The sequence below is a fragment of the Sulfurospirillum sp. 1612 genome, assembly GCF_036556685.1.
GTDB lineage: Bacteria > Campylobacterota > Campylobacteria > Campylobacterales > Sulfurospirillaceae > JAADIZ01.
The window spans coordinates 402,823-460,493 of record NZ_CP140614.1; the positions used below are offsets into that span (position 1 = coordinate 402,823).

The 57,671-nt window shown below is 38.1% G+C and carries 56 protein-coding genes (2 of these 56 only partly in view); 39 read left to right on the top strand and 17 right to left on the bottom strand.

Annotated features, from left to right (window positions below; translation table 11 throughout):
- The 5 genes in view from SFB89_RS02055 to SFB89_RS02075 are tightly spaced (at most 39 nt apart) and all read left to right on the top strand, a layout consistent with a single transcriptional unit that may run on beyond the window.
- A protein-coding gene (locus SFB89_RS02055; RefSeq protein ID WP_331775291.1) for a Spy/CpxP family protein refolding chaperone crosses the window boundary here: on the top strand, nt 1-282 show its 3' portion. The gene continues 114 nt to the left of window position 1, outside the view; 282 of the gene's 396 nt are visible here — the last part of the coding sequence; the start codon falls outside the window, past its left edge; it ends in the stop codon at nt 280-282.
- Nucleotides 279-950, top strand: a complete 672-nt coding sequence (locus SFB89_RS02060; protein ID WP_331775292.1) for a response regulator transcription factor — start codon at nt 279-281, stop codon at nt 948-950. Before SFB89_RS02055 ends, SFB89_RS02060 begins: the two co-directional genes overlap by 4 nt.
- Nucleotides 943-2,187, top strand: coding sequence for an ArsS family sensor histidine kinase (locus tag SFB89_RS02065; protein WP_331775293.1), 1,245 nt, complete (start codon nt 943-945; stop codon nt 2,185-2,187). The genes SFB89_RS02060 and SFB89_RS02065 overlap by 8 nt, the downstream gene beginning before the upstream one ends.
- 39 nt (nt 2,188-2,226) lie before the next feature.
- Entirely contained in the window at nt 2,227-2,745 is a 519-nt protein-coding gene (locus SFB89_RS02070) for an NADH-quinone oxidoreductase subunit B family protein (RefSeq protein WP_331775294.1), read from the top strand.
- Nucleotides 2,742-3,269, top strand: coding sequence for a hypothetical protein (locus SFB89_RS02075; RefSeq protein ID WP_331775295.1), 528 nt, complete (start codon nt 2,742-2,744; stop codon nt 3,267-3,269). Before SFB89_RS02070 ends, SFB89_RS02075 begins: the two co-directional genes overlap by 4 nt.
- 1 nt (nt 3,270) lies before the next feature.
- Here the strand turns inward: SFB89_RS02075 and SFB89_RS02080 are convergent, their stop codons facing one another.
- Complete coding sequence (locus SFB89_RS02080; RefSeq protein WP_331775296.1) at nt 3,271-4,098, bottom strand: prephenate dehydrogenase; 828 nt, start codon at nt 4,096-4,098, stop codon at nt 3,271-3,273.
- Nucleotides 4,099-4,184: 86 nt separating this feature from the next.
- Here SFB89_RS02080 and bamA point away from each other — a divergent pair, with 86 nt between their 5' ends.
- Nucleotides 4,185-6,398 carry an outer membrane protein assembly factor BamA gene (gene bamA / locus SFB89_RS02085; RefSeq protein ID WP_331775297.1) on the top strand — a complete coding sequence of 738 codons (2,214 nt, stop codon included), beginning with the start codon at nt 4,185-4,187 and terminating at the stop codon, nt 6,396-6,398.
- Here bamA and SFB89_RS02090 read toward each other — a convergent pair.
- The 6 genes from SFB89_RS02090 to plsY all read right to left on the bottom strand — a co-directional run bounded on the left by SFB89_RS02090 (nt 6,395) and on the right by plsY (nt 11,228).
- Complete coding sequence (locus SFB89_RS02090; RefSeq protein WP_331775298.1) at nt 6,395-7,876, bottom strand: Ppx/GppA phosphatase family protein; 1,482 nt, start codon at nt 7,874-7,876, stop codon at nt 6,395-6,397. The genes bamA and SFB89_RS02090 overlap by 4 nt on opposite strands.
- Complete coding sequence (locus SFB89_RS02095; RefSeq protein ID WP_331775299.1) at nt 7,876-8,127, bottom strand: YfhL family 4Fe-4S dicluster ferredoxin; 252 nt, start codon at nt 8,125-8,127, stop codon at nt 7,876-7,878. The genes SFB89_RS02090 and SFB89_RS02095 overlap by 1 nt, the downstream gene beginning before the upstream one ends.
- An 86-nt stretch (nt 8,128-8,213) precedes the next feature.
- On the bottom strand, nt 8,214-9,509 hold the full coding sequence (locus SFB89_RS02100) for a sensor histidine kinase (protein WP_331775300.1): 1,296 nt from the start codon (nt 9,507-9,509) through the stop codon (nt 8,214-8,216).
- A complete protein-coding gene (gene hsrA, locus SFB89_RS02105) occupies nt 9,488-10,159 on the bottom strand; it encodes a homeostatic response regulator transcription factor HsrA (RefSeq protein ID WP_331775301.1) in 672 nt (223 codons plus the stop codon). Before hsrA ends, SFB89_RS02100 begins: the two co-directional genes overlap by 22 nt.
- Before the next feature lie 103 nt (nt 10,160-10,262).
- The gene (locus tag SFB89_RS02110) at nt 10,263-10,598 is read right to left on the bottom strand and encodes a dihydroneopterin aldolase (protein WP_331775302.1); all 336 of its coding nucleotides are present in this window, start codon (nt 10,596-10,598) and stop codon (nt 10,263-10,265) included.
- Entirely contained in the window at nt 10,599-11,228 is a 630-nt protein-coding gene (gene plsY, locus SFB89_RS02115; RefSeq protein ID WP_331775303.1) for a glycerol-3-phosphate 1-O-acyltransferase PlsY, read from the bottom strand.
- 76 nt (nt 11,229-11,304) lie between these two features.
- Here plsY and nadA point away from each other — a divergent pair, with 76 nt between their 5' ends.
- The 11 genes from nadA to SFB89_RS02170 all read left to right on the top strand — a co-directional run bounded on the left by nadA (nt 11,305) and on the right by SFB89_RS02170 (nt 25,915).
- On the top strand, nt 11,305-12,330 hold the full coding sequence (gene nadA / locus SFB89_RS02120; protein WP_331775304.1) for a quinolinate synthase NadA: 1,026 nt from the start codon (nt 11,305-11,307) through the stop codon (nt 12,328-12,330).
- Between the two features lie 9 nt (nt 12,331-12,339).
- The gene (nadC, locus tag SFB89_RS02125) at nt 12,340-13,155 is read left to right on the top strand and encodes a carboxylating nicotinate-nucleotide diphosphorylase (RefSeq protein WP_331775305.1); all 816 of its coding nucleotides are present in this window, start codon (nt 12,340-12,342) and stop codon (nt 13,153-13,155) included.
- A 6-nt stretch (nt 13,156-13,161) separates the two neighbouring features.
- Nucleotides 13,162-14,214, top strand: a complete 1,053-nt coding sequence (flhB, locus tag SFB89_RS02130; RefSeq protein ID WP_331775306.1) for a flagellar biosynthesis protein FlhB — start codon at nt 13,162-13,164, stop codon at nt 14,212-14,214.
- 125 nt (nt 14,215-14,339) lie between these two features.
- A complete protein-coding gene (locus SFB89_RS02135; RefSeq protein ID WP_331776040.1) occupies nt 14,340-14,765 on the top strand; it encodes a MarR family winged helix-turn-helix transcriptional regulator in 426 nt (141 codons plus the stop codon).
- A complete protein-coding gene (locus SFB89_RS02140) occupies nt 14,762-15,988 on the top strand; it encodes a TolC family protein (RefSeq protein WP_331775307.1) in 1,227 nt (408 codons plus the stop codon). The genes SFB89_RS02135 and SFB89_RS02140 overlap by 4 nt, the downstream gene beginning before the upstream one ends.
- Nucleotides 15,985-17,112 carry an efflux RND transporter periplasmic adaptor subunit gene (locus SFB89_RS02145; RefSeq protein WP_331775308.1) on the top strand — a complete coding sequence of 376 codons (1,128 nt, stop codon included), beginning with the start codon at nt 15,985-15,987 and terminating at the stop codon, nt 17,110-17,112. The genes SFB89_RS02140 and SFB89_RS02145 overlap by 4 nt, the downstream gene beginning before the upstream one ends.
- Nucleotides 17,113-20,232, top strand: a complete 3,120-nt coding sequence (locus SFB89_RS02150) for an efflux RND transporter permease subunit (protein ID WP_331775309.1) — start codon at nt 17,113-17,115, stop codon at nt 20,230-20,232. It abuts the gene before it with no gap.
- A 26-nt stretch (nt 20,233-20,258) separates the two neighbouring features.
- Nucleotides 20,259-21,161, top strand: a complete 903-nt coding sequence (locus tag SFB89_RS02155) for a patatin-like phospholipase family protein (RefSeq protein ID WP_331775310.1) — start codon at nt 20,259-20,261, stop codon at nt 21,159-21,161.
- 111 nt (nt 21,162-21,272) lie between these two features.
- Entirely contained in the window at nt 21,273-23,882 is a 2,610-nt protein-coding gene (locus tag SFB89_RS02160; RefSeq protein WP_331775311.1) for a plasma-membrane proton-efflux P-type ATPase, read from the top strand.
- Nucleotides 23,883-23,906: 24 nt separating this feature from the next.
- A complete protein-coding gene (gene ppk2, locus SFB89_RS02165) occupies nt 23,907-24,665 on the top strand; it encodes a polyphosphate kinase 2 (RefSeq protein ID WP_331775312.1) in 759 nt (252 codons plus the stop codon).
- The gene (locus SFB89_RS02170) at nt 24,662-25,915 is read left to right on the top strand and encodes an MgtC/SapB family protein (protein ID WP_331775313.1); all 1,254 of its coding nucleotides are present in this window, start codon (nt 24,662-24,664) and stop codon (nt 25,913-25,915) included. The genes ppk2 and SFB89_RS02170 overlap by 4 nt, the downstream gene beginning before the upstream one ends.
- A gap of 53 nt (nt 25,916-25,968) precedes the next feature.
- Here the strand turns inward: SFB89_RS02170 and SFB89_RS02175 are convergent, their stop codons facing one another.
- From SFB89_RS02175 to SFB89_RS02195, 5 genes are all read right to left on the bottom strand, one after another.
- Nucleotides 25,969-28,995: a molybdopterin dinucleotide binding domain-containing protein gene (locus SFB89_RS02175; RefSeq protein WP_331775314.1), complete on the bottom strand. Its 3,027-nt coding sequence runs from the start codon at nt 28,993-28,995 to the stop codon at nt 25,969-25,971.
- Nucleotides 28,985-30,169 carry an NrfD/PsrC family molybdoenzyme membrane anchor subunit gene (gene nrfD / locus SFB89_RS02180; protein WP_331775315.1) on the bottom strand — a complete coding sequence of 395 codons (1,185 nt, stop codon included), beginning with the start codon at nt 30,167-30,169 and terminating at the stop codon, nt 28,985-28,987. The genes SFB89_RS02175 and nrfD overlap by 11 nt, the downstream gene beginning before the upstream one ends.
- Complete coding sequence (gene dsrO / locus SFB89_RS02185; RefSeq protein WP_331775316.1) at nt 30,162-30,971, bottom strand: sulfate reduction electron transfer complex DsrMKJOP subunit DsrO; 810 nt, start codon at nt 30,969-30,971, stop codon at nt 30,162-30,164. The genes nrfD and dsrO overlap by 8 nt, the downstream gene beginning before the upstream one ends.
- 73 nt (nt 30,972-31,044) lie before the next feature.
- Complete coding sequence (locus tag SFB89_RS02190) at nt 31,045-32,775, bottom strand: ATP-binding protein (protein ID WP_331775317.1); 1,731 nt, start codon at nt 32,773-32,775, stop codon at nt 31,045-31,047.
- On the bottom strand, nt 32,762-33,454 hold the full coding sequence (locus SFB89_RS02195; RefSeq protein ID WP_331775318.1) for a response regulator transcription factor: 693 nt from the start codon (nt 33,452-33,454) through the stop codon (nt 32,762-32,764). The genes SFB89_RS02190 and SFB89_RS02195 overlap by 14 nt, the downstream gene beginning before the upstream one ends.
- Before the next feature lie 135 nt (nt 33,455-33,589).
- On the opposite strand from SFB89_RS02195, the gene SFB89_RS02200 reads away from it, so the two are divergent.
- From SFB89_RS02200 to ribD, 10 genes are all read left to right on the top strand, one after another.
- The gene (locus SFB89_RS02200) at nt 33,590-34,537 is read left to right on the top strand and encodes a DHH family phosphoesterase (RefSeq protein ID WP_331775319.1); all 948 of its coding nucleotides are present in this window, start codon (nt 33,590-33,592) and stop codon (nt 34,535-34,537) included.
- Nucleotides 34,524-35,909, top strand: coding sequence for a M23 family metallopeptidase (locus SFB89_RS02205; RefSeq protein ID WP_331775320.1), 1,386 nt, complete (start codon nt 34,524-34,526; stop codon nt 35,907-35,909). The genes SFB89_RS02200 and SFB89_RS02205 overlap by 14 nt, the downstream gene beginning before the upstream one ends.
- Before the next feature lie 117 nt (nt 35,910-36,026).
- The gene (gene lpxC, locus SFB89_RS02210; RefSeq protein WP_331775321.1) at nt 36,027-36,911 is read left to right on the top strand and encodes a UDP-3-O-acyl-N-acetylglucosamine deacetylase; all 885 of its coding nucleotides are present in this window, start codon (nt 36,027-36,029) and stop codon (nt 36,909-36,911) included.
- Between the two features lie 20 nt (nt 36,912-36,931).
- Nucleotides 36,932-37,363, top strand: a complete 432-nt coding sequence (locus tag SFB89_RS02215; protein ID WP_331775322.1) for a hypothetical protein — start codon at nt 36,932-36,934, stop codon at nt 37,361-37,363.
- A 14-nt stretch (nt 37,364-37,377) separates the two neighbouring features.
- Nucleotides 37,378-38,271, top strand: coding sequence for a homoserine kinase (gene thrB, locus SFB89_RS02220; protein ID WP_331775323.1), 894 nt, complete (start codon nt 37,378-37,380; stop codon nt 38,269-38,271).
- A 65-nt stretch (nt 38,272-38,336) separates the two neighbouring features.
- Nucleotides 38,337-38,570, top strand: coding sequence for a DUF448 domain-containing protein (locus SFB89_RS02225; RefSeq protein WP_331776041.1), 234 nt, complete (start codon nt 38,337-38,339; stop codon nt 38,568-38,570).
- Complete coding sequence (gene infB / locus SFB89_RS02230; RefSeq protein WP_331775324.1) at nt 38,563-41,289, top strand: translation initiation factor IF-2; 2,727 nt, start codon at nt 38,563-38,565, stop codon at nt 41,287-41,289. Before SFB89_RS02225 ends, infB begins: the two co-directional genes overlap by 8 nt.
- A 94-nt stretch (nt 41,290-41,383) precedes the next feature.
- On the top strand, nt 41,384-41,743 hold the full coding sequence (rbfA, locus tag SFB89_RS02235) for a 30S ribosome-binding factor RbfA (RefSeq protein ID WP_331775325.1): 360 nt from the start codon (nt 41,384-41,386) through the stop codon (nt 41,741-41,743).
- The gene (locus tag SFB89_RS02240) at nt 41,736-42,164 is read left to right on the top strand and encodes a ribosome maturation factor RimP (RefSeq protein WP_331775326.1); all 429 of its coding nucleotides are present in this window, start codon (nt 41,736-41,738) and stop codon (nt 42,162-42,164) included. The genes rbfA and SFB89_RS02240 overlap by 8 nt, the downstream gene beginning before the upstream one ends.
- Nucleotides 42,158-43,165, top strand: coding sequence for a bifunctional diaminohydroxyphosphoribosylaminopyrimidine deaminase/5-amino-6-(5-phosphoribosylamino)uracil reductase RibD (ribD, locus tag SFB89_RS02245; protein ID WP_331775327.1), 1,008 nt, complete (start codon nt 42,158-42,160; stop codon nt 43,163-43,165). The genes SFB89_RS02240 and ribD overlap by 7 nt, the downstream gene beginning before the upstream one ends.
- On the opposite strand, the gene SFB89_RS02250 is transcribed toward ribD, so the two are convergent.
- On the bottom strand, nt 43,162-43,479 hold the full coding sequence (locus SFB89_RS02250; RefSeq protein WP_331775328.1) for a DUF309 domain-containing protein: 318 nt from the start codon (nt 43,477-43,479) through the stop codon (nt 43,162-43,164). The genes ribD and SFB89_RS02250 overlap by 4 nt on opposite strands.
- Nucleotides 43,480-43,565: 86 nt before the next feature.
- Here SFB89_RS02250 and ubiE point away from each other — a divergent pair, with 86 nt between their 5' ends.
- Both ubiE and xseA read left to right on the top strand, forming a co-directional pair.
- Nucleotides 43,566-44,282, top strand: a complete 717-nt coding sequence (gene ubiE / locus SFB89_RS02255; protein WP_331775329.1) for a bifunctional demethylmenaquinone methyltransferase/2-methoxy-6-polyprenyl-1,4-benzoquinol methylase UbiE — start codon at nt 43,566-43,568, stop codon at nt 44,280-44,282.
- Complete coding sequence (gene xseA / locus SFB89_RS02260; protein ID WP_331775330.1) at nt 44,279-45,547, top strand: exodeoxyribonuclease VII large subunit; 1,269 nt, start codon at nt 44,279-44,281, stop codon at nt 45,545-45,547. The genes ubiE and xseA overlap by 4 nt, the downstream gene beginning before the upstream one ends.
- A gap of 38 nt (nt 45,548-45,585) precedes the next feature.
- Here xseA and SFB89_RS02265 read toward each other — a convergent pair whose 3' ends face one another.
- The 4 genes from SFB89_RS02265 to SFB89_RS02280 form a co-directional block, all read right to left on the bottom strand.
- Nucleotides 45,586-47,031: an acetyl-CoA carboxylase biotin carboxylase subunit gene (locus SFB89_RS02265; protein WP_331775331.1), complete on the bottom strand. Its 1,446-nt coding sequence runs from the start codon at nt 47,029-47,031 to the stop codon at nt 45,586-45,588.
- Nucleotides 47,032-47,195: 164 nt separating this feature from the next.
- Nucleotides 47,196-48,059, bottom strand: a complete 864-nt coding sequence (sppA, locus tag SFB89_RS02270) for a signal peptide peptidase SppA (RefSeq protein ID WP_331775332.1) — start codon at nt 48,057-48,059, stop codon at nt 47,196-47,198.
- The gene (gene mqnF / locus SFB89_RS02275) at nt 48,056-49,279 is read right to left on the bottom strand and encodes an aminofutalosine deaminase family hydrolase (RefSeq protein ID WP_331775333.1); all 1,224 of its coding nucleotides are present in this window, start codon (nt 49,277-49,279) and stop codon (nt 48,056-48,058) included. Before mqnF ends, sppA begins: the two co-directional genes overlap by 4 nt.
- 92 nt (nt 49,280-49,371) lie before the next feature.
- On the bottom strand, nt 49,372-49,947 hold the full coding sequence (locus tag SFB89_RS02280; RefSeq protein WP_331775334.1) for a DJ-1/PfpI family protein: 576 nt from the start codon (nt 49,945-49,947) through the stop codon (nt 49,372-49,374).
- Between the two features lie 120 nt (nt 49,948-50,067).
- Here SFB89_RS02280 and aroQ point away from each other — a divergent pair, with 120 nt between their 5' ends.
- The 10 genes from aroQ to mnmA form a co-directional block, all read left to right on the top strand.
- The gene (aroQ, locus tag SFB89_RS02285; RefSeq protein WP_331775335.1) at nt 50,068-50,544 is read left to right on the top strand and encodes a type II 3-dehydroquinate dehydratase; all 477 of its coding nucleotides are present in this window, start codon (nt 50,068-50,070) and stop codon (nt 50,542-50,544) included.
- Nucleotides 50,544-51,572 carry a M24 family metallopeptidase gene (locus tag SFB89_RS02290; RefSeq protein WP_331775336.1) on the top strand — a complete coding sequence of 343 codons (1,029 nt, stop codon included), beginning with the start codon at nt 50,544-50,546 and terminating at the stop codon, nt 51,570-51,572. The genes aroQ and SFB89_RS02290 overlap by 1 nt, the downstream gene beginning before the upstream one ends.
- Complete coding sequence (gene folK, locus SFB89_RS02295; RefSeq protein ID WP_331775337.1) at nt 51,569-52,063, top strand: 2-amino-4-hydroxy-6-hydroxymethyldihydropteridine diphosphokinase; 495 nt, start codon at nt 51,569-51,571, stop codon at nt 52,061-52,063. The genes SFB89_RS02290 and folK overlap by 4 nt, the downstream gene beginning before the upstream one ends.
- Nucleotides 52,060-53,334 (top strand): flagellar biosynthesis protein FlhF, encoded by a 1,275-nt coding sequence (gene flhF, locus SFB89_RS02300; RefSeq protein WP_331775338.1) that lies wholly within the window; start codon nt 52,060-52,062, stop codon nt 53,332-53,334. Before folK ends, flhF begins: the two co-directional genes overlap by 4 nt.
- Nucleotides 53,315-54,193 carry a MinD/ParA family protein gene (locus SFB89_RS02305; RefSeq protein ID WP_331775339.1) on the top strand — a complete coding sequence of 293 codons (879 nt, stop codon included), beginning with the start codon at nt 53,315-53,317 and terminating at the stop codon, nt 54,191-54,193. Before flhF ends, SFB89_RS02305 begins: the two co-directional genes overlap by 20 nt.
- A 23-nt stretch (nt 54,194-54,216) precedes the next feature.
- Nucleotides 54,217-54,588, top strand: coding sequence for a hypothetical protein (locus SFB89_RS02310; protein ID WP_331775340.1), 372 nt, complete (start codon nt 54,217-54,219; stop codon nt 54,586-54,588).
- Nucleotides 54,560-55,273 (top strand): RNA polymerase sigma factor FliA, encoded by a 714-nt coding sequence (locus tag SFB89_RS02315; RefSeq protein ID WP_331775341.1) that lies wholly within the window; start codon nt 54,560-54,562, stop codon nt 55,271-55,273. Before SFB89_RS02310 ends, SFB89_RS02315 begins: the two co-directional genes overlap by 29 nt.
- Nucleotides 55,266-56,309, top strand: coding sequence for a flagellar motor switch protein FliM (gene fliM, locus SFB89_RS02320; protein WP_331775342.1), 1,044 nt, complete (start codon nt 55,266-55,268; stop codon nt 56,307-56,309). The genes SFB89_RS02315 and fliM overlap by 8 nt, the downstream gene beginning before the upstream one ends.
- 12 nt (nt 56,310-56,321) lie before the next feature.
- Nucleotides 56,322-57,188, top strand: a complete 867-nt coding sequence (gene fliY, locus SFB89_RS02325; RefSeq protein WP_331775343.1) for a flagellar motor switch protein FliY — start codon at nt 56,322-56,324, stop codon at nt 57,186-57,188.
- An 83-nt stretch (nt 57,189-57,271) separates the two neighbouring features.
- A protein-coding gene (mnmA, locus tag SFB89_RS02330; RefSeq protein WP_331776042.1) for a tRNA 2-thiouridine(34) synthase MnmA crosses the window boundary here: on the top strand, nt 57,272-57,671 show its 5' portion. Its footprint extends 647 nt past the window's final position; the window shows 400 of its 1,047 coding nt (coding positions 1-400); it begins with the start codon at nt 57,272-57,274; the stop codon falls past the right edge of the window.

Sequence of the window (57,671 nt, forward strand, 5' to 3'; positions counted from 1 at the left end):
CATCTCAGCAAAAAACAAGAACATGAGATGAAAAAAGTTCTCAAAGAGTATCGCCATCAAGCCAAAAAATTTCGTAAATCACGAGAAAAGATGTCAGATAAAAAAGAGAGACTTTTTTTAAATGATACATTTGATGCGCACAAGCTGAAAGCCATCAATCAAGAACTTTGGAATCAAGCATTTGAGGTGGAGGTAGAGTTTTTGAAGCATGTTCATGATATTTTAACACCCACACAAAGAGCCGCATTTGCAAAATATAGTGACGCATGGAATGTAGAATGAAGATTTTGCTCATCGAAGACGATTTGGATATGCAAGAACTGTTGATAGATTATCTGAAACATTACGATTATGAAGTCATCGCGTATGCAAGTCCTTTGTCGGCAATCAAAGCATTAAAGGCACCCTCAAGTGATTATCATTTGGTCGTTTTAGATTTGATGCTACCCGAACTTGATGGTTTTGATGTGTGTCAGCGGATTCGAGAAAAAAGCGATATTCCTATCATTATATCCAGTGCAAGGGGTAATCTTGGGGATAAAATCGTAGCATTTGATTATGGGGCGGATGATTATCTTGCAAAACCCTATGAGCCAAGGGAGTTGGTGATGCGAATGAATGCGATTTTGAGAAGAGTCACCCACAAAGTACATGTGAAAAAAGTCGGAGAATTTGAAATTGATGAGGATAAAATGCAGATTTCTCAAGAGCATACAGTCTTAAATTTGACGAAAATAGAGTATGAGATTTTCTCATTATTTCTGAATAATCCTAATAAAATCTTATCGCGTGAAAGTATCGCCAATTATCTTGGCAGTGATTATCACAACATCAAAGATCGTGCCATTGATATGCATATTAGTAACATTCGTAATAAAATTTTTGATGATTCAAAATCAGCAAAATACATCAAATCAGTCTGGGGAATTGGGTACAAATTCATTGGATAAATTAACAAAATTTTGGGATATGAGTCTCTTTAAAAAAGTCTTTATTCTTTTTTGTATTAGCATGGCTATCATGTTTTTTCTCTCGAGCAAAACCAATCAAATTACCAATGAAAAAATCGCATTGATTTACAAAAATAAATACATTGAATCCTCCAAAGTCTTTTTAGATTATATGATCAATGGTGATATGCAAGGCCTCGCCAAACGTGCCCGTGAATTACAGTATGAGCGTAGAAAAATAGAGCACCTTCAAGATAAAAAAGTTGTTTATGAGCATAAGGTAGCCTTTGGTGATGTAAAAATCTTCCAAACTTCAGAAGGATATCTACTCTATATGCAATATTTGGACGATCAAGTGCTCTATTATGATCAAAGCCAACATAATGAAATACAGCAAAAGGCACAATTAAATTATTTGATTATTGCAGATATCTTACTTTTAATAGCAATCTTTTTGATTTTTATGCGGATGCTAAGTCCCCTAAAGAAGATTTCCAATGCGATAGAAGAGTTTGGTAGTGGGGATTACTCTCTACGATTGCCTGAGCGCAAAAAGCATGATGAAATCTCAAAAGTTGTCAAAAAATTCAATGCGATGGCTACAAACCTAGAACACCTTATGGAGTCTAGAAACCAATTATTGCGCGATATTAGTCATGAGCTCCGCACGCCAATTTCCAAGGCGCTTTTATCGTTGGAGATGATGGAAGAGGGGAAATATAAGGTTATTTTGAAGCGCTCCATCCAACAAATCGACAAACTCACCAATGATCTTTTGGAGGTTGAGCGACTCAACTCTGATAATCTTGTGTTGAACCTTCAAATATATCCCATCAACTCAATACTAGCAGAAGCACTCTCTAAGATATTAATCGATGATGATGCTGATCTTCAGATTGATGTGCCTGAGCCTTTTAGTTGTGAAGTGGATCTCAATTACATCGCAATTGCTATCAAAAATCTGATTGACAATGCCCTAAAATATCGTACGCATGGAAAAGTCGAAATTCTAGTAAAAAATACCTCGATTGCTATTAAAAACTTTGGAATACCTTTAGAGCGTGATTTGGAGTATTATATGCAAACCTTCACTCAAGAGGAATCTTCACGAAACATTGCAGGATATGGTTTGGGTCTGAATATTGTGAAACGTATTTTAGAACACCACCAATTAACGCTACAGTATTATCATGATAGAGGACAAAATGTTTTCATTATAAAATTTCATGATATATAATGGTATAATGGCAAAAAATCAGATAACAAAGAGGAAGCGATGATCAAATTTTGGCAGCGAAGAGCCAAGAACAAAATTTTGACAGAATGTTTAGAGTTCGATACAGAACTTGACGCGATTAAAAAGTCAATCAAAGATCACATTAAAAGAAAATTTGCCGGAAGTCTTGCTATCCGAATGGTCGATAGTGGCAGTTGTAATGCCTGTGAGGCTGAATGCAACGCCTTGTCAAATCCCTACTATGATCTTGAACGATTGGGAATCTATTTTGTAGCGAGCCCCCGACATGCTGATGTGATGTTGATTAGTGGAGTGATGAGTGTGAATATGTACCATCATGTTCTCAATGCCTATCGTCAGATGCCAGAACCCAAGTGGGTTGTCAGTGTTGGAGATTGTCCTAATATGGAAGCGCCGTTTGAGGAGACTTTTGCGATTAAAGCACCCATAGCGCAGCATATTGAAGTGTTTCATCACATCCCTGGTTGTCCTCCTGAGCCCAAAATGATTATTCGTGGATTGTTAGATTTTTTAAAAAAATTGGAGAAAAATACATGATACAAGAACTGTTTGCAAGCTACCGTGTGGAGATTACTTTTTTGCACATTATTAGTGCGGTGATATGGGTAGGAGGGATGATTGTGATGCGTTATAGCGCTCATTACTCTTTTCAAAATATCGAACAAGCGGATATCCGACTCAAAAGTGCCCTATATGCCCTCAAACGACTTTTTATATTGGTGTCACCTTTTATCGTGATTTTGTTAGTCACCGCTATAATTATGTCAGTAGGACTGGGATTTAGAGATGCCGCGCTGGACAAATCGGGTCAGGTTATCAATAGCAGTGCGATGCATGTTTACAATCTGATTCATGTTAAAGAGAGTATTTGGACCATTATGACGCTCAATTATCTTGCTATGGTATTGATACGCAATAATGCCCAAAAGCTTTTAAACCAGCATGATCTCGCAGGTGCCAAAAAGAGAGCCACATATATTTCTAGTTATATGGTCCCCTTTAATATTGTCCTTGGGATTATTGCAATCTTCATGGGCGTTTTTTTACGGAATTTATACTAGATTATAAAATCTTATGAAGGGTGGTGGCTTTGCCCATCCATCCTTCTAATTCAGTCCAATTTTCCTCTTGGACCATTTTCTTACATCGGTCTAATTCTTGCTCAAAAACCTCTAAAGATTTTAGAAGATTGTCTCTATTTTGTTTAAAAATATCAGCCCACATCAATGGGGATGATTTTGCGACACGACTCATATCTTTGAATCCTCCCGCTGCTAGAATGAGGATACTTTTGGGGTCTTCTTGACTCATGACAGAATTAGCAAGTGCATAACTAATCGCATGAGGAAGATGAGAAATAAACGCGGCATGTTTATCATGATTGACAGGATTCATAAATACAATCTTCATCCCAATATGTGAAAATAACTGGACGGCCCGATCTTTGTGAACCGCGCCACTGTGTTCCATATCACACAATACGACGACTTTATCATGATAGAGTTCTTCGATGGCTGCACTGGGTCCAAACTTCTCTGTTCCGGTCATCGGGTGTGCGGCGACGAGGTTTTCTCGAATCTCTTTAGGAGTTTTTTCTATAATGAGTGCTTTGGTGCCCCCTAAATCTACAATGGTCGTGTTTTTGGGGACATCTTTTAAATCTTGCAGTACTTTGATAATGGCCTCAACAGGGATTGCTAAGAAAATGATATCGCATTGCTTAATCTCTTCAAACGATACGATTTCTTCTACAAGCCCAAATTTTAGGGCTTCTTCACAATGCGTGATATTGTGATCAAATCCAACAACCTTAGATACAAATTTGATATGTCTCAAAGCAAGGCCCAAGGAGCCACCCATCAATCCCAATCCTACAATCCCAACTTTCATATGTGACCTTTAACAAATAATTAATTCCAAAAATGGTATTATATCTTTTTTTTATCGTAATTAAAATATGAAAAATAGGGTAGTGAATGAAAAAATTATTGTTATCGGGATTCATGGTATTCTCATCGTTGTATGCTGTGGATATCAAGAGTATAAAGTTTGATGGATTAATACATCTATCCCCTAGCGTGGCTTTAGAGATTATGAATATCTCTAAGGGAGACCCTATTGATATCGAAGTGATTGACAAAGGGATTAAAGCACTCTACAAACAAAACTATTTTAAAGATATTTCTGTAGAAGATGACAATAATGGAAATCTTACCATTAGTGTCGTGGAGAAACCGGTCATTGCAAATATTGACATCACTGGCATATCTGACAGTGATAAAAAAGACTTAAAAGATGCATTGGGTGTCAAAAAAGGTGAGATATACTCTCTCTCAAAGCTCAATACTGCCAAAAGAAATGTTGAAAAATATTATGAAGACAAAGGGTACTTTGATACTGTTGTCGAAGCGACGACTAAAAACCTCAACAAAACATCACTCTCTTTGAACCTCATCGTCAATAGGGGAGAAAAAATTGTTATCAAAAAAGTGACCTTATGCGGTGCTAAAAATTTTGATTACAGTGATGTGCGAGCCTCTATTGCCAACAGGCAAGAAGAGTACCTCTCTTGGATGTGGGGATTTGATGATGGTGAACTAAAAGTCAAAGATTTGATATATGATTCTGCGAGAATCCGAGATTATTATATGCGTCATGGTTACTTAGATGCGCATGTTAGCAATCCTTTCTTGAAAGCTTATATGGACGGGTATTTTGCAAAATTGACTTATAATATCAAAGAAGGTGAAAAATACAATGTTGGAACCTTGTCGATTACATCACCACAAAAGATTGTCGATACAAAAAAAATATTAGCACAGATGCAACTTCAAAAAGGTGAAGTCTTTAACTCTAAGAAACTGCGAAATGATTTAAAAACGATAGAAAATGCATTCGGCGATAAAGGGTATGCTTTTGTACGCGTCAACCCTGATGTGAAAACAGACAAGAAAAATCATATTGCTAATATTAATTTTATCGTAGACCCGGGTGATAAAGTCTATATTCATGATGTCAGAATTTCTGGTAATACCAAAACAATCGATCGCGTTGTGCGAAGAGAGATTTTTTTAGCGGCAGGGGATTTATATAATAAAACTGATTTGGAAGATTCAAGAACCGCACTCAAGCGCACGGGATATTTTGACGATGCATCAATCAAAGAAGTACGTGTGAGTCAAGATAAGGTCGATCTTTTAGTGACAATTAAAGAGGCAAGAACGTCTTCTATCGGGGGAGGAATTGGTTATGGTTCTACTGATGGACTGATTTTGAGCGCGAGTCTTGCTGATGGTAATATCTTTGGCTCAGGAATGAAAGCCAATGTCAGCGTGGAACGGTCCAATTCTATTTTAAGTGGTGCCATATCATTAACCAACCCAAGAGTCAATGACTCTATTTATAGTTTAAGTGGAACCGTGTACCGACAAAATTATGATTACACCAGTTATGATTTGAAAAATTTAGGATTTAATCTTACTGTTGGTAGAAAATTTGGACGCCAATGGAGTGGTTCTGTGGGATATACCTTGCAAGAATCAGAATTAAGCAATTTAGATGATAGTATTGATGCATCATTGTATAAATTAGGAACAACCATCAAAAGTGCGGTAACACCAGCGGTATCTTATAATAGTACGGATGATTATTATTTGCCGAGAAAAGGGATTAGCGCTAAAGCTAGCATTGAAATTGCTGGATTGGGTGGAGATGATAAGTTTATCACCTTTAGAAATAAATTTGAGTATTTTTATGGATTACAAGATGTAATCGATTATGATTTGATTCTAAGATATCGAGCGAAATTTAACTATATCGTCGATAATGGTTACTTGCCTATTGATGAGAAGTTGTATATGGGGGGTACGAGTACGGTTCGAGGTTATAGTTCCAATACCATCTCTCCCAAAAATAGTAGTGATGCACTCTTAGGGGGTAGAATGATGTTTGCTAATAGTGTGGAGGCGAGTTTCCCACTGATTGAGCGCATCAAGCTAAGAGGTGCAGTATTTTTTGACTATGGTATGATTGGAGAGGATAGTCTTAATATTAAAAGAGCCGGTACGGGTGTGACATTAGAATGGAATTCTCCTCTTGGAGCGATTAACCTCATTTTTGCAAAAGCACTACTGAATGAATCTGGAGATGATCTTTCATCATTTGAATTTACAATGGGACAACGCTTCTAAAAGAAGCGTGACTCATTTAATACAATCGCAAATGAAGCGGGTTTAGCAAGTTTTTTGATTGATTCTTTGGCTAAATTCAGCTTCTTGCTAGAATTGATATATAAGGTGTGATTTTTGTATTCAAACTCAAAGGTTGCATTGATAAGGTCCTCATGTAGACAATTGGTTAAAGAGAGGATAAAACTGAGCCAATTGACCGTATCAATATGGGGCAACAAATCTTGATAGCGTGAAATTTCTTCGGCAGATGGCAATTTTTTCATATGATACTTTATCAAAATAGCTACTAAGATTTTTTCTTGATGGGTAAAACCATAGTTGAGATTGTTTAATATAAAGTAAAAGCTGTGTAGGTTTTTTTGATAAAAATTTAGTTTGATGCCAATATTGTAGAGTTTTGCTGCAATCTCCAACTCTTTTTTATACTGACTATCGATTTGATGAATATAGGCTAATGCATCAAAAAGATCAGAAGAGCACTTTACGGCTGAATTATTTTGGATGTCTTGAATTTCAAATCGATCAATTAAACTTCTGAGACTCAGTCTGAAAGTCGGATTGAAAATGTGGTGTTGATTTCGCAATAAATCACTCAAATAGACACCTTCTCTAACTCCTGCACCAGATGTGATAACGTGCTTGGTGCCTAGCTTGGCAGTAACGGCATCAAAGATATATAAGCCTTCCCGAATGGTATCGATACGCTCTTTTTTGATTCCAAAATCTTTGAGTTGAATGGTCGGTGACGTTTTGATATCGCGAATTAACTCCAAGTAATCACTAAGCTGATATTCAAAGCCGTGTACGGTTTTGAGCGGATAGTTGATTTTTGCCATAATGAGCTTTGAGAGATAGCGTGTTGTTCCTCCGATGACGATGAGTTTCTCAGTCTTAAAATCATCAGGCAACGCCTGGACAATCTCTTCAACAAATTTAGCGATTTTATCTGTTTTGGCATGTTTGTCTAAAAACAACTCTTTAAGTCGGACGGTCCCCACATTGAGTGAGATGGTCTGTATGATTTTATTGTTTTGGATAAAAGAGAGTTCTGTCGAGCCTCCCCCGATGTCTATCGTCGCAGCTTTATCAAATGGTTTGAGATGGTTAATAGCGGCAATACCACCATAATAAGCCTCTTTTTTCCCATCAATAATCTTGATGTTAATATGGAGCTCTTTTTTGACTCTATTGATAAAAGAGGGGGCATTGGGCGCATCTCGCAGTGCTGATGTCGCCACGCAGAGTGTCTTTTGACATTTCAACGATTTGATGATATTTTTGAAACTGCCCAGCGCATCATAGGCTCTTTGTAGTGGAACTTCTTGAAGGACTCCACCATTTTCGTAGGCGCCCTCCCCAATGCGTACTTGGCTTTTGACTTCTTTGATCATATGAAAGGCCAGATGGCTTGTCTTTTCAAAAACAACCATTCTGGCAGAATTTGAGCCAATATCTATAATGGCGGTTCGTTTTGCCATTACTCTTCGCTGTTTAACTGTTCAAATTTTAACTTTAACTCTTCTAAACTCTCTTTGTTGTCTTCATCAGGGATGATACAATCAACCGGACAGATTGAGATACACGCAGGTTCATCATAGTGTCCAACACATTCAGTACAAATATCTGGATCGATGATGTAAATGGGATCAGATTCTTCTATTGCATTGTTAGGGCATTCTTCTCTACATGCATCACAAGCGATGCATTCGTCTGTTATCATTAGTGACATATTTTGTTTCCTCAAAAATAAAATTTTAAAACTTATACACTAAAAATACTTTAAGGAAATTTAAAAAATTGATTTTTTATAATTTTTTACGATTTTTTATCTTCTGGGATAAATAAAGTAGCAATAGTACCGGAAGCATCTATTCTATTTTTTAATGATATTTCTGCACCGATGGCATTAGCCGCACCCTGAGCTAAAAAGAGTCCAAGCCCAACACCGGACTTATTTCCATAGCGTTTAAAAGGAGCAAAAAGATCCAATTTTTCATCAATACCACAGCCCTCATCAATGACTTTGACGACGTAGCCATTGTCCTCTTCGTAGCATTTAATGATGATGGATTTACCAATAGGTGTGAATTTGATAGCATTTTGGACAAAATTTTGTAAGATATGTATAATCAAAGTAGGTTGCGTTTTGATGATGTAGCTATCTGGCGATATCTCTGCTTCTAAACTTTTCTCCACTTGGTGGGCTAAGATTCTAAAGTTATTGAGTTTTTCTTTGAGAAATTTGACAAGGTCCATCTTGATAGGCTCTTCAAAATGGGCACTCTCTTGTCTTCCAATCTCTAAAATATTACTAATCATCTTATTCATCTCATCAATGGTCAGATTATTACTGCGTATGGTCTCAATGTATTTTTCAGGCTCTCTTTTTTTGATGAGGGTCACTTCATTTTTGGTTTTCATGACCGCTAGGGGCGTTTTGAGCTCATGAGAGGTGCCGATAAAAAGCTCTTTTTGGTACTCTACAAACACCTGGATTCGCTTGACCAAGCCGTTAATACTTTTTCCTAAGGGGACAAACTCTTCAGGCAAGGTTCTAAGGTCAATTTTTTGAAGAAAACTTTCATTCATATTGGCTAATTTCATCGTAAGAGATTTGATGGGCAAGAGGAGCATTCTTGAGAGAAATAGCGCATAAAAAAGAATCAGAAAGATAGCGATGAGGTTGATAGTCAAAATATTCTTCAGAATCTCATTGAGTAATTTATCCGTATCACTGATATTTTTTGTGATGGAGATAAAGAGTGCTTTGGCTTTATTTAACGGATAGTAGATTCGTAAGTAGTGTTGATTGTTCCGTGTTGAATGCTCAAAAAATATTTTTGTTTTGGCATCAACTCGGATGACTGTTTTGACTTTTAAATCTTGAATACTCAGCTCCGGATCAAACAGATTTACACCCAATTGATTCAAATCTGATGATTTAGAAACAGCGACTAAAGCGGCTTCCTTTTTAAGAGAGTTGGTTAAGTCTTTGTAGATGGAAATTTTGATGTAGTTATATAAAATAATCGAGAAGATTACAATCAGTACTGTTGATGCCAGTACCAATTGTAAAATAAAACTATTTCTTATACTTTTTTTGGAAAACAAAATCGATAACCTCTTCGTCTCACGGTCTCAATAGTTGAGATTTCCAATGGTTTATCCATTTTTTGACGAATCTGGTTAATAGCAACTTCGATGACATTTGGAGTGACAAGTTCTGGCTCTTCCCAAATAGCATCCAGTAGTTGTTCTTTTGAGACGATTTGATCGCTATGGCGTGCAAGGTGTGTGAGTACTTCAAAAGGTTTTCCTTTGAGCTCGATCTCTTGACCTTTATAGGTGATTTTTTCTTCATCAGGATCGATTGTTAAATCATCAATTTTGATAACATTAGTGCCACCAAAGCGTAATCTTGCTTCAATTCTCGCTACCAAAATATCAAAATCAAATGGTTTTTTGATGTAATCATCGGCACCGGCTTTGAGGGCTTTGATTTCACTCTCTTTGTCATCTTTTGCTGATAAAATCACAGCGGCAGTTCTTGGAGATTTTTGTTTAATAATATTGATTAAATCTACACCATCGCCATCTGGCAACATCCAATCAGCTAAAACTAAATCATAATTTCTTATTCCAATATAATATTCTGCATCTTTAAAATTTTCTGAGCTATCAGTCTGATAGCCAAACTCCTGAAGTCCTTCTGCTATAGTTCTACCTAGTGTTACTTCATCTTCAACAATTAGGATTCTCATTATTGTTCCTTGCATTTAAAATTTAATATATATCTTGACGTGAAAAAGATAAAGGAGATTATAACATAATTTTAGCTAGATTTAAAGTTTTTTTAATAAATTTTTAATAAATTTTTAATTTTCTTTTAATAATAGCGCCCACTACGCAGTTGCTTATAATATCAGGCTTAGATATTTTGAGTTTTATTTTCTCAATTTTTGGGAATTCATTGCTCAAAATTGTGATGATTTCTTCTAACGCCTCTTCAATAAGAAGAAATTTTCGCCTCATGATAGTTTCTTGTATGATTTTTGTTACTTGCGAATAATCAATAAAATTTGAATTTGAATACTGATAGTGGATTTTCGCATCGACAATAATGCGCTGCTTTGTATGTCGCTCTGTATCTAAGAGTCCCAGTATCGCATCAAATTCAAAATTCTTTATAAAGATGGTCACTTAAACGACTCGCGTTTCTTCCCCTTTAAATATTCGGATGATATTGGGGATGTGTTTGTAAAAGATAATAAAGGTGATGATAATAATAGGCGCATGCGTGCTGATTTGTGGAATATTTGGATGAATGATAAAGGAGGCAATAACAAGGGCCAAAAGACCACTGAGCGATGATAGTGATGAAATCTTGATGGTCTTTGCAAAAAGAAACCAGACAACCAGCGCAATCAACGTTTCAACAGGCAGCATAAAAAACATCACGCCCATACCCGTCGCAACTCCTTTGCCCCCTTCAAATTTTAAATAAGGGCTGTAACAGTGTCCGATGACAGATAATATAGCGATGGTCCAGAGTGTTTCAGGGCTAACCCCTGCGATAAATTTAGCAAGTGCTAATATAATGATGCCTTTAAATACATCAAGGACCAGTGTTGCGATGGCTACTTGTTTGGCTAGTTTTGGATTTTGTGTTTTTAATGCTCGCAGTACATTGGTCGCACCGATACTACCACTACCGACTTCTGTCACATTGACATGGCCATAGTATTTTGCCAGTAGCAATCCAAAGGGAATGCCTCCCACAAGGTACGCTAAAATGTAAAATTGTATATTTGTATTAAAAAAAAATTCCAATATATTTCCTTTTGTTGATATCGCAAAATTCTAGCAAAAATTTAATTTAATTATGCTTTTGCTATAATGCGAAAACATGATAGATGGTCTAGATGTAAAGGATTTTAAATTGGATAAAAATGAATTAAAAATAGAGATAGAAAAATTAAAAAATGAATTAGACGTGAGCATCGTAGCGCATTATTACCAAAAAGATGAAGTCTTTGATATGGCAGATTTTAAAGGCGACTCATTAGAATTAGCACGGTGGGCCGCCAAAGATGAAAAAGAATTTTTGATTTTTTGTGGTGTTGGTTTTATGGGGCAAAGTGTTAAAATATTGTCTCCTAAAAAGAGAGTCTTGATGCCCAAAATCGCTTGTTGTGCGATGGCTAGGATGATTGATGGAGAATATTATGACACTAATGTCGCTATTTTGGAAAAAGCGGGTATCAAAAAAGAAGATATTATGCCCATTACCTATATCAATTCTTCAGCTGATGTGAAGGCCAAAGTCGGTCAGATGGGAGGCATGGTTTGTACCAGTTCCAATGCCAAGATGATTATCACAAAAGCACGAGAAAGTGGCAAAAAGATTCTTTTTGTTCCTGATCGTTGTTTGGGACAAAATATTGCAAAAGGGATGGGATTACAATCTTGTGTTATTGGAGATGGTAGCGATCCTAAGGACTCTGATATTATTTGCTACAATGGTTTTTGCTCAGTGCACCAACTCTTTGATACCGATGATATCGCATTTTATAGAGAAAAATTTCCGGGAATCTTAATCGTGGCACATCCAGAGTGTAAGGTTGAAGTTTGTGATCAAGCAGACTTTGTGGGCTCAACCAGTCAAATCATCAAATTTATAAAAGAGCAACCCTTAGAACAGAAAATTGCCGTAGCCACTGAATTCAATATGGTGAATCGTTTGCGAAAAGAGAATACCTACATTCTCTCATCTTCAAAGCCAGAATGTCCGACGATGAATGAGACAACGCTTGAAGACCTTTATAATACGCTACTTTCGATTAAAGAAAAACGATTTGATAATGAGATTACAATCAGTGAAGATGTCAGAAAATGGTCTTATATTGCACTCAATCGGATGTTTGAAATTTAGGAGATCATGATGATAAAAAAATTCGTAAAAAACGCACTGCAAGAGGATATTGGTCGGGGCGATCTCTTCTATCTTGTGGGGGACAATAAAAAAGCAGTGGCTTCTATCATTTCAAAAGATTCGGGTATCTTAGCCGGCGTGGTATATGTCAAAGCACTCTGCAAAGTAGAACATATTAATATTAAGTTTCATTTGAAAGATGGTGAGAGTATTTCCAAGGGCGATGTGATTGCCACCTTAAAGGGTAAATCAAAAAAACTTTTGATGTGTGAGCGTACGATACTCAATTTATTGCAACATGCCAGCGGCATCGCCACCAATACAAATTTATACACCCAGCAGATAAAAGATTGTAATGTGAAGCTTTTGGATACAAGAAAAACGCGACCGCACCTTAGAATTTTTGAAAAATATGCCGTGCGATGTGGAGGTGGTAATAATCACCGTATGGGATTGGATGATTGTTTGATGTTGAAAGATACGCACATCAAAACGATTGATCATCTAGATACTTTTTTGCAAATGGCCAAAAACAAATTGCCTTATACCACAAAAATCGAAATCGAATGTGAAGATATAGCGTTTGCAAAATATGCGATGCAGTGCGGTGCAGATATGATTATGTGTGACAATATGGCACTGTGTGATATAGAAAAAGTTGTCCAATATAAAAATGCCAATTTCCCGCATATCTTAGTTGAAGCAAGTGGCAATATCACGATTGAAAATATCAAGGAGTATACCCAAACAGGCGTTGATGCTATCAGTAGTGGTAGTTTGATTCATCAAGCGACGTGGCTTGACCTCTCTATGAAAATCACGTGATGTGATATGGCTGACGATCAAGAAAAAACAGAAGAACCCACCTCTAAGAAAATAGAGGATGCACGAAAAGAGGGTAATGTCCCCAAAAGTCAAGATACCAGTAGTTTTGTGACGTTACTGGTTGCTATTATTGCCTTTTTAGCGCTCTTCAATATGATGGAGCGCCACATCGTTAAGCTCTATGTGTACCTTCAATCGTTTATCGGCGTAGAACTCACAAAAAACACAGTCATGCAAATCTCTATAGCGACGATGGGCGAAATGTTGTTGATTATCTTGCCTTTGGCTATTATCGTGGCGCTTTCAGGTGTATTAGCTGGGGTCTTGCAATTTGGATTTTTGTTCAGCTCCAAACCTCTGATTCCGGATTTGAAAAAGATTAATCCGATAAAAGGATTGAAGAATCTTCTTTCAATCAAAAAACTTGTAGAAACCCTAAAGGTAATCCTCAAGGTCTCTATTGTAATGTTGACAGCTTATTATTTTCTATTTGATTTTGTCAAAGAGTTGCCAAATATTGTATATTTGCCGATTTTTGAACAATTGTATTGGTTAAAAACAAAGGCCATATTGCTTGGTGCTAGTATGCTCGTCATCTTTTTTCTCTTAGGCTTGTTTGATCTGTTTTTTGTGCGATATAACTATTTTAAAGATTTAAAAATGAGCAAACAAGAGATTAAAGATGAGTATAAACAGATGGAGGGTGACCCTCAGATCAAAGCTAGAATTAGAAGAATCCAGATGGAAATGACTAAAAAAAGAATGATGCAAGAGATTCCCGATGCAGATGTCGTGATTACCAACCCGACACATTTTGCTGTGGCACTTCGCTATGATAAAGACAAAGAGGGAGCCCCTCGAGTGTTAGCAAAGGGCGTGGACTTTTTAGCACTCAAAATTAAAGAAATTGCCAGAAATTACAATGTTCAGATTGTAGAAAACCCTCCTTTAGCACGTGAGCTTTATAAAAAATGTGAATTGGATGATATTATTCCAGAGAATCTATACAAAGTCGTGGCTGAAGTTCTAGCATTTGTTTACAAAACATCCAAAAAATAAACACAATATCATGATTGAATATCAAAATTAATCCCGTGAATAAATGTAAATTTAAGCGTAATTGATATATAGTTGCATTACTAAAAGTTGCATATGCAACTAATAAGGAGAATGTTTTGATTGATATGAAGGACAGTCTGTTATTGCAAATGAAATTGACCAAGAATATAATAGAAACCAAAACTAATAAATATCTTAAATCGTACAATATTAGCCATGAACAAGCCATGCTTTTGAAGGTTGTATATGAAGTGCCAGGATTATCGCAAACACAACTTGCCGGATACTTGCATAAAGATAAAACGACCATAACACGCATGATTGATACATTGGTTAAGAAAGGGAAGTTAAGGAGAGAAATTTCAACAGAGGACAGAAGAGTGTTCCAAATTTATGTGACAGATGAGACTAAAAAAGGGGTAGAAGAGTTATCACCTATCTTCGAAAAACAAGAGATGGAATTGAGAAATATTATCAGTGATAATGATTACTACACCACACTAGAGGTATTTGAAAAAATAAAAAAATATTATAAGGAATTAAACGCATGAAAAGATTATTAATTTTAGTAATCCCCGCTTTGATGTATGCCGATGGATTGAAGTCTTTATTGGATTTTGCTATCGCAAACAATAAGATGGTGCTTTCAAAAAATTTGACACAACAAGCCAAGCAAAAAGAAGTTGAATCTTCTATCAGTTCAAAATATCCTTCGATTCACGTCGGTGGATATTATCAAAACTTAAATGCCAGATCCTATAGTACTCCAGGAGATATTTACAGCGGGTATGCAAAGGTATCGGTTGATTTGTATGATGGAGGATTGAAACAAAACACGATAGATCAAAAAAAATCTTTATATGATGCATCAAAATTTGAAACGCAATCATATAAAAAAGGATTGCAACTCTCTATTGTAGAAGATTTTTATAGCATTAAAAATATACAAGCCAATATTAAAGCCTTAGAAGAGATGCAAAATCAACTAAAAGCTGAATTGACACGCGTTAAAAAATTCTATGAAGTAGGAAGTGCCACCAAAGACGATATAGATAAATTACAAGCTGCGTACAGCAACAATGTCTATCAAATTGATGAGGCGCGTTATCAACTGTTGTCATTAAAAAAACTTTTGGCTTTAAAAGTGGGTAAAAAAGTGACCACACTAGAGGATGCGACGATACAAAAACCTGTCGGTGTCAAACAAGAGGTGAGTGATGATATCAATGCCCTAAAGAAAAATGCTCAAGCACTCTCATATTACGCAGACTCCTTTGATGCAGCGTATCGCCCTCAAATTACCCTAGCAGATACGTACAGTTTCTATGGCTATGATAGGACCGATACGAGCCATCCTGAAGGACTGGATAACCAAAATAAATTAATGTTGACATTTGATATTAAACTGTATGATGATGGACTCTCTTCAAAGCAAAAACAATCGGTTACTATTCAAAAAATGGCTTTGAAAAAACAGATTGACCAACAAGTCCAAGCCCAAGATATCAATGTGGAATTAGCACTTTCCAAAATTACAACAGCCATTGCTCAAATTCGTAGCGCTAAAAGCTCATTGAGAGCAGCCAAAAGTGCGTATGAAACAGTAGCCAAAAAATATGAAGTTGGAAGTATTGATAATGTGGCCTATCTTGATGCTCTAACGGTACTAACCAATGCAAAGGCGCAATACAAAGCAGCGCTCAACAATTTACAGGTAGCTTATGCTTCCTATTATTACTATGCGAATAAAAATATAAAGGAATTTGTACAATGAAACGATTAAAACAGACACTGCTGGTATCGGCAGCTTCCCTATTGCTGATACCATCTCTTACCGTTGCTGCACCAGCGGGTAAGATGCCCGCTCCCAAAGCCGATGTCTTTGTGGTAAAAGCACCTAAAGCGCGACCGATTACCCTAACGTATCCCGCGCAAATACTCCCTTACAAAAGTGTCAAAGTGGTCTCACGAGTCTTAGGAGTCTTAGAAAAAAAATACTTCATAGAAGGCGAACATGTGACCAAAGGACAACATTTATATCAAATCGAAGATAGTATGTATCAAGCGAAAGTTGATGCCGCTAAAGCTTCGGTTCAAATGAGCAAAGCGACCTTGCAAAATGCAACACGAAAATGGAACCGAGTAAAAAAACTCTATGCTAGTAAGGCGATTAGTCAAGAATCACGCGATAGTGCCATCTCTGCTTATGAAGAGGCACTGGCTTCTTTGGCATTATCAAAGGCACAATTAAAAGAGGCACAAATAGATTTGGATTATACTAAGGTAAAAGCACCAATCTCCGGAATTATTGGTTTAAAACAAGTCGATGTTGGGGATTTGGTGACATCCAATCCTCCTCAAACCTTGGTAACCATCACTCAAAATGATAAAGTCTATACCGAATTTTCAATGCCGATGAGTGATTATAGTAATATTAAAAACAATACCTGGAGTATGCCATCTAATGGAAAACTCACCTTACAACTTTTAATTGATGGAAAACCGTATAAAACCACAGGGACGGTTGATTTTATTGATGTAAATATAAACAAACAAAGCGCGACAGTGAAACTAAGAGCACTGTTTGATAATACAGATGGTTATTTGATGCCCGGTTCATTTGCCCGTGTTGTTTTGAGTGATATTGCTGAGAAAAATGTGATCATGATTCCTCAAAAAGCAGTGCTTCAAAATCCTCTTGGCACGATTGTCTTTGTCGCAGAAAAAGGAAAAGTTGCCGTGAGACCTGTTGTCATTAGCAATGAAGCGGGTAACATGTTTACTGTCAAACCTGGTACTTTAAAAGCTGGCGACAAAGTGATTGTCAATAATTTCTTTAGATTAAAACCAGGTGCTGCTGTTCAAATAGACAAAACTGTCGATGCACAAGGAAAGTAGATGTTTTCAAGATTTTTTATAAATAGACCGATATTTGCAACGGTTGTATCGTTATTGATCATTATCGGAGGGATTGTGGCGATTCAAATCCTTCCTGTAAAACAATATCCAGCCGTAGCACCTCCTCAAATTAATGTAACAGCAACCTATCCCGGTGCGGATGCCTCTACTTTAGCTAAAACGGTTGCTAGTACGTTAGAAGATGCTATTAATGGTGTAGAAAATATGGATTATATGACCTCTACAGCATCACCAAGTGGAACCCTAACGGTGAGCGTCTTTTTTAATGTTGGTACCGATGTCAACCAAGCAAAAGTTGATATTAACAACCGAGTACAACTCGCACTTAGTAAATTGCCAGAAGAAGTGCAACGCCAGGGAATCAGTGTCAAAGAACGCTCTCCTGATATGCTTAAAGTAATCTCATTTTGGTCAAAAGGCGATGTTCATGATAGATTGTTTATTTCCAATTATCTGACGGTTAATGTGCTAGATGCCCTCAAGCGAATCAAAGGCGTTGGTGAAGCCCAAGTTTTTGGAGCCAAAGATTATGCGATTCGTGTCTGGGTAGACCCGGGTAAATTGCAGTTTTATGGACTCTCAACGGCAGAAGTGATGAGTATTATTAAAAACCAAAACAACCAATACGCTGCTGGGTCAGTAGGACATGAGCCACTTAAGGTAAAGAAGCCATTTACCTATATCGTGACGACTGATGGGCGGTTGAAAACACCAAAAGAATTTGGCAATATTATTATTAGGTCAAATCCTGATGGGTCTGCGTTGCGTTTGAAAGATATTGCTAGAATCTCCTTAGCCTCTGATGCGTATACCACAATTGGTAGATATTCAGGACATCCGATGATCCCCGTTGGTATTTTTCTCTCAGCAGGCGCCAATGCTTTGGATGTTTCTAAAGCCGTTGATGATACGCTCAAACAACTCTCTTCATCATTCCCAGAAGATTTGCAATACAATGCACCGTATGATACGACGGTATTTGTTCAAGCTTCGATTGATGAGGTGGTCAAAACATTGTTTGAAGCGATGGTTTTTGTTACGATTTTGATTTACATCTTTTTGGGAAACTTGCGAGCGACGATTATCCCGATATTGGCAATTCCCGTTTCGATTATTGGAACATTTGCAGGCTTATATGTCGCAGGATTCTCGATCAATCTCCTGACTCTTTTTGGATTGATTCTGGCCATCGGACTGGTGGTGGATGATGCCATTATCGTTATTGAAAATGTTGAACGGATTTTGGCAACAAAATCGTTGAGCGTGAAAGAAGCAACAATTGAGGCGATGAAAGAGTTGACGACTCCGATTGTCGCCATTGTCTTAGTGTTATCTGCGGTATTTGTACCCGCGGCACTCTCTGGAGGGTTTAGTGGGGTAATGTACCAGCAATTTGCGATGACCATCGTCATGGCTGTTGTGATTTCTGGTATTGTGGCATTGACATTGACACCGGCCTTGTGTGCAATCTTTTTGAAAGAGCATGAAAGTGCACCAATTTGGCCACTTCGTAAGTTTAATCAATTTTTTGAATGGTCGACAAAAGTATTCCTTGCCACGACAAGAAAAACCATCAAATTATGGGCTTTTTCATTGCTATTGTTTGGGGGATTGCTATATACGACCTATCATGTTATGGAAAAATTACCGACTGGTTTGGTGCCAAATGAGGATCAAGGTCTTCTGTTGATTATAGAAAAAATGATGCCAGCAACTTCTTTGGCAAGTTCATCTAAGATTGCGGCCAATATTGAAAATCAAATTCTAAAAAACCCAAATATCGAAGGTATTGGTTCCATTACGGGATTGGATATTACGACCTTTGCCTTTACCACAGATGCTGGTATTATCTTTGCCAAACTCAAACCTTGGGATCAAAGAAAATTGCCATCCCAAAACTCTCAAGCATTAGCCGGAGCGATGTTTGGACAATTTATGCAAGACAAAGATGCCTTTGTGATTCCGGTGAACCCACCACCGATTTCAGGTATGAGTATTACCGGTGGATTTGAGATGTGGATTCAAGATAAAACCGGTGGAAATCTGAGTGATTTGAATAAATATGTCCAAGCGATTATCGCGGAAGCATCAAAAGATCCGATACTAATGGGCTTGAGAACAACGTTGAATACTAATATTCCGCAATATCGTTTAAGTGTGGATCGCGAAAAAGCAAAATCTATGAATGTGCCAATCAGCTCTATCTTTGCAACGCTAACGAGCACATTTGGTCAGGGATATGTTAATGATTTTAATATGTATGGGAAAACTTATCATGTAGATATTCAGTCAGATTCTCAATTTAGATCGACGAAGAAAAGCTACAGTGAAACATTTGTCAAATCGACAACCGGTACGCTGATTCCATTGAGTGAACTCATTCACGTCAAACGTGTCGTCAATGCCAATGTTATTCAACGATTTAATATGTTTAACGCCGCAAAGATTACAGGGAATCCAAGAGCCGGATATACATCTAGCGATGCGATGAATGCGATTGAGAGTATTGCAAAGAAAATCTTGCCTCAAGGCTATTCTATTGCGTGGTCAGGAACCTCATATCAAGAAAAACTTTTAGAGAAAAAAGGGAATTATACGACGATTTATGCCGCACTGTTTGTCTTCTTGATTTTGGCTGCTTTGTATGAGAGTTGGAGTATTCCTTTGGCGGTTATTATCTCTATTCCTTTTGCGATTTTTGGAGCCTCTTTGGCTGTCTTATTGCGTGATGTTGAGGCGGATGTTTATTTTCAAGTCGGATTGGTAACCCTGGTGGGACTCTCGGCAAAAAATGCGATTTTGATCGTAGAATTTGCCATGGATAAACTCAAAGAGGGTATGTCAGTGCTTGATGCGACGATTGAAGCAGCACGGTTACGATTTAGACCGATTATCATGACCTCCATGGCCTTTATCGTGGGAACACTACCTTTGGCACTCAGCAGCGGTGCGGGTGCAAATAGTAGGCAAATTATGGGGACTACTGTGGTAGGTGGTATGATTGCCGCGACTGTTATTGGGGTATTTTTTATTCCATTGTTTTTCTATCTTGTGGTAAGAGTCAAACAATTCTTTTCACGCAAGAAAATTGAAAAATAAACGTTAAATAAAAGGAATACAAGCAGATGAGCCGAAAAAAAAGTGTCTCTTTAGTCTTAGGTAGCGGTGGGGCTAGAGGGTATGCACATATTGGCGCCATTGAAGTGCTGTTGGAACATAATTTTGAGATTACCTCTATCTCAGGCTCTTCCATGGGGGCTTTGATTGGCGGGCTCTATGCGAGTGGTACTTTGGATGATTATAAGCGATGGGTTTTGGGACTCTCTTTTTTTGATGTCGCAAAATTATTGGATTTTTCTTTGCGGAAAAATGGATTTATCCAAGGTGAAAAAGTATTTGATATGATTGAGACGATGATAGGTGATAGGCAAATTGAAACGTTGCCTATCACTTTTACTGCCGTAGCTACAGATATCATTAGACAAAAAGAGGTGTGGCTTCAAAGCGGTAATCTTTGTGATGCTATTCGTGCATCGATTGCTATTCCTACTATTTTTACGCCCAAAAAGATAGGCGGGCATTATCTGGTGGATGGCAGTGTTCTCAATCCGCTACCGATTGCCCCGACCATATCAGATAGTACCGATTTGACAATTGCCGTGAATGTCAACTTTAGAACGTCTAATATCATGTATGAAACGCATCAAAAAGTATCTACAAAAACTCAAAAAAAGCCGGCAAAAAAGCACAATCTCTTTTTGAAATTGGAACAAAAAATAGAAGATTTGTTGAAAGCAAAAGAGAAAGATGCTTTTGAAGATATCGGTATTTTTGGTGTGATGGGACACTCTTTGGATACGATGCAAAAAGTACTCACAGAATACAAAATAGCAGGATTTTCTCCTGATATTAACATCAATATTCCCGGTGATGCTTGTGAGTTTTATGAATTTAACAAAGCCAAAGAGATGATTGCTCTAGGGCGAAAAATAACACAAGAAGCGATTGCTCCCTTGATCCAAAAATAATACATATCCCTCTTAAAATCTGATATCTTTACAAATTATTGTACTTTTATTTATAAAAAGTTAATTCCTTAGGTATAGAATTTTATCATGAAATTCTCAATAGGAGTGGCAATGTTTAATACAGAGGGACTCTCAACATCAGAAGCAACACAACGTCTCAAACAATACGGTGAAAATGTCATCAAAGAGCAAGAAGAGAGCTGGCAACACCGGCTTTTTAGACGTTTTTGGGGCCCGATTCCCTGGATGATTGAAATAGCACTCATCCTCTCAGGCATTGCAAAACGGTGGGAAGATTTCTATGTTATTTTATTGATGCTCTTAGTCAATGCAATGGTCGATTTTTATCAAGAATCAAAAGCACTGAGCGCTATTGCTGTGCTCAAAAAAAAATTAGCCAAAATGGCCCTCGTTTTGCGAGATGGCGTTTGGCAAAATATTGATGCCAAAGCGATTGTGCCAGGGGATATCATCAAAATTAAAATTGGCGATATTGTCCCCGCAGATTGCGAGCTTTTAGGCGGAGGAGATTTTTTACAAGTGGATCAATCTGCTCTCACTGGGGAGTCCCTCCCTGTGCATAAAAAAGTAGGAGAAACCCTCTATGCTAATGCACTCATCAAGCAAGGTGAGATGATTGCGCGCGTGAGCAATACAGCGTCAAATACCTATTTTGGTAAAACGGTCAATCTCGTAGCCAAAGCAGAACACGAAGAACACAGTCATTTTCAAAAAATGGTCATGAAAGTGGGCGATTTTTTGATTCTTATCACGATTGCTCTGATTTCGATTATTATCTTTTATGGCATTCAACGTCATGAGCCGATTTTAGATGTATTGGTATTTGCATTGATTTTAACCATCTCTGCAATTCCCGTGGCGATGCCGGCGGTACTCACTGTCACCATGGCATTAGGCTCGCGCGTTTTAGCTGCCAAAGAGGCGATTGTGACACGCTTGGCTGCGATTGAAGAGTTGGCGGGTATGGATGTATTGTGTTCCGATAAAACAGGGACACTCACCCAAAATACGATGCATCTCGCGCCTTCGTACCTTTATGAAGGGTATCAAGAAGAGGATGTGATGCTTTATGCTGCCCTGGCTAGTAAGCGAGAAAATCATGATCCCATCGAAGCACCAATTTTTGATTTTATTGACAAAAACACTGCATTAAAACAACAATTTTCTAGCCACAAAATGGATCATTATACTCCCTTTGATCCTGTGAGTAAGCGTACAGAAGCCATATTTGGGTCGATGGTTTATACCAAAGGCGCACCTCAAGTGATTATCCAGATGTGTGATTTGGATGATACTGCAACAAAAGAAATTTATCACCAGATTGACCTCTTTGCCAGCAAAGGATTTCGGACATTAGGTGTTGCCTATAAAAAAGAAGCAGAGCCGCATTATCATTTTGTAGGACTTATTTCCTTATTTGACCCTCCTCGTGTTGATTCCAAAGAGGCGATTCATAAGGCCAAGGATAAGCATGTTGCGGTGAAGATTATTACCGGTGATAATATCGCTGTTGCCAAGTATATTGCAAATATCTTAGATGTGGGAGAGTCTATTGAAAATATTGAAAGCCTCAAAGGAGAGGATTCAAAAGAGTATCTGTATCTCTCTCAGATTCTCTCTTCTGCTATTTTGAAAAAACTAAGCCCTGATATATCAAAAGAGGTGAGAGAACAATCTGTTAAAGAGATTGTGCAAGAGGTCAAAAAATCACTCGATAAACGGGTCATTCCAAAAGGTAATGTGACCAAGCATGAGTCTGAAATCATTCAATTGATTGAAGACGCCAATGGTTTTGCTCAAGTTTTTCCTGAAGACAAATACTTCATCGTAGAAGAGCTCCAAAAAGCAGACCATATCGTCGGGATGACCGGAGATGGAGTCAATGATGCGCCTGCCCTTAAAAAGGCTGATTGTGGCATTGCTGTTAGTGGTGCTACGGATGCGGCGAGGGCGGCTGCGGATATTGTCTTGATGGCACCAGGTCTCACCGTCATCGTCGATGCCATCTCTCAAGCTCGCGTGATTTTTGAGCGCATGCAAAGTTATGTGGTATACCGTATCGCTGAGACACTGCGGATTTTGTTATTTATGACTTTGGCTATTGTAATTTTTGATTTTTATCCTATCACAGCGATGATGATTATCATATTGGCACTTTTAAATGATATTCCTATTATGGCCATTGCGTATGATAATACAAAAGTAGGTGAAAAACCACTCAAGTGGGATATGAAAAATATCTTCGTACTCTCTTCATGGTTTGGGATTGCAGGCGTCTTTAGCTCGTTTACCATTTTTTATATCATGATGGTTTTTCTCAAAGCCCATCCTCAAAGTGTGATGTTCCTACCTGATGTCCCCACCTGGGTGGGGGATGCAAAATCGTATTTAGGATTTGTGCAAAGTGTCTTTTTTGTCTTGCTCACGGTGGCTGGACACTTGACGATTTTCAATACGCGGATTTCAGATTGGTTTATGAAAAAACCCTATCCCTCATGGTATTTATTGCTAGCATCATTCTCCACCGCCCTCTTAGGGAGCGTGATTGGCGTTTATGGCTTGGGTATCATGACACCGATTGGTTGGAAATGGGCGCTGTTTGTGTGGGGTTATTCTTTGTGTTGGTTTGTCTTTAATGATGGGGTTAAGATGGCAATGATAAAGTACTATAAAAGAAGATATAAAGAAAATGTTTTATAATGGTGACATATGAAAGGAGTCATGATGAAAAAAAAGTACTACAAACAAGTGCTTTATGATTTACAAGTAGAACTTGTGAAATTTCAAAAAGCTGTGATTAAAAAAGACCTTAAAGTTTGTATCCTGTTTGAGGGGCGTGATTGTGCGGGGAAAGATGGAATGATTAAAAGATTTGTAGAACATCTAAGCCCGAGAGAAGCGCGTATTGTAGCTTTGGGAGTGCCATCACAAAAAGATGTGGCATCATGGTATTTTCAGCGTTTTGTTCCTCATCTCCCTAGTAATCAAGAGATTGTATTTTTTAATCGTAGTTGGTACAATCGTGCGGGTGTCGAAAAAGTCATGGGATTTTCAACGCATGAAGAACAAAGCTGTTTTTTAGAAGAGGTGGGTGGTTTTGAGCACATGCTCACGCATTCGGGAATGATTTTTTTAAAATATTATTTGGATATTTCAAAAGAAGAACAAAAAAAACGCTTGGAAGCACGGAAAAATAATCCTCTCAAACAATGGAAACTCAGTCCTATTGATGCCAAAGCACAGCACTATTGGGATGCTTACTCTAAAGCTAGAGATGAGATGCTTGAGGTGAGCTCATTTGTTTTTGCTCCTTGGTATGTTGTCCATACGGATGATAAAAAAGAAGCGAGAATTCATACCATCAAACACTTTTTATCTCAAGTAGATTATGAAGGAAAAGATGAAAAATTATTGGCTTATGACCCTGATATTATTTATAGATTTGATCCAAAGTGTGATGAAAAAGGATTTATGTTCCAATGAGTTTTGACTCTGACCTCACGCATTTTGCAGTGACGATTGTGTTGAGTTTTTTAATCGGATTGGAGATTAAAGCGTATCATATCAAATTTCATAGCAACAGGAGAGACTCTTTTATAGGGACCGCGAGAACATTGACGTTTGTCGGGGCTTTGGGATTTATTTTTTATAAAATGGATGCACATCATCTCAGTGTTTACATCGCGGGTATGGTCGGTATGACACTCCTTTATGCACTGTTTTATTATAAGGCTTTGTTGGAGGGAAACCATAGTATTCTTTTGTATATGGTGATGCTTTTGGTTTATACTTTTGGACCCTTGAACTTGATGTATCCCCTATGGATGAGTGCGCTTGTTTTTGTATTGATTGTATTTGTGCTCAATGCCAAACAAAGTATTGCAAATTTTACCTCTGAGGTGGATGCGTATGAATTTGAAACCTTGGGTAAGATGGTCTTGCTCTCTGCGGTGATATTACCGCTGCTTCCAGATAAAGTGGTGATTCCATACATCCCGCTTTCGCCTTTTAAAATCTGGCTGAGTGTGGTCGTCATTTCAGCGATTTCTTATGGAGGATATCTGATACAAAAGTTTGTCTTTCCATCTAAAGGAGTGTTTTTAACCGGATTAATAGGCGGTCTTTACTCTTCGACTGCGACTACGGTCGTATTAGCGAAAAAAACCAAAGAAGCAGGCGTCAATCCGTTGATGACTGCATCTATAATCGCTGCGACTTCGATGATGTATTTGCGCTTGATTGTCGTTGCTTTTATCTTTAATAAAGGGATAGCAAAAGAGGTTGCTGGTATCTTTTTATTGTTAGCATGTGTCTCTTTAATAGTAGCATTTTTTTATTATAAAGCGCAAAATAGAACCGTCAATACAGTGTTGGATATAAAAGATAAAAACCCTCTTGAGCTTAGTACGGCATTTATTTTCGCGGGATTATTTTTGATCATGATGCTAGTGACGCATTTTGTGATTCATTACTATGGAATAAATGGTTTAAAACTGCTCTCGTTTATTGTGGGATTTACTGATATTGATCCTTTTGTACTCTCCTTACTCAATGGCAAGTATGTTATCACGCAACATGAGATTGTCGCTGCTATTATTATCGCATCAGGCAGTAATAATATTTTAAAATCCATCTATGCGTTGTGGTTTGGTGGATTCAAAAAGACAGGGCATGCATTTATATGGTTATGTATCTTAGGTGGGGTTACGATAGGTTATGGTTTGTTGTTATAAAACGCAGTCATATTACCGGTGAGATAATATGACTGCAAGGAGTGATGTGTGTGTTAGCCAATCTTTGTGATATTTACAGGGATGGCTTGTCTGGCTGAAGAGCCACAAGCAAAATCCGCCGCAATTGCAAAGTTTCGGCTGGTATCTTTTAGTCCGAGTTTATTATAATAAACCCCCGTTCTTCTTGAGGCCAAACCTTTGGTTACTTTGCCGTTGATTTCGATGTTGATAGCGCCTTCTGCTCTTCTACCGTCACCTTGTTCGACACCAATGGTATCAGGATGAACGCCATGTCTGAGTCTGAGGAAGCCCTCTGTTTGACCATCATGAGAGGCGACTTTGACATAATCACCGTGTCGTAATCCTAATTTTTGCGCTGTTTTTGGATTGATATCGACATAGGTGGTATATCGAATCTGTTTCAAATTCGTGCTGGATGTATTGGGAGTGGAGAGTACATTAGATTTGTATGAAAATGCCACCAAAGGAAATTGATCTTTTGGAAACAATTTATCATAAGTCTCACCGGTTGCAAATCGTTGTTTGAAAAATTTCGGTGACCCACTGTGTTGTACTCCATTGAGTGCATTTTTGCTGGTACCGAGTTTTTCATTATAGATTTGTATTGGTTTTTGATATCTATGAGACGTGAAATCTCCATCATAACTTTTTTCAAAATCTTCGTATCGTCCTCCACGTGCCATAACATAAGCGGTTTTTCTCCAGTTTTCTTTACAGATTTTTTTCAATGAAGGGATGTATTGTTCTATACCTGCGAGTTTGATCTCTTCATCGGTGGCATCAGGAACTGGCGTACCATCCATCGCGATATTTTCAAATGCTCTTAAATAAAAATCCTCAGCCTTATCAAATGGATAGAGTTTCCCATCTGTGCCTTGAATAGCATTTTCGCCAAAGCCAGGCAAATTCATTTTTTTACCAAGGGCGATGATGAAGCTTAGCATCTCGATAGGTTCACCGTTTTTAAAGGTTGCTTGTCTTGGTTTGACTGCTGGGAATCTGAGTGTGTTGATTTTGGTCTGATACGCAGCCCACGCATGCACAACACCCCAAGTTTCATACAATACAGAATCTGGGATAATATAATCAGCATATACAGAAGATTCGTTGATAAATGGATCGATTGCGACAAACAAAGGTACCGCTTTTTTTGGATCTTTAATCAACTCTTTGATATGATTTTCTCCACCAGGAGTGCCATACATAAAGTTTGAATTAAAGGTGATAAGCGCATCCATTTTATAAGGATAGCCCTTGAAACTGCTGGTGATAAACTCACTCTCTAGCGCATTGGTAAATGGGAACCAATTGTCTTTGGCTGGATAAGGGTTTTCACCTTTGGCGACTTTTTCTTTGTATTCATTAGTGCTTTCATAAGGTCGTCTCGCACGATCCATTCTGGCACCTCTGAGTTTGACTTTGCCTTTGTAAGCATAAAGATTGTATTGAGACCCGACGAAGTCTTTGTAGGCACCACCGCCACTGCTCATACCGCCTTTGTAGTTGAGATTTCCAATCATGGCTCCTAACATCATGACAGAATAACTGGTATAAAATCCGGTCGTATGCATGGTACCACCATGACAATCGACACTGGCTTGTCTGCCAAAAGAGGTGAATTTTTTCGCGACTTCTTGCATCTTTTCAACACTCACGCCGCACTCTTTGGAGTAGGCATCCAAGCTCATATCATTGGCGTTGGTTTTGAGGTCATTAAAGGCTGTTTTGACTTGGTAAGTTTTGCCTTGATAGGTGATGCTTCCTTGATAATCAAGCACGGCTTGTAATACATCATGAGATGATTTTACGGTATGGTCTTTGCTATCAATAACCAGCGGAACATTTTTATCTTTGAGTATCTTTCCAAAGCCCTCTTTGTCTTGAATAACAAGATGGCTGGCATTGGTCCATGAAGGCTCATGCAAGGCTTTCATCGCTTTAGCTGATGGCATTGAGAGGTATTTTTCATTATAGAGTTTATTGTTGATGATGATTTGTAACAATCCCATAGTAAAAGCCAAATCAGTCCCTGGAATAATCGGAATCCAGTTACTTTTGCCACCCACTGCTATGGTATCACTGTTCCCTTGCATTGGGGAGACGATGGTGTATTCGATATCGCCATCAGTTCGGGCACTAGAGAGGAGTTTTCCTTGTCGTTTAAAAGGATTTCCCGCTTGTCCTGGAGGTGTCCCGATACTCAGGAGGTATTTTGTATTTTCAAAATCTGGTTTTAGGTGTGGATATTTTTTGAAATCTCCCAAAAACGCAGCTTCTCCTGCTCTCATTGAAAGACCACAAATAGAAGTATGACCAGAATAATTGACACTTCCAAAGGACATCATGAAGCGGTGGACCATCGGCATGGTTCTTCCCTCATGAGTGGTTCCAATACAGCAAAGTCCATTAGATTTTGGTCCAAATGATGGCTCTTTTGGGTTGATGGGTGTGTTGAGGTCTCGGACATCTTTGAGTCCTTTGACCATGCCTTCACCAAACAGATCACCACCATTGACGATTTCAGAAATCAACTCATCAATATCTATCTCTTTCCATTTGTTTTCACCTCTTTTACCCACTCTTTTAAGAGGTTTTAAAACGCGGTTTTCTGCATAGATTTTATCAAAGACAGAGTTACCTCGTGCGCAAACATTGGAGCGATAGGTTTCAAAATTCCCAGTTTGGGAGAGTGTTTTGTAGCTATCTTTAATACTCGTGTTATAAGGAAGCCATGGATTGGTGGAGAGCAAATTGTAAGGATTTCCCAGTACTCTCACTACTTTATCAGTTTTTTTATCGACTTTGATTCTCACCCCACATTGTGTCGTACATCCGATGCACGTGGTCGGAACGATTTTAAAATCTTCATTAGTTTTAAATTGTTTGTTTAAAAGACTGTATTCTGGTTGTGGTGAATTAAAATAGATACTATCTTTTGCCCGCTCTCCTTTGTCAGAAAGTGTGGCAACCGCCCCCAATGTCTCTTTGTATCCTGCAACTGAAGCAGCAGCAACTATCGCACCAGATCCCAATAAAAATTTTCTTCTACTATTTTGCATTTTCTACTCCTTCATAACAATCTTGCATCTCTTCATCCCATGGAAATATTAACAACACGGCACAAATAAGTGCAAATAAGATACCCCAATTTGAGAGTACCGCCATCACACTGTCTTGTCCATACATTGGTGGGGTGTAATGTGAAAATCCCGGAGTGGTGCGAGGGATTTCTTGACCGCCGATTACCGTATTCCATCTAAATAGCCATACGCCAATTGCGGTGACGATACCGCCAAAATAGACGACCGATGGGATATTTCTGAGTTTTGTAAAGCCGATGATGAGTGGCACAAAAAGACACAATACATAATCAATCCAAAGTGTATCTTCAAAATGCAAGCTAAAGTATTGATAGAGCGCATATTTTTCGCCATCTGCAAAGGTGAGTGAAAAGGTCAACCATAAAAATCTCATGACTAAATCGGCCACAATAAACCAAGAGAGTAGTTTCGCTAACGTAGCGACCATGTCTCTGTCGACTTTTTTGCGTTCGGATAAAAATCTTTGAAAAAGTGGGATTAAGATGACCAAAAGTCCGGTTCCTGAGACCATCGCTGAGGCCAAAAAGATAAGCGGCATCAAAGGAGTGTGCCACATGACATTGGCATGAACAGCACCTAAGATGTATCCGGTATATCCATGTACGGCTAAAGCGAGTGGAATACCAATAGCGCCTAAAATGTAGCCTTTTTTATGATCTTTTTCCATGGCAGCTTCACTTAAATCAGTGTTACCAAAAGTAAAGAGCATATTAAACACTCTGGCTAAGCCTCTACTGTTTTGCGCTTTTTTGACAAAATAGGTACGATACAGTGCTTGCGCTTCAAAAAAGATGAGGATTGGATAGGCCATGAGCAACAAAACACCCCATTTCATCGGTGATGTTGGGAAATCTTCCCAGCCATATAAGAAAAAGTTTAAAATTCTGCCTGGTTGTCTTAAATCATCGATGAGATTCAGTGGTGCTGCGACCAACAAAACAAAGGCCATCAATAAGGAAACTCCCGCGATTGGTTTGTACTTTTTCCATCCAAAAACATGTGCAAAGCTTGAGATGATAAACGCTGCTGCGGAACTGCCGGTAAACCAAAAATAATTTGGTATATCAATACCCCAAGGTTTTTCTATTGTAATAGAAGAGATTAGTGTTAAAAAGTGTTGCATATTATCCATGATTGTGTGCCTCCGCTCTTGTTTTTTCCCATTCTGATTTGAATCCTTCCTCTGCTTTTACGATGTCATCTAGACTTTGTGTGGTTGAAAATAACTCTTCAATTCTAGAATCTAAACTGATATAAAACGTTTGTGGATGGGTTCCTTGAGCCTCTTTTAAGACGCTGGTTGAAAAACTGTGAATGAGTTTGTATACTTCTGAGTTTTTGTCATTGACATCACCAAAAACACGTGCGCCACCGATACACGTTTCCACACATGCTGGCATCAACCCTTTATCGACGCGTTGTGCACAGAAGTTACATTTATCAGCTGTTTTGGTTCGTTTGTTGAAGTATCGTTTGTCATAAGGACATGCACTGATGCAGTATCCACAACCCCAACAGACTTCATTATCAACCACGACGATGCCATCTTCTCTTTTAAAGGTCGCACCTGTTGGGCAGACCGGAACACAGGCGGGGTCATCACAATGATTACACAGTTGTGGTAAAAATCCCTTTCTGACATCGGGAAATTCTCCCATTTCTGTTTCAGTTACAAACGTTCTGTATTGATCATGCGGTACTTCGTTTTCTACTTTACAAACGGAAGTACATGCTTGACATCCGATACATTTTCTAAGATCTAACACCATCACAAAATGTTTGCCCACTTGCCCGATGTGTTTTGGATCTTTTTTATCTCGCCCAGGAATTTGAAGAGAAAAGGCTTCAGCACCCGTTGTCGCAAGCATTGCGAAAGCTGTGGATGCGAATCCTTTTTTCAAGAAACTTCTTCTTGAATTATCTTGATTATCCATTGTCACTCCTTTTATTTTGAACGAAGTATAACAGTAGAAAAGGGGAAAATAGGGAGAAGATTTTTGAATGGTACTAAAGAATTATAGTAAAGATGGCGCCGGTGTCGGAGTTTGCAATCTCAATCTTGCCGTTATTGTTTTTTTCGATGATGGTCTTTGTCATGTATAGCCCGATACCTGTGCCGCTTTTGGCATGTTTGGTACTAAAGTAAGGCTCAAAGATTTTATCGATGGGCTCAACCGTGATGCCGCCGGCATTGTCTTCTACAAGGACAATATGTTTGTCTTCCTTTTGAAATGCTTTGAGGATAATGTTCGCATCTTTAATGTCACGCTCTAATAGAATATCTTTGGCATTACTGATGATATTTAACAAAGCTTGCGAGAGTTCGTTGGGATAACAATAGACTTCAAAATCATCCGTGATATCAAGTATAAAGTTGATATTGTTATTTTTCAAAGAGGCGCTCATGAGATTGTTGACTTTGTTAATAATAGTAGAGATGCGTACGGTCTCTTTTTTCTTCCCGGATGCAAAAAAGTTTCTAAAATCATCAATAGTCTTTGACATAAATACGATTTGTTCGTGCGCTTCTGTCACTTTGGTGTGAAATTTTTCGACGCTTAGTTTCCCGCGCTCAAAATAGAGTTCCATATTGATAAGGATAGACGAGAGTTCTGTGAGCGGTTGTCGCCATTGATGGGCGATGTTGCCAATCATCTCACCCATGCTTGCGAGTTTACTTTGATGGGCTAAAATTCGCTCTTTTTCATTGGCTTCTCGCTCTTTGATGAGTTTGAGTTGAATCTCTTCTTCGATTTTGATTTGGAGATTTTTATTTAATGCTTCGAGCTCATTTTGGCTCCTTTTGAGCTTTTCATTGGATTCATCGAGCTCTTTTAAGATGATATCAAAGCCGTAATTGATGACCATGATGGTAATCAAGACTAAAATAATCATGACAATCAAGCTCTGCAATATCGCTTTGTGGAGTATCTTTTTCCAATGCATCACATCTTGCAAAAAGATAATTTTGAAGTTATTTTGTGGATTAATACCCTTGCCATTAACCGTAAAGGGGACAAAGATACCTTGGTTTGTGGTGATTTCTTGGGAGCCTTTTATCAGATTTTTATTGATGATATTGGCGGTAATATTATCATTTTCAAGCATAAAGACCAAAGGTTGGTGATGGGGTTTTTCATACGAGATAAAGGCAAAAATATTGATGAGTTTTCGGATTTCTGATAAAAAGTATTTTGGCTCAATCACAAACACCACATAACCGACGATATGATTATTCTCATCACGTGCTTCAGAAACCGTGTGATAATTAAAATGACCATTATGGTACCAAAAGCCATCATAAGGTTTTTGCATCTGTTTGGTATAAGGCAGGGTTTTCTCTGGGGCATCTCCAAAATAGGTTAGCAACCGACCATCATGATCATAAAAACAGAAGGATTTCAAATAGGGATTTTCTTTGTTGATGATATTCCATCTTGGGAGACTTAGCTCATGAAGCGCCTCTAAATCACGGGTTTCAAATGCTTTGATAATACCAAAAGAGTTGATATTGGCATAGCCTCTTGTAATATAAAACTTTTTGGTACGCGCAAGAGTCTCTTGGTAGACTTGTTTGACTCTTTGCAATTCGGCATTTTGATTGGTGTGTGCAAATTCTTTGATATCAAGATAACGGATAAAGAAAAAGATGGTTGATAAGATGAGGTATATTGCCAAGACCAAAATAATCGTTTTGGTTTTAACAGAGAGAAATTTTAGGTTATTATTGTATTTCAAGCATGTATCCTATGCCATAAATGTTTTTGATGGAGTCTTTACCGATTTTTTTACGCAACTCTTTGACGATGGATTTGATTGCCTCTTTGCTGGGTTGTTCAAATTCCCAAATATAATCATAAATATTTTCAAAAGAGACACTTTGATTGGCTCTTTTGATGAGGTATTCTAACAATCTGCTTTCGCTTTTGGAGAGTTTGATCTCTTTTTTTTCTATCATCACACTTTTGGTGCAAGGATTATAGACACAAAGGGGTGAGAGTTGGATGTTGAGGTTGTTATCGACCAGCTCTAATGCCGCTGCTTTTAAGGCATCGATGAGGGTATCTTTGTCATAGGGTTTGGTTAAATATTTGGTGATTTTCATCTCAACCGCACGCCATAGGTAGTCTTGTTCTGTGTGCGCTGAGAGGATGATGATGGGGATTTTGTTATTGGTTTTTCTGATTTTTTGTATCGCTTCTAATCCGTCCATATTGGGCATACAGATGTCAAATATCAAGACATCATAACTGCTGAGTGTCATCTCATCTAAAGCCTCTTGTCCATCGCCGACGGCAACAACATTTTGAAAAAACAATTCAAGTATTTCTGTGACATTTTTACGGATGCCCTCTTCATCTTCTGCGTAGAGGACTTTTTTATCGGATAAAATATCTATAACATTACAATCGCCCATGATGTTCCCTCAAATTATTTTAAAAAGTTATTATAGCATATTCATCATGATACATTTTATGCTTAGGACGTTATTTTTAAATAACTTTTTATGAAGAACAAAGTATAATAATAAGCTTTTAATGATGGAGTTTATATGTATAAAACAGCTTGGGACACTTTGATGCGTGCAGAGCATATTGTATTGGTTTCACATGTAAATCCTGATGGCGATACGCTCGGCTGCGTATTGGCCTTGTATGATGTTTTGATGCGAGCCAACAAAAAAGTATCCCTCTACAATGCGACCACAGTCTTGCCTAAGATTTATGACTTTTTGCCACATATCAAAAAGGTCAAAGATCGTATGCCTGCACGGTTTGATGTTGTGGTGAGTTGCGATTGTGGCAGTTTTGATAGATTACGAATAGAGCGTGGTGATTATACGCTGATTAATATCGACCATCACAAGACCAGTCAGCATTTTGGTGATATCAATATTGTCAATATAGACCAGCCTAGTGCGGGATTAGTTGTGTATGATTTCCTCATTAAAAACAGTGCCAAGATATCAAAAGATTGTGCGACGTGTCTTTATACTGCGGTGGCAGAAGATACGGGGTTTTTCACCTATGGTGCATTGGGGGCCTCCACCTTTGAGAGTGCCGCTAAATTGGTGCAGCGTGGTGCCAAACCGACGGAAATTGCACATGCTCTAAAAGGCAGACAATCTTTGGCAAAAATACGCTTGCTAGCTTATATCCTCAATCATTTTGAGTTGTATCATGATGCTAGTATTGCTTTTATTTTGATAGACAAAGAGACATTATTACAAACAGGGGCTAGACGGTATGATGCGAAAAATATCATCAATATCCTCAGAGACCTTGCCACGGTTAATGTCGCCGTGATGGTATTAGAAGAGAAGAGTGAAGGCTATAAAGTCTCTTTGAGAAGCAAAGAAGATATTGATATCTCAGCAATATCACGTTCCTTCGGTGGTGGAGGACATAAAAATTCAGCAGGATTTGAGATAAAAGATCAAGATATCGCAACATTAAAAGCGAGACTATTACAAAGGATTATAGAAAATGATAAACAATAGAAGATTCCATCAAAGACGTGGCTCCACAGGTATTGTGATTGCTGTGATACTCATCGTTATCATAGCAGGACTTGGCTATTTATATAACGCTCCAATGTTTGAGCGCAATGCACCAAAGATTCACATCGCGAGCAAGATTGATTGGAATTTACAAAAGCCTTTGCAATTAGGCGTGAGCGATGATAGCGGTATTAAATTTATCAGAGTGACATTAAGTGATGGTAAAAATAGTGTCTCAATACTCAAAAAAGTATATACTAAAATTGAAAAAAATCAAAATTTAGAGATTACGTTTCCTCGTACTGGTTTTACTAGTACCAAGAAAAATTTTAGCTTGCAGATTCAAGTGACAGACGCGAGCAAATGGAACTTCTTCTCTGGTAATAGTGCGGAGAAAACCGTATCTATTATCGTAGATCGAACCCGTCCAGAAGTTTATGTGATTGATAACTCGTATAAAATCACAAGAGGTGGTAGCGCATTGGTTGTATTCAAAGCGACAGATAACAATATCAAAGACCTCTATATCGTCACGAACTTTGGCAAGAAATTTTATCCGACACCTTTTTATAAAGAGGGATATTATATCTCACTATTAGCATGGCCGGTGCAAGAGAAAAATTTTAGTGCGACGATTGTAGCTACCGATTATGCAGGCAATAGTAGCAAAAGTAGGGTGCGATTATTTTTAAAAGATAAAAAATACAAACTCTCTCATATCACACTAAAAGATAATTTTTTAGATGGTAAAATCAGCAATCTTATCTCTAATATTATGCCCGAACTCAACAATGCCTCAAAAGTTGAAAAATTTAAGGCCATCAATGAGAAATTACGTGAAGTCAATGAAAAAAATATCGATAATGCAACCAACAAAACTGAAACGTCTAGGATTAGTAATTTTACATTAAAACCTTTTTATCCATTGAGAAATAGTGCGGCTGTGGCAAGTTTTGGAGATCATCGTTATTATAGTTATGGCGGTCAACAAATCAGCGAAGCCTATCACTTAGGAATCGACCTTGCCAGTGTACGATTTGCCAACATACGCTCAAAAAATCCAGGTACGGTTGTCTTCGCACAACCTAATGGAATCTATGGCAATAATTTAATCATATCCCATGGATTGGGACTGTACACACTCTATGGGCACTGCTCTAGATTCTTGGTGCAAGTGGGTGATCACATCAAGCCAAACGAAATCATCGCCAAAACAGGATCGACAGGTTTAGCGCTAGGAGATCACTTGCATTTTGGTGTTTTAGTGCAAGGCATTGAAGTCAGACCTGAGGAGTGGATGGATAAATCTTGGATGAAAACGAATATCTTTGCTATAATTTCAGTATCTAAAAAAATGATAGACAAAAATTAGTAAAAAATGTGTCCAAAAAATAGTATCATGTCATATGGTATTATTTTTGCTTAAGATAAGACAAAACGAAAAGAAAGTTTAACGTATGAATGATTTACTTATGTATGTGGATGTTATATGAAACAAACAACCATAGCAAAAAGAGTTGAAAGTGTCGGTATCGGTCTGCATAAAGGAGAACCGGTCACCATCGCATTAGAACCATTAGAATCTGATAGTGGGATTGTCTTTTATCGTAGTGATGTCGGATCAACGTTTAAAGCATCTCCTGAAAATGTCGTCAATACACAAATGGCGACGGTGATTGGTGATAGTAAAGATTCGATATCTACGATTGAACACTTACTTTCTGCTGTATATGCGTATGGAATCGACAATCTTAGAATCGTCGTGAACAGTTCAGAAATCCCTGTGATGGACGGGAGTAGTGCGAGTTTTTGCATGCTCTTAGATGAAGCGGGGAAACGAACATTAGAAGAAAATAAAAGATTACTTATCATTAAAAGAGAGATTGAAGTCACAGATGGGAAAAAATTTGCAAGAGTTAAACCTTCGCTCTCTCCCACATACAGTTTTGCAATCGATTTTGATCATCCTATCATTGGACACCAAGCGTATCGATTTGAATACAGCAAAGAAAACTTTATCGAAGAGATTTCCCGTGCACGAACGTTTGGATTTCTAAAAGATGTCCAATACCTTAGAAGTAAAGGTTTAGCACTCGGAGGCTCACTTGAAAATGCCGTTGTGTTGGATGATAATAAAATCTTAAATCCTGAAGGATTACGATATCGAGATGAATTCGTCAGACATAAAATACTCGATGCAATCGGTGATTTGGCACTACTTGGCGCCACTATTATCGGAGATTATGAATCCTTTGCAGGGAGCCACAATCTCAACCATAAATTAACAAAAGAGATACTCAAAGACCCTGAGAATTATGAACTAAAAATCGTTTCAAAAGAGTTTGTTAAAGAGTACGAAAAGGTTTTTTCATAAAAAAAGTTGATATCTTAGTCGTGGCACTCTCTTCTCCATTTTTGGTGGGAGTCTATGAAAATAAAGTCTTAATAAAAACCTATAAAGAATCAGGTAGAACCAGTGAAATATTGCCACTTGTATTGGCTGAAATTTGTGATGAATTTGAGATAGAAAACATCTATTTTGCCAATGGCCCGGGCAGTTTTATGGCGATTAAAGTCACGTATGTTTTTTTGCAAACGATGAGTATCAGTCTGAATGTTGATATTTTTGCAGCAGATGGCTTTGAATTTAACCATAATGCCCCAATACGAGCACTAAAAAAAGTCTATTTTGTGAAGGAAGAGGGAGAGATTAAGATGCGTCGATTTGACGAAGAGATTGAAGACCAATTTGAATTACCCCAGCTCCTACAACACGATCGGTTCACAAAAAATTGTGATCCATTATATGTATTACCAGCAGTGTAAAAGAGGAGAATGGCGTGAATTTAAAGATAAAAGTACCCGCAACCAGTGCCAATCTAGGACCAGGGTTTGATGCATTAGGTGTCGCTATAAATTTGCATAATGAGATTACCATTAAGAGTTCTAATTTTCATAGCGTTTCTATCAAAGGCGAGGGCGAACACAACACGAGATTGAAAAAAAACAATATTTTTATATCTATTTTTAATGACATTTATCAAGAGTTGAGCGGAGAAAAAGGAACTTTTAGATTTGAATTTACCAATAAAATACCTTTTGCCCGGGGATTAGGAAGCAGTTCGGCTGTTATTGTTAGCGCCATTGCAAGTGCTTATGAGATGGCTAATATCAAAGTCAGTAAAAACAAAATTTTAAATCGAGCTCTTTTTTATGAACCCCATCCTGATAATATCGCACCGTGTGTATATGGTGGTTTTGTGAGTTCTGTGGTTGATAACAATAGCGTGCATTCGTTGCAAAAAACGCTACCTGAACATCTAAAGGCTGTGATGGTGATACCCAACAAACCGATGTCAACCGTGCAATCTCGTAGTCAATTACCGAAAAAATTTGCGATGCAGCAGGTGGTTTATAATCTCTCACGTGCTTCTTTATTGAGTGCTGCATTTTTTAGTGAAAATTGGGAAATGTTGAAAATTGCATCAAAAGATTGCATCCATCAAGACCAACGAATGAAAAACATGCCAGAATTAAAACAAGTACAAAAAAGCGCACTCGAACAAGGTGCCCTGATGAGTACGCTCTCAGGTAGTGGCTCATCATTTTTTTCCATGTGTTACGAAACGGACGCTTTGGGAATTAAAGAGAGATTAAATAGAGAATTCCAAGATTTTAGAGTCGAGATTTTTGACTTTGACAACATTGGCTATGTGATAGAAAAAAATGTTTAAAAGCGGTAAAAGTGAAAAAACAGATAAATTCTGATACAATAAGCGAAATAAATGGTGCGACGCGTATGTGCATCGTATGCAGGGCAAGATTTCCCCAAAAAGGTTTATACCGCTTTCAAGAAAATAATAAAAAGCTTGTAAATTTTCAAAAGACTGGGAGAAGTTTTTATGTGTGCGCCGCATGCATCACCAACAACAGAAACAAACTGATGAAAATTCTAAATCATAAATTTAGAATCAAATACGACAATATAGAAGATTTTGGCAAAATACTGAAGGAGTTAGATACGAATGGGTAAGATCCGTATACATGAGATAGCAAAAGAGATGGGAATCAAAAGTAAAGACATAGTAGAAAAAGCGGTTGAAATGGGATTTGATGTAAAAGCTGCTTCCAGTGGTGTCAGCCCCGAAGAGGCAGAGAGTCTGATTAATTTTATTTTAACGGGTGAAAAAAGTAGTCCAAGCAGCAGTGCCGTGCAAGAGCACTCTAAAGCGCAAAAAGACGTCGTTACTGAAGAGAAGGTTGTGGAGCCCAAACCAGAACCCAAACCTGATGTTGTCAAAGAGAAGCAACCAACCCCGCCACCAAAACAATCCGTAGATAAACCTCAAGAAGAGAAACCTCAAGTGAAAAAAGAAGAGGTCAAAGAAGAGATAAAAGAGGCAAAAGTAGAAGCATCAAAAGCGCTTAAAACGCATGCTGAAGAAGCCAAACCTGCTGAGAAAAAAGTGGAAACTCCAAAAGTAGAAGAACCTCCTGTAAAGGAAAAACCTTCTTTATCTGCAAATGTCAGAAAAAGAAGAGGTTTGGTCATCGTCAAAAAGAATCGAAGACATCAAGCCGCAGAAGCTGAGAAGAAAAATGCCTTTGATGATGCTGATGTAAAATCTGCATTAAAATCGCCATTTGGAACATCTAAAAAAACAAATCCTATCGAATCGGTATTTGGTACTAGCCAAGAGAGTTCAAAGAAAAAGAAAAAAGCTAAAAAAACTCCTTCTCAAAAAAGCAGTCATAATCAAAAAGTGAATTTAGAATTAAATATGCAGATGAAAGACGTCTCATTAGAAATAGAAGAAGAAATGGTCGTCTTGCCAGATTTTACCGTGAAACAAGAAGTCAAAGAAGTCTATAAGAAAAAGATTGATCCATCTCAAATGAAGAGCACAAAAAAATCTACTTTCTTAAATCATGGTATTCAAAGACAAACCAAAAAGAGACGCCGCCGCCGTCCGGAAGAGAAAACATTAGAAGTGATTAATTCAATAGAAATTCCTGAAGATATTCGTGTATATGAATTTGCAGAAAAAATTAATAAATCTATCGGAGAAGTGATTAAAGAGCTTTTCACCTTAGGTGTTATGGTAACAAAAAATGACTTTTTGGATAAAGATGCCATTGAAATATTAGCAGATTCATTTGATCTTTCCGTCACAACGGTTGATGAACAAGAAGAATTTGATTATGTGAAACAATATACACAAAGTAGTGAAGAAAAATTGGTTGAGCGAACCCCTGTCGTCACGATTATGGGTCATGTTGATCATGGTAAAACCTCACTTCTTGATTATATTAGAAGTTCAAAAGTTGCCAGTGGAGAAGCCGGTGGTATCACCCAACACGTGGGCGCTTATATGGTTGAGAAAAATGGCAAAAACATCACTTTTATAGATACTCCAGGTCATGAAGCATTTACACAAATGCGTTCACGTGGTGCTGAAGTGACGGATGTCGTTATTATCGTTGTTGCCGCAGATGATGGTGTGATGCCACAAACAAAAGAGGCGATTGATCACTCAAAAGCCGCCAATGTGCCTATTATCATCGCCGTCAATAAAATGGATAAAGAAAATGCAAATCCAGACTTAGTGAAGTCTCAATTAGCTGAACTTGATATCACACCAGTAGATTGGGGTGGAAGCTATGAATTTGTGGGTATTAGTGCCAAAACAGGTATGGGAATTGATGAACTTCTTGAAGTGATATTGATTCAATCAGAAGTGTTAGAGTTGAAAGCAGACCCTTCAAAAGAAGCGAAAGCTGCGGTGATTGAAAGCTCCGTAGAAAAAGGAAAAGGAACCGTTTCTACCGTTGTTATCCAAGATGGAACACTTCATGTTGGAGATACTGTCGTAGCTGGCGTGGCTCACGGTAAGGTTAAAGCCCTTTTAGATGATGAAGGCAATGCTGTAAAATCAGCAAAACCAGGCGAGCCGGTTGTCGTACTTGGACTCAGTTCTGTGCCAGAAGCAGGAGAGACGCTTGTGAGCGTAGAGAGCGATAAAATTGCAAGAGAATATGCTAAAAAACGTGCCGAATATTTGAGACAAAAAGAGCTTTCTAAATCGACAAAAGTAACCATCGATGAATTGAGTGCGATGATTGCTGAGGGTGCTTTGAAAACATTACCAGTTATTATTAAAGCAGATACGGGTGGTTCTCTTGAGGCTATCAAAGGCTCATTGGCAAAAATTAAAACCAGTGAAACCAAAATCGATGTCATCAGTTCTGGAATCGGTGGTATTACAGAGAGTGATGTTGGCTTAGCAGGCGCCAGTGAAAATTGTATTATTTTAGGCTTTAACGTAAGACCGACAGGAAGCGTGAAAGAACGTGCTAAAAATAGTGGTGTAGAAATTAAAACATACAATATTATTTATGATTTGATTGATGATGTTAAAAACCTCGTCATTGGTATGTTAGCACCGGTTATCAGAGAAGAACATATCGGACAAGCAGAAGTTAGAGAAGTCTTCAATGTGCCAAAAATTGGTGCCATTGCCGGTTGTATTGTAACAGATGGCTCTATTAATAGAGGCGTGAAAGTTCGCTTGATTCGTGAAGGTGTTATCGTGTATGAAGGGACGGTATCATCATTGAAACGTTTCAAAGATGATGTTAAAGAAGTCGGAAAAGGGTACGAATGTGGTATCGGAATCGATGGCTTTAATGATATCAAAGTCGGTGATTATATGGAAAGCTTTAAAGAAGTCGAAGAGAGAGCAACCCTTTAGTACGGGAAATTGAACCAAGGATGATACTTGGTTCAATAAAGTTTAATGAGAAGCATTTAGTCATGAGCGTATTCGTGGCTAAAGGAGACAGAGCATGAATGATAAAAGTATTAAATTACAAAGAACCCAAAGTGTATTAAAAGAGTTGTTGCCTGAAGCGTTGGCCACATTGAGTGATGAAATGTTGAGTAATCTCTGTGTGATTGATGTCGTATGTAGCCGAGGAAAATATGATGCAGAAGTCTATTTGGATGAAATGGCATTTGATAGTGACGAGAAAGCTTATATATTAAAACACCTCAAAAAAATCAATCGACATTTGCAAAATTATTGCATGCAAGCAGAAGGCTGGTTTCGTTGTCCAAATTTTCATTTTAAATTTGATGAAAGTCTAAAAAAACAAAATGAGATGGATAAATTATTTGAAAAAATAGAGAAAGAGTTACATGGTTGATATTGAAACAATAAAAAATATACTCAAAGACAATGAGGTAGAGCTGTATGATACCGAGGTGGCTGATGAAGGGGGTGCTAAAATCTTCAGGATTTACATCACATCAAAATCGGGTGTCACCTTAGATATGTGTGGAAAAATTTCCTCAATTCTCTCTCCTATCTTAGACTTGAATCCTCCGATTAATGGGCCTTATACGCTGGAGGTAAGCTCCCCTGGTATTGAGAGACGCTTACGAAAAGCAGAGCATTTTAAAGGAAGTATTGGAGAGACGGTCAAAATCAAATGTCATGATGCCGAAAAGATTATAGGGGTTTTAAAATCTTTTGATGGTAAAACTTTAGAAATTGCACAAGATGATAAAATTATCCCTATTAATATGGCGGATATCGACAAGGCTAGAACGTACTATAAATGGTAACTCCTATCGATATTTCTTTGATGCAACAAGCCGTTGATGAGGCTTGGAAATATCAAATTCTTACATATCCAAATCCTGCAGTTGGTGCTTTGATTGTTGATGAAAACGGTGCGGTGATAGCCTTAGGTGCCCATCATCAAGCAGGGCTACCTCACGCAGAAGTTGAAGCCATCAAAAATGCTTATTTTACTATGACCCATGATGCGAATATTCTTGGCATAAAGCAATCAGATGCTATCCATCACTACCTTTTAGACCACCGTCATGATATCTTTAAAAAGTGCACCATTTATGTAACATTAGAGCCTTGTCATCATCATGGCAAGACGCCCCCATGTTCTCGTCTTATCAAGGGTTTAGGCTTTAAACGTGTCGTCATTGGACAAATGGATTCCAATGATGAAGCACACGGTGGTGCGGCGTATTTAAAAGCACAAGGGATTGGTGTTGATGTCTTAGAGTCTTCTCATGCGTGTGAGATGCTGAGCTTTCCTTTTAGAAAATGGCAGCAAGGTAACTTTGTATTTTTTAAATTGGCTATGAGTGCCAATGGTGTGATTGATGGGGGTATTATCACCGATGCGACCTCGCGGATGTTGGTCCACCAATATCGCACGCAGATTGATTTGCTAGTTATTGGCGGTAATACGGTACGCATGGATAGACCCATATTAGATTCGAGATTAAATCATGGACGAGCCCCAGATGTCATGATTTATTCGAAAAAAAAAGATTTTGATCCCACAATTCCCCTTTTTCAAGTACAAAATCGTCGCGTTTTTATCGAAGATCATTTAGAACGTATCAAAGAATATAAATGTGTCATGATAGAAGGAGGAGCTGGTATGTTAGATGCCAGTCGAGAGTTCGTAGATTTGTATGCTATCTTTAGGTCACCAAACTTCAAGCGAGGGCATCACATTGATTTGGATTTAAAATTACAAGAGCTCAACTCAATAAAACTCGAGCATGACCGATTGTCATGGTATCAAAAAATCTAAATCATATATTTTTGATATTTGTCATCTAACATTTTCTCAGCAATTTTATAGTTCGCAGTATCCACACAAGGAACGCTTTGAATGAGTGGGCGATATTTCTCAAAAGTACTCCACACGGTTTTCGCACCGGTCTCTTTTCCCATGATTTTAAGTGCCAATGCTGTTGAGCCATTGATGAGACCTTTCAAGATTTTACTTTCATCCAAAGTCTCTGGATTTTTCTTGAGTTCACGCCAACGATCTTCGAGTACTTCGTGCCCTTCAACAAAATCTTCCTCACAAATTGCTTCTAAAAATTTTTCAATATCTTTCAAAATTTCCCCTAATTTAAATTTGTAGGGTATAATAGCAGAAAATTTTTAATTTAGTATGTTTTACTAGATAATGACAAGGGACTGTTTTGACACCAACGAATAAACAAGAAAAAATAGTAAAGATGTTTGACGATATTGCGCCGACTTACGACAAAGCGAACCGCGTATTGAGCATGGGAATTGATATCCAATGGAGAAAAAAAGCATGCGATGAGACTTTTGCACGCTATAATAGACCGATTGATCTTATCGTAGATGTGGCTTGTGGTACGGGTGATATGATGGGATATTGGAAAAAACGTGCAGAACATGCGGGTATTGATGTCGTGAAAATCCTTGGTGTTGATCCTTCAAAGGGTATGACGCAAGTGGGCAAAGAGAAGTTTCCGGATTTTGAATTTGTAATTAGCGAAGCCACACAAATTCCTCTCGAAAATGAAACAGCAGATATTTTAAGCATCAGTTATGGCATCCGCAATGTTGTCAAGAGAGAAGCCGCTTTTGCTGAGTTTGCACGTGTTGTTAAACCGGGTGGTTATGTCGTGATTTTAGAATTTACCAAAGATGACAAAAAAGGCCCACTTTTTGCACTCAAAGATTTTTATCTTAATAAAGTATTACCGAAAATTGGTGCCTTTATCTCTAAAAATAAAGAAGCGTATGAATATCTTCCAAATTCCATCGAAGGATTCTTAACCTCTGGCATGTTACAAAAAGAGCTAGACCAAGCGGGATTTGATACCGAATTTGCCAAAAGCTTTTCTATGGATATCTCGACTTTGGTCATAGCAAAAAAACGATGAGTGAACTCTTGAGTCAAACCCAAAGTGTCAGCAGTCTCAACACGCAGATTAAATCTTTGCTTGAGAGTACTTTTATTCATGTTTGTGTTGAGGGAGAAGTCTCACGATTTACTTATCACAGCTCAGGGCACCTATATTTTTCGATAAAAGATGACAAATCCACCCTCTCTTGCGTGATGTTCAAAGGTAATAATTCCAAGATGAAATTTCGTCTGGAAGAGGGGATGAATGTTATCATTCATGGTTCAATCTCCGTGTTTGTACCAAGAGGGAGTTATCAGCTCAATTGTGTGGCCATTGAGCCATCTGGCAGTGGTGCTCTGGCCAAAGCCTATGAGCAACTCAAAGAAAAATTGAAACATCGGGGTTATTTTGATCCTAAAAACAAAAAAATAATCCCCAAAAATATCAAAACTATGGCACTGGTGACATCAGGAACGGGCGCAGCACTTCAAGATATGTTGCGCGTCGCTCAAAAACGGTGGCCTTTGGTCAAGATTAAGATTTTAGATACTATCGTACAAGGAGATAGTAGCGCGGTTCATATTGCTAAAAATATCGCTTATGCCGATACCCTTGGGGTTGATGTGATTGTTGTATCCCGAGGGGGTGGGAGTATTGAGGATTTGTGGGGTTTCAATGAAGAAATTGTTGCAGATGCTATTTTTAGAGCGCATACGCCTATCGTATCAGCGGTAGGACATGAGATTGATTTTGTGATTAGTGATTTTGTTGCTGATCTTAGAGCGCCGACGCCATCGGCTGCTATGGAGATGATTTTGCCGGATAAAGTGGAAATCCTGCTGGGTTTGGATGGATTAAGTGACCGTATTCAGAGCCTTTTTGGGCGAATCATCCATCAAAAAAATCAAGAATTGCTGAATCTCAAGCATGAATTTAAACGCTACTCTTTTGAACAGAAAATTGATATGATGAGTCGTGAGGTTAAAATATTAAAGGAGCAGTTTATTGCTAAACTGACCCAAGTACTCGAAACCAAGCAACGCCAAAAAATAGTTCTAGCAGAAAATCTCTCTTTTACGCATCATCAAAATCTCATCAAATGGGAGCAAATGCTTCGCAATCTGAAAGAAGCTTTTAGTGCCAAAGACCCAACATTGGGATTAAATGAAACGTTTGCACAAGTCATCCGCGCTGGAAAAACGATACGAGCGGAGGAATTACAACGGGATGATATTTTTGAGTTACAAACCCAACATGTCATCATCGAATCTAAAGTAATGTCCAAAAAAAAGATTGACTAACGGAGCGTCTTATAGACAGACGCACCGTTATCATGATGTTATTGGTGTACGGTTAGATTATTTTTCTTGATGCTTTCAATCATTTTGGCGATGCGGTCCATCTTGAGTGTTTCTTGTTCCATATCATCAATCGCATCGAGGCTGAAATGTGGTAATTTCTTGTCAAGATATCCCGTATCAAAAGTACCATTGATAAAATCTTCATCTCGCACAATTTGTCTGTGTAGTGGAATATTGTTGGCCACACCTCTGACGATAAATCCATCAAGAGCACGGCGTGCTTTGTTGACAGCACCCTGCCAATCCAAATTCCAAATGACCAATTTAGTAATCATAGAATCATAATGTGGTGGTATGGTATAGCCTTTGTACGCAATCGAATCTAACCGTACTCCTGGTCCACCAGAGGAGAGGTGTTCGGTGATTTTCCCTGGTGAAGGAGCAAATCCTTTTTTAGGGTCTTCAGCATTAATACGAAACTCAATCGCATAACCGCGGAAGGTAATCTCTTCTTGTAAATATCGTAATTTATCACCGCCTGCGATTTGAATCATTCTTTGAACAATATCGATACCACTGATGGCTTCAGTGATGGGATGTTCGACTTGGACGCGCGTATTCATTTCGATAAAATAAAAGTCATTATTTTTATCAACAAGATATTCAATCGTCCCAACATTTTCATATCCAAGGCGAAACATTGCCTTTTGTGATGCCCGATAAATTTCTTTTCGTGTTTGATTATCGAGTCTTGGAGAAGGCGCTACTTCGATGACTTTTTGATGCTTTCTTTGTATGGAGCAATCACGCTCTCCAAGATGGACAACATTTCCAAATCGATCGGCAATAATTTGCACTTCGATATGCCGTGGATTATCCAGAAATTTTTCTACAAATGCCGCACCATTGCCAAAGAATTTTTTGGCCTCATTGGTAGCTGCTTCGTAAAGTTTTTTAAAATCTTTTGCTTCATAAACGACGCGCATGCCACGTCCACCACCACCATAAGCGGCTTTGATGATAACAGGAAAACCGATTTCTTTGGCGATTTGAACCGCTTTATCCACATCATCGATAGGCTCATCAGTACCAGGAAGTACCGGAATTCCAACACGTCGCATCGCTTGTTTGGACGCAATCTTATCACCAAAGAGTGCAATATGTTCAGATTTCGGTCCAATAAATATGATGCCGTTCTTTTCACAATATTCTGCAAATTCAGGACTTTCTGACAAAAATCCATATCCTGGATGGATGGCATCACAGTCGGCTTTTTTTGCCAAAGAGACAATCTTTTCATAGTCTAAATATGCCTTGATGGGATCTCCTAAGATAGGATAACACTCATCTGCTTTTTTTAGCCATACACCGTGGATGTCAACCTCTGAGAAAACTGAAACACTTTTGATATTTAACTCTTTGCATGCTCTGATGATACGCAATGCAATTTCGCCTCGATTGGCGATTAATATCTTTTTAATCACGATAAAAGTCCTTTTTTAATAGTGTAAAAATAGCAATATAGCTTTTTATAATTATAGGTAAATGCGGTTGAAAAAAATATAAAATTCTTAATAAAAACTAAATATGTGATATTAAAGTATCATTTTTCAAAAACATATAAGCACATCAAGTATTTTCAAAGATTTTATCTCAATTGTCCTGCTAAATTTTCAAGATGCATTAATGAAAAAAAGCTATTGGCTTTGAGCTCTTTTAAAAATTTTTCCATATCATATTGTGGCTTTTTCCAAATAGGATGGGAAACTTTTGCCAAAGCAATCAACTCTTGTTGGGCTTGGTACAAAGAGCCAACTTCATCAATAAGTCCTTGATTTTTTGCTTTTTGTGCTAGAAAAACTTTTGCATCAGCATAATCGGTTGATTTTTTGATGTTTAATTTTCTCGCCTTTGACACATCGCGAACAAACATCGCATAAGCATCATCCACCAATGTCTTCATCGCAGCTTTTTCTTTTGGTGTCCATTTTCGTGTTATCGTACCCATTTGTTTGTAAGCGCCCGCGGTGACAACCTGCTCTTTGACTCCGAGTTTATGAGCTAACTCTTCGATATTAGGGGCTTGAAACAATACGCCAATAGAGCCGATAAAGGCGCCGGGATTGGCGATGATTTTATTAGCCCAGATTGAAGCATAATAGCTCCCACTGGTCATATTCCCACTGGCATAAGCGATGACGGGTTTATGAGATGCTAGTCTCTTAATCGCCAAGGAGAGCTCCACAGAAGGGGCGAGTGCACCACCGGGAGAGTCTACTTTGAGTAAAACACCTTTGATGGCAGGATTATGGGTAGCTTGAGAAATCTCATCCATGATTTTATCAATATTCCCAATTTCTCCCTCTATTTTGATCACGCTGAGGTTAGGTTTTTGCAAATTGTCACTACCAAAAGGAGCGAAAAGGACCACCAGCAATAATAAAAAAATAAAGGCTTTAAAATGGTTTTGAATGTAATCTAAAATCCTCCCTAAAAATCGAAAAAATATCATAATATTTCCTTTCCGTTGATAAAGGCTTTATCGACTACTTTAGTATGTAGGATGATTTGCGTACACAAATCTTCTAGGGATTGTAGTTTTGAAGGGAGATGCAAAGCAATAATATCAGCATCTTTTTTCTCTTTGAGTGCACCATTATTCAATCCAAGGGCACTGGCCGCTTGAGTGGTACTCATCTTTAAAAGCAAGCGTGATAATAATCTCAAATCACCCTGATAATGGAGCATCAAAGCCGCGCGCATCTCATCCCAAAGGCTTAAAGAGAGATTTGAACTCAAACCATCAGTCCCTAAAGTGAGCATCTTTTTGTCTATATTTTCGATTTCAAGCCGTCCGGAATTCAAAAGACGGTTTGACACCGGACAGTGGGTGATACATCCTCCCATCTTTTGGATTTTTTCTATTTCATCATGATGGGCTTTGGTGCAATGGGTAAAGAGTGTATGGGTATCTTGAAAAAGATCTAAATATTCAAGAGCGTTCACAAACGGTCTGGCATTGGGCGCAAAGGCGTTGAAAAAGTTCATAAAATCTCCCGTACCACTATCGAGCCAATCCCGCTCAGCCGTACTCTCCATAAAATGTGTCGAGACAGGATAATTTTCTTTTCGTGCGATATCTAGAGCATTTTTAGCTAAAATTGGGTGGGTTGAATAGGGTGAATGAATCGAGATAGCAGGGATAAATGTATCGCTTCTGGAATCTTCACTGTGGTGCAGTTTTGATTGAAAGTCTTGAAACAAAACATCCACACTATCGGGGCGTGAGCCCAAGAGTTCGGTAAAATAGACGACTTTTTGAGGGGTTTTGACACACACATCAAAATCATCTCCAAAACTGCTAATTTCCCCTAAAGTCGTCGTGCCAGAATGCAGCATTTTTTGCAATTGTTCTTCCATGCATCCTGCCCCTCCCGCATCTAAAATAGCATCGCGATTTTTAATGACACTATTGAGCCATGGAATAAAATCACCATAGGTCAATGATGTGGTATTGGCACTAAATTCAAGATGAACGTGTGTATTAATGAGTCCAGGAAGTAAGACAGAATTTTTCCCCGCCCAAATGACAGGGGTATCTTTGTATTTATTTAGGATGGTCTGGCTTTTGCCTATCTCGATGATGGTGTCATCAAAACAGATGGCACCATCTGTGATAATCTCAAAATCATCGTTGCATGTTAGTATATAATCTGCTTGTAATATCTTCAAATCAAAACCCTTATAATTTTTCAAAATTGTAGCATAAATGAGAAAAAGAGGCGTATAATTTTGGGATTATATTTTCATATAACCCCAATAATTTATAGTGTTATTTTTGTTCCGAGAACTTTTAAAAATTGTGCAATCCATGCAGGATGTGCTGGCCACGCCGGTGCAGTGACGAGGTTGCCATCTGTGAAGGCATCTGTCACTTCGATGTCTTGATACGTCCCACCAGCTTCTCGTACTTCTGGAGCGCAAGCAGGGTAGGCAGAGCAAGCTTTGTTTTTGAGAACATTGGCCGCTGCGAGTATTTGCGCACCATGACACACCGCCGCGATGGGTTTGTTGGTGTCTGCAAAATGTTTGACGAATTCTATCACTGTTGTGTTCAGTCTCAGATATTCTGGCGCGCGTCCGCCGGGGATAACCAGAGCATCAAAACTTTTGACATCGATGTCACTAAACGTGCCATTGAGTGTAAAATTGTGGCCGGGTTTTTCACTATAAGTTTGATCTCCTTCAAAGTCGTGAATCGCGGTTCTGATTGAATCGCCTGCCTTTTTTTCAGGACATACCGCAATCACCTCATGGCCGACGGCAGCTAGGGCTTGAAAGGGTACCATGACTTCATAATCTTCTACAAAATCGCCTACGATAAATAAAATTTTACTCATATTGACTCCTTGTGAAATTGAGATAGGAGAAGTATAACGCATCTTAATAAACAAACACTTAATAATTTTTTTTACTTGCGATTGGTATAATAAAGAAATTTTTTAAACAAAGGAAGAAATGTGAAAATTGTCGTAATACAAGGACCAAATTTAAATATGCTCGGACATAGAGAGCAAAACATCTACGGGCCAATGAAATTAGAAGAAATCCATGCTCAAATGGAAGCAGTTGCAAAACAAAACGGTGCAGAAATCGAATTTTTTCAATCAAATTTAGAAGGTGAATTGGTCGATAAAATCCAAGAATGTTTGGGTGATGCTGATGGTATTATCATCAATCCTGCGGCATATTCTCATACTTCTATTGCCATCAGAGATGCGATTAATGCGGTCTCTTTACCTGCTATTGAAGTACATATCAGTAATATCTTTAGAAGAGAAGAGTTTCGTGCACACTCTATGACAGCTCCAGCAAGTACGGGTGTTATTTCAGGATTTGGACCTTTTGGTTATCACTTGGCGATGATTTCATTGTTGCAAATGTTAGGTGAAATGGAAGCCGCTCAAAAAATGCAAGAAGAACAAGCCAAAGCATAATGAATTACATACTAAAAGATGAAAATGCCGTCTATTATGAGTGCGGCTTTTCATGTGATAATGAAATATTTTTAAAATTAGAGGATGCGGCATATTTCTTGACCGATGCCAGATATATCACAGAAGCCAAAGAATACATCAAAAATGCGGAAGTGGTAGAGATGGACCGCAGAGATCCGATGAAGGTCGCGCGTACTTTGCTGCGGAAATCCAAAATTGCAACATTGATCTATAATCCTTATGAATGGTCGGTGGGTGAGTTTGAGAGATTGAGTTCAAAACTCAACATCAATTTTTCACAAAAGGTCAATTTTTCACAACAAAAAAGAATCATCAAAAGCGATCATGAGCTTGATATTTTAAGAGTGGCAGCACGCAAAGGCGCTGATGCTTTTGATGCGTTTGCCGCGTTTGTACGAGAGCGAGGAATCGGATTGAATGAGAAGCGACTTTTTAATGAAGCTGAGAATATCTTCAAAAATTATGGAGAATTAGAACTTAGTTTTTCTCCTATCGTCGCTTTGGGTGCCAATGCTGCAAAACCTCATGCTTTGCCGAGTGATGATGTATTGCGAGAATCTGAACTGCTCTTATTGGATGCGGGGGTTAAATATCAGCGATATTGTTCTGATCGAACCCGAACCGCAGAAGTGAGCCACAATATGGTCTTTGAAAAAAATATGAAATTCAAAGATGCTCTGAGACAAAAAGTTTATGATACGGTTTTAAAAGCACACGATGCCTCCATCAAAAAAGCCAAAGCAGGCGTGCGGGCGAGTGAGATAGATAGGGCCGGACGTGAGGTGATTGAAAAAGCAGGTTTTGGTCAATATTTTATCCACTCAACCGGTCATGGTGTGGGCTTGGATATTCATGAATTGCCTGTGATTGGGGCAAGAAGTCAAGATATTATCGAAGAAAATATGGTCTTTACTATTGAACCGGGCATTTATCTACCGGGCGAATTTGGTGTTCGTATCGAAGATACGGTGATTGCTAGAGAAACGGATGTTGAGATTATTAGTTGAAAGAGATTATTTTAAATCAAGATTTGACACTCTATTTTTCAAAGAATTTTCCTAAGCGATACAAAAAAAAGGCGTTCTTTAAACATCAGGTAGTCGTAGGAATCGGAGGTAATATTGGCAATGTGTTGGGGCGATTTGATGCCGTTTTTAGGTATTTTAAAAAGGACCGACGATTTCACATTGTTCAAACTTCTCCGATTTTGAAAAACCCACCATTTGGTTATCTGGAGCAAGCAGATTTTTTCAATGCGGTATTTGTGTTGCAAACCTCAATGGCACCGCGTGAGATGTTGAAGAATTTGTTACATATAGAACAATTACAAAAAAGAGAAAGAAGTTTCAAAAATGCACCAAGGAGTATGGATTTGGATATAATATTTTTTGATGACATTAGAATAAAAAGCGCAAAATTGACGATTCCCCATCCGAAGTGGAGCGAACGTATCAGCGTGATGATACCTCTAGGTTATGTAATAAAGGAACGCGTGTGAAATTTCTAACTTTTAGTGCCGAAACCCCTGCACTAGCACTCAAACAAGCGCAAGCTGAATGTGGCGAAAATGCATTGGTTGTGAGTACCAAACAGATAAGAAAAAAAACCATCAATTCTTCTTCACTGTATGAGGTCATTGTCGGCGTGGAAGAGACACAGCCTCCACAAAAAAACATGACAAAACCTTTGCATCATGAGACGCGTCCTGATGATATGCTTGTCAATATTTCAGAGGCCGCAAAGCAAATATCTCAGATTGCTAATGTCACCACCAATGCGATTGGTCAGAAACCATCAAGTGGTCATGAGAATAATCAAAAAGCCAATGAAGAGATTACGACCATCAAAGATGAAATTACTAAATTGGCGGATAAGATAAAATTAATCCAAGAAATGTTTTGGGAAGAAAAGGCACCCAACCGAAACCATTTGCAAATCCCCGCAGAATTTGCAGAAATTTATAAATTAGCAAAAAAAAGTGGCATGGGTGAGGATCATCTCGAAAATATCATGAACCTAACATTAGAGCATATGCCAGCCCGGATGCGTTCTAATAGTGAGACCATCAAACGTTATTTTCAAGTCTTATTGCGCAAACTCATTCCGGTGCGTGTTGAGACACCGATGAACCGAAAAATTAAAAAGGTCATGATGTTTGTTGGGCCTACAGGAGTGGGAAAAACAACGACCATTGCCAAATTAGCAGCTCGATATTCGTATCTATTGGAAAAACGTAGTAAAGTAGGGATTATCACCTTAGATACGTACCGGATTGGAGCGGTGGAACAACTGTTTCAATATGCGAAAATGATGCGATTGCCAATCGAAGATGTGGTAGATCCTAATGATTTTAACGATGCACTCAATTCGCTCAGTCATTGTGATATTATCTTGATTGACACGGTGGGGAGTTCTCAGTATGATAAAGAAAAGCTCTCAAAACTCAATGAATTCATCCGAAAGAGTGATTTTCAAATTGATGTCAATCTTGTCTTATCTGCGGGGTATAAACTTGACGATTTAGAAGAGATTTACAAAAATTATGAATTTTTAGATATTGACACGTTAATCTTTACAAAATTTGATGAAACCAAAGTGTTTGGTACGATTTTTTCTTTAATTTATAATATTAATAAACCCGTGAGTTACTTTTCGACAGGACAAGAGGTGCCAGATGACCTTGAAACCGCATCGAGTGATTTTTTAGTCCAGTGCATATTGGAAGGCTTTAATGCCAAGAAGGAAAAAGATGATAAACAATCAAGCTAATAAACTCAAAGCGATTGTTGGAGAACAGCGAGAAGCACAGCCCCGTGCGCATACAAAATACATCGCTATTACCAGTGGAAAAGGGGGCGTGGGAAAGAGTACTATTAGTGCCAATATTGCCAATATTCTGTCTCAAAATGGCTTTAAGGTCGCCTTGCTTGATGCGGATATCGGTTTGGCCAATCTTGATGTCATCTTGAATGTTCGTATTAATAAAAATATCCTACACGTCTTAAAAGGCGAGTGTGCCCTCAAGGATATTATCATTCCTGTGAATAAAAATCTTGTCTTAATCCCCGGGGAAAGTGGTGATGAAATTCTAAAATACAGTGATCAATTTATATTTGAACGCTTTTTTGATGAGAGTTCCATGTTGGATGATTTAGATTTTATTATTATAGATACGGGTGCGGGCATTGGTGGGCATATTCAACTCTTTTTAGAAGCCGCTGATGAGGTGATTGTGGTCACGGTACCAGATCCCGCGGCGATTACGGATGCTTATGCGACTATCAAAGTGACCAGCAAAGTCAAATCTTCACTCTTTATGATTCTTAACATGGTGAAAAATGACAAAGAAGCATCATTAATTTTTGATAAAATAAAAAAAGTAGCACGACAAAATATCGGTGAGCAATTGGAACTGAATTTAATCGGAAAACTCTCAGAAGACAAGTTGGTAGCTAAGAGTATCAAACAACGCACGTTGTTCACAAATGATGCGCCAAGTTCCCTAGCATCAATGGATATGAAAAAGATTGTCAATCATCTTGTTTACAAGTTGGAACGAAAAGTGCTTAAAGATGGAGTAAATAGAAGTTTTGGTAGTTTTTTCAAAAGGCTAATCGAACAATTTTAAAGACATCATGGAGCTGTAAGATAATGCAAACAGAAAATTATATATATTTTTTCACCAGTTGTGGGTTTTTTATTGGACTGATGTTTTCATTGCTAAATTTTTCAGGACCTTGGGATATTTTACTGTATAGTGGCGCTATTACGCTATTTTTTTATCTTTTTATACATATTGTTGTCATCAATTTTATGGATCTCTCCAAACTTAACAATCTGATGTTTAACAAAAAAGAACATGAAGAAATCAGTGAATATTTTATCAAAGAGTTAGATTTTAGAGAGAGCAAATTGGATGCGATTTTGTCAGATATTGAGAAGATGAATCGAGCGTATAAAGTAGAAAAAGAGTATCATAATAGCGTGGAAAAAGATGGAGAAAGTCATAAACAAGCAGCATAACCCCTATTTGAAAAATTTAAAAAAAGAGCAGGATGAACTCGTGCTCCAGTATTTGCCAGCACTCAGAGCGATGGCGTACCGCCTCAGAGAGCGTTTGCCTTCATCGATTGATGTGGATGATTTGATTTCGATTGGGACTGAAGAGATGATTAAATTATCCCAGCGCTATGATAAGCAAAAAAATGATTCTTTTTGGGGCTATGGCAAAAAAAGAGTTTATGGTTCAATGTTGGATTTCCTGCGTTCTTTAGACATCATGAGCAGAAGTGACCGAAGATTGGTTAAATTGATTGACAAAGAGGTGAGTAAATATTTTAATGACCATCAAGAAGAACCGAGTGATGAATATCTCAGTGAGGTAATCGGTGAAGATATTACAAAGATTCAAGATGCAAGAAATGGCTACAAAGTGATCTCAGTCATGCCGATGAATGAACAAATGACGATATTTTCAGGCGAAGAGATTAATGAAGTCGTAGAAAAAGAGCAGTTGTTAGATATAATAAAAAAGGTTTTGTTACAGTTTGAGGAACGAGAGCAGATGATTATTCAACTTTACTATTTTGAAGAGTTGAATCTAAAAGAGATTAGTGGGATTTTGGAGATTAGTGAATCAAGGATATCTCAAATACACAAAAAACTTTTGAGAAAAATCAGAAGTGAGTTAGGAAAAGATTATGGCTGATATATTGAGTCAAGAAGAGATCGATGCGTTATTAGAAGTGGTTGATGGTGACAGCGAAGAGACTCCTGATAGTTATGAAGAGAGCCCTGAAGAGCGCCATATCATCCTTTATGACTTCAAAAGACCCAATCGTGTTTCCAAAGAACAACTTCGTGCTGTCAAAGGTATCCATGACAAAATGGCACGCAATCTCGCTGCACAAGTTTCTTCTATCATGAGAAGCATTGTTGAGATACAATTGCATTCTGTTGACCAGATGACATACGGTGAATTTTTGATGTCATTGCCGATTCCAACGAGTTTCAATGTCTTTTCTATCAAACCACTAGATGGAAGTTGTGCGATTGAAATCAATCCCTCCATCGCATTTCCTATGATTGATCGACTCCTTGGGGGTGTGGGTGAATCCTTCGAAGTGACACGAGAATTGACAGATATTGAGTTGAATTTATTGGATGCGATTTTACGTATTGTGATGCAACGACTCAAAGAAGCATGGGCTCCGGTGACGGATATGTATCCATCGATTGAGGCCAAAGAATCTAGCCCCAATGTTGTACAGATTGTATCCCAAAATGAGATCGTGATCATGGTTGTGATGGAAATTGTCATCGGTAATTCTAGCGGTATGATCAATATTTGCTATCCGGTGATTTATCTCGAACCTATCTTATCGCGCCTTGCAAATCGTGATATTATGCTCGGAGAGACAAGCTCTAAAAAAAGTAGAAATAAAGAATTAAATACCCTCATCGGACGAGCAGAGGTATTTACAGAAGCCATTTTAGGAAAAGCAGAATTAAGTGTGGGTGAGTTGTTGGACCTTGAAAAAGGGGATATCGTGATTTTAAATAGACCATCAGATGACCATGCCATCATCTCAATTGATAAAAAAGATCTCTTTTTAGGAGAGATAGGATTGCATCGATTTAGAAAATCAGTTAAAATAGAGGCGTTGATCAAAACCGATAAAGATGAGATTAAAAATGCGTTAGAGATTTTAGAGAATAAAAGAAGAGCTAAGGTCTCTTCCTAAATAGAGGATAATATGTCAGAATTTATTACATTATTGCAAAATCAGATTGTATCGACGATAGAAGGCTTGACGGGTGTGGCGCCAAAAGCTGAGTTACATGGCAACATTGACATGGATAACAAAACAACGCTAACTTCACCCATCGCAATATCTCATGTAAAAGTTAGCGGAGCGGTAAATACGACTATGGCCGTAGCCATATCTGCAAATCTTGCCACAGCGATTGGGGACATGATGCTCGGCGGTGAAGGGGCAGAAAAAGAGGATATGAATGAGGATGATCTTGATGCGACCAAAGAGATTGTTTCTAATATCCTAGGCTCACTCTCTACCGCACTCAAAGCACAAAAAGATATGCCAGATATTAGTTTTGCGGTGGAAGATATAGAATTTAAAGATTCCAGCTCTGTCGTCACTTTTGATGCGTATAGTCGGCTTTTGATTTTTAATGTCAATATAAAAAGCAGTATGGATAATATCTCTTTTGCTCTTGATGATATGTTGTATTTGAAACTCACCGGCGAAGAGGCTCCAACGCAGATTAAAGAAACGGTTGCAAAAAAAGAGATAGAAGAAGAACCCGTTGCTGAAGATACAAATGCGCTCAATAACGCAGAAATAAGAAATATCGAATTAATAAAAGATGTCTCTTTGCCAATACGTGTGCGGATTGGTTATAAAAAAATGTTATTAAAAGATGTCTTATCTATGGATATTGGATCGGTAATTGAGTTAGATCAACTTGCCAATGACCCGTTAGAGATTTTAGTCGGAGATAAAGTGATTGCCATCGGAGAAGTTGTCATAGTAGATGGTAACTTTGGTATTCAAGTGGGTGAGATTGGTAGTAAGCGCGAGCGATTGGAAAAGCTAAGATAATCCATACTTTATCTTTAGCTTTGACGAAAAAACTCTAAAAATTTTGTTTAGAGTTTTTAAGTAAACAATGTGTAATATCACATATAAAATTCACTACAAAAAGAAATAAAATGTCAAAAATATTAGTAGCAATGAGCGGAGGTGTCGATTCTACCGTAACCGCGTATAAATTAAAAGAGGCCGGTCATGATATACAAGGCGTGTATATGAGACTTCACAATGACGAAAAATCACATGAAGAAAATATCCGAAAAGTGAAAAAAGTATCTGAATTTTTAGGTATTCAGTATCATGTTTTGGATATCCGCGACAGATTTAATGAATTTGTTTATATGCCTTTTGTAAAAAAATATGAACAGGGAATGACCCCCAATCCGTGCGCTTTGTGTAACAGAAATATAAAATTCGGGGCTTTGATTGATTTTGCAAAAGAACTCGGTATGGATAAATTGGCGACAGGGCATTATGTGCAAGTTGTCGATG

What these genes read in the sequence shown, in the direction of transcription:
- SFB89_RS02060 (WP_331775292.1), top strand. Translation starts at nt 279, where the DNA reads ATGAAGATTTTGCTCATCGAAGACGATTTGGATATGCAAGAACTGTTG.
- SFB89_RS02070 (WP_331775294.1), top strand. Translation starts at nt 2,227, where the DNA reads ATGATCAAATTTTGGCAGCGAAGAGCCAAGAACAAAATTTTGACAGAA.
- SFB89_RS02075 (WP_331775295.1), top strand. Translation starts at nt 2,742, where the DNA reads ATGATACAAGAACTGTTTGCAAGCTACCGTGTGGAGATTACTTTTTTG.
- SFB89_RS02080 (WP_331775296.1), bottom strand. Translation starts at nt 4,098, where the DNA reads ATGAAAGTTGGGATTGTAGGATTGGGATTGATGGGTGGCTCCTTGGGC.
- bamA (WP_331775297.1), top strand. Translation starts at nt 4,185, where the DNA reads ATGAAAAAATTATTGTTATCGGGATTCATGGTATTCTCATCGTTGTAT.
- SFB89_RS02090 (WP_331775298.1), bottom strand. Translation starts at nt 7,876, where the DNA reads ATGGCAAAACGAACCGCCATTATAGATATTGGCTCAAATTCTGCCAGA.
- SFB89_RS02095 (WP_331775299.1), bottom strand. Translation starts at nt 8,127, where the DNA reads ATGTCACTAATGATAACAGACGAATGCATCGCTTGTGATGCATGTAGA.
- hsrA (WP_331775301.1), bottom strand. Translation starts at nt 10,159, where the DNA reads ATGAGAATCCTAATTGTTGAAGATGAAGTAACACTAGGTAGAACTATA.
- nadA (WP_331775304.1), top strand. Translation starts at nt 11,305, where the DNA reads ATGATAGATGGTCTAGATGTAAAGGATTTTAAATTGGATAAAAATGAA.
- nadC (WP_331775305.1), top strand. Translation starts at nt 12,340, where the DNA reads ATGATAAAAAAATTCGTAAAAAACGCACTGCAAGAGGATATTGGTCGG.
- flhB (WP_331775306.1), top strand. Translation starts at nt 13,162, where the DNA reads ATGGCTGACGATCAAGAAAAAACAGAAGAACCCACCTCTAAGAAAATA.
- SFB89_RS02135 (WP_331776040.1), top strand. Translation starts at nt 14,340, where the DNA reads ATGAAGGACAGTCTGTTATTGCAAATGAAATTGACCAAGAATATAATA.
- SFB89_RS02140 (WP_331775307.1), top strand. Translation starts at nt 14,762, where the DNA reads ATGAAAAGATTATTAATTTTAGTAATCCCCGCTTTGATGTATGCCGAT.
- SFB89_RS02145 (WP_331775308.1), top strand. Translation starts at nt 15,985, where the DNA reads ATGAAACGATTAAAACAGACACTGCTGGTATCGGCAGCTTCCCTATTG.
- SFB89_RS02150 (WP_331775309.1), top strand. Translation starts at nt 17,113, where the DNA reads ATGTTTTCAAGATTTTTTATAAATAGACCGATATTTGCAACGGTTGTA.
- SFB89_RS02155 (WP_331775310.1), top strand. Translation starts at nt 20,259, where the DNA reads ATGAGCCGAAAAAAAAGTGTCTCTTTAGTCTTAGGTAGCGGTGGGGCT.
- SFB89_RS02160 (WP_331775311.1), top strand. Translation starts at nt 21,273, where the DNA reads ATGTTTAATACAGAGGGACTCTCAACATCAGAAGCAACACAACGTCTC.
- ppk2 (WP_331775312.1), top strand. Translation starts at nt 23,907, where the DNA reads ATGAAAAAAAAGTACTACAAACAAGTGCTTTATGATTTACAAGTAGAA.
- SFB89_RS02170 (WP_331775313.1), top strand. Translation starts at nt 24,662, where the DNA reads ATGAGTTTTGACTCTGACCTCACGCATTTTGCAGTGACGATTGTGTTG.
- SFB89_RS02175 (WP_331775314.1), bottom strand. Translation starts at nt 28,995, where the DNA reads ATGCAAAATAGTAGAAGAAAATTTTTATTGGGATCTGGTGCGATAGTT.
- nrfD (WP_331775315.1), bottom strand. Translation starts at nt 30,169, where the DNA reads ATGGATAATATGCAACACTTTTTAACACTAATCTCTTCTATTACAATA.
- dsrO (WP_331775316.1), bottom strand. Translation starts at nt 30,971, where the DNA reads ATGGATAATCAAGATAATTCAAGAAGAAGTTTCTTGAAAAAAGGATTC.
- SFB89_RS02195 (WP_331775318.1), bottom strand. Translation starts at nt 33,454, where the DNA reads ATGGGCGATTGTAATGTTATAGATATTTTATCCGATAAAAAAGTCCTC.
- SFB89_RS02200 (WP_331775319.1), top strand. Translation starts at nt 33,590, where the DNA reads ATGTATAAAACAGCTTGGGACACTTTGATGCGTGCAGAGCATATTGTA.
- SFB89_RS02205 (WP_331775320.1), top strand. Translation starts at nt 34,524, where the DNA reads ATGATAAACAATAGAAGATTCCATCAAAGACGTGGCTCCACAGGTATT.
- lpxC (WP_331775321.1), top strand. Translation starts at nt 36,027, where the DNA reads ATGAAACAAACAACCATAGCAAAAAGAGTTGAAAGTGTCGGTATCGGT.
- SFB89_RS02225 (WP_331776041.1), top strand. Translation starts at nt 38,337, where the DNA reads ATGTGCATCGTATGCAGGGCAAGATTTCCCCAAAAAGGTTTATACCGC.
- infB (WP_331775324.1), top strand. Translation starts at nt 38,563, where the DNA reads ATGGGTAAGATCCGTATACATGAGATAGCAAAAGAGATGGGAATCAAA.
- rbfA (WP_331775325.1), top strand. Translation starts at nt 41,384, where the DNA reads ATGAATGATAAAAGTATTAAATTACAAAGAACCCAAAGTGTATTAAAA.
- SFB89_RS02240 (WP_331775326.1), top strand. Translation starts at nt 41,736, where the DNA reads ATGGTTGATATTGAAACAATAAAAAATATACTCAAAGACAATGAGGTA.
- ribD (WP_331775327.1), top strand. Translation starts at nt 42,158, where the DNA reads ATGGTAACTCCTATCGATATTTCTTTGATGCAACAAGCCGTTGATGAG.
- xseA (WP_331775330.1), top strand. Translation starts at nt 44,279, where the DNA reads ATGAGTGAACTCTTGAGTCAAACCCAAAGTGTCAGCAGTCTCAACACG.
- sppA (WP_331775332.1), bottom strand. Translation starts at nt 48,059, where the DNA reads ATGATATTTTTTCGATTTTTAGGGAGGATTTTAGATTACATTCAAAAC.
- SFB89_RS02280 (WP_331775334.1), bottom strand. Translation starts at nt 49,947, where the DNA reads ATGAGTAAAATTTTATTTATCGTAGGCGATTTTGTAGAAGATTATGAA.
- SFB89_RS02290 (WP_331775336.1), top strand. Translation starts at nt 50,544, where the DNA reads ATGAATTACATACTAAAAGATGAAAATGCCGTCTATTATGAGTGCGGC.
- SFB89_RS02305 (WP_331775339.1), top strand. Translation starts at nt 53,315, where the DNA reads ATGATAAACAATCAAGCTAATAAACTCAAAGCGATTGTTGGAGAACAG.
- SFB89_RS02310 (WP_331775340.1), top strand. Translation starts at nt 54,217, where the DNA reads ATGCAAACAGAAAATTATATATATTTTTTCACCAGTTGTGGGTTTTTT.
- SFB89_RS02315 (WP_331775341.1), top strand. Translation starts at nt 54,560, where the DNA reads ATGGAGAAAGTCATAAACAAGCAGCATAACCCCTATTTGAAAAATTTA.
- fliM (WP_331775342.1), top strand. Translation starts at nt 55,266, where the DNA reads ATGGCTGATATATTGAGTCAAGAAGAGATCGATGCGTTATTAGAAGTG.
- fliY (WP_331775343.1), top strand. Translation starts at nt 56,322, where the DNA reads ATGTCAGAATTTATTACATTATTGCAAAATCAGATTGTATCGACGATA.